At 59.4% G+C, this 57,671-nt stretch carries 53 protein-coding genes (1 of these 53 running past the window's edge); 9 read left to right on the forward strand and 44 right to left on the reverse strand.

All coding sequences use genetic code 11. The features are described 5' to 3' along the window. Window positions 1-387 precede the first annotated feature (387 nt). The 3 genes from VGL70_20885 to VGL70_20895 all read right to left on the reverse strand — a co-directional run bounded on the left by VGL70_20885 (window position 388) and on the right by VGL70_20895 (window position 1,435). A complete protein-coding gene (locus VGL70_20885) occupies window positions 388-717 on the reverse strand; it encodes a DUF5615 family PIN-like protein (GenBank protein HEY3305983.1) in 330 nt (109 codons plus the stop codon). Further along, on the reverse strand, window positions 714-920 hold the full coding sequence (locus tag VGL70_20890; protein HEY3305984.1) for a DUF433 domain-containing protein: 207 nt from the start codon (window positions 918-920) through the stop codon (window positions 714-716). Before VGL70_20890 ends, VGL70_20885 begins: the two co-directional genes overlap by 4 nt. Before the next feature lie 254 nt (window positions 921-1,174). Next, the gene (locus VGL70_20895) at window positions 1,175-1,435 is read right to left on the reverse strand and encodes a hypothetical protein (GenBank protein HEY3305985.1); all 261 of its coding nucleotides are present in this window, start codon (window positions 1,433-1,435) and stop codon (window positions 1,175-1,177) included. Between the two features lie 830 nt (window positions 1,436-2,265). Here VGL70_20895 and VGL70_20900 point away from each other — a divergent pair. After that, on the forward strand, window positions 2,266-2,388 hold the full coding sequence (locus VGL70_20900; GenBank protein ID HEY3305986.1) for a hypothetical protein: 123 nt from the start codon (window positions 2,266-2,268) through the stop codon (window positions 2,386-2,388). An 82-nt stretch (window positions 2,389-2,470) separates the two neighbouring features. On the opposite strand, the gene VGL70_20905 is transcribed toward VGL70_20900, so the two are convergent. The 9 genes from VGL70_20905 to VGL70_20945 all read right to left on the reverse strand — a co-directional run bounded on the left by VGL70_20905 (window position 2,471) and on the right by VGL70_20945 (window position 14,295). Then, window positions 2,471-3,937: a fibronectin type III domain-containing protein gene (locus VGL70_20905; protein HEY3305987.1), complete on the reverse strand. Its 1,467-nt coding sequence runs from the start codon at window positions 3,935-3,937 to the stop codon at window positions 2,471-2,473. Between the two features lie 579 nt (window positions 3,938-4,516). Further along, a complete protein-coding gene (locus VGL70_20910; protein HEY3305988.1) occupies window positions 4,517-6,787 on the reverse strand; it encodes a xanthine dehydrogenase family protein molybdopterin-binding subunit in 2,271 nt (756 codons plus the stop codon). A 145-nt stretch (window positions 6,788-6,932) separates the two neighbouring features. Next, window positions 6,933-7,079: a hypothetical protein gene (locus VGL70_20915; GenBank protein ID HEY3305989.1), complete on the reverse strand. Its 147-nt coding sequence runs from the start codon at window positions 7,077-7,079 to the stop codon at window positions 6,933-6,935. Between the two features lie 63 nt (window positions 7,080-7,142). Then, entirely contained in the window at window positions 7,143-8,591 is a 1,449-nt protein-coding gene (locus VGL70_20920) for a UbiD family decarboxylase (GenBank protein HEY3305990.1), read from the reverse strand. 237 nt (window positions 8,592-8,828) lie between these two features. Further along, window positions 8,829-9,947: an amidohydrolase family protein gene (locus VGL70_20925; GenBank protein HEY3305991.1), complete on the reverse strand. Its 1,119-nt coding sequence runs from the start codon at window positions 9,945-9,947 to the stop codon at window positions 8,829-8,831. Between the two features lie 138 nt (window positions 9,948-10,085). After that, on the reverse strand, window positions 10,086-11,117 hold the full coding sequence (locus VGL70_20930) for an ABC transporter substrate-binding protein (protein HEY3305992.1): 1,032 nt from the start codon (window positions 11,115-11,117) through the stop codon (window positions 10,086-10,088). Between the two features lie 49 nt (window positions 11,118-11,166). After that, window positions 11,167-12,261, reverse strand: a complete 1,095-nt coding sequence (locus tag VGL70_20935) for an amidohydrolase family protein (protein HEY3305993.1) — start codon at window positions 12,259-12,261, stop codon at window positions 11,167-11,169. A 35-nt stretch (window positions 12,262-12,296) separates the two neighbouring features. Then, window positions 12,297-13,244, reverse strand: coding sequence for an ABC transporter substrate-binding protein (locus VGL70_20940; protein HEY3305994.1), 948 nt, complete (start codon window positions 13,242-13,244; stop codon window positions 12,297-12,299). A 19-nt stretch (window positions 13,245-13,263) separates the two neighbouring features. After that, on the reverse strand, window positions 13,264-14,295 hold the full coding sequence (locus tag VGL70_20945; GenBank protein HEY3305995.1) for a membrane dipeptidase: 1,032 nt from the start codon (window positions 14,293-14,295) through the stop codon (window positions 13,264-13,266). Window positions 14,296-14,373: 78 nt separating this feature from the next. Here VGL70_20945 and VGL70_20950 point away from each other — a divergent pair, with 78 nt between their 5' ends. The 5 genes from VGL70_20950 (at window position 14,374) to moeB (ending at window position 19,563) form a co-directional block, all read left to right on the forward strand. Then, window positions 14,374-15,966 carry a peptide ABC transporter substrate-binding protein gene (locus VGL70_20950; GenBank protein ID HEY3305996.1) on the forward strand — a complete coding sequence of 531 codons (1,593 nt, stop codon included), beginning with the start codon at window positions 14,374-14,376 and terminating at the stop codon, window positions 15,964-15,966. Window positions 15,967-15,976: 10 nt separating this feature from the next. Then, window positions 15,977-16,894, forward strand: a complete 918-nt coding sequence (locus tag VGL70_20955; protein HEY3305997.1) for an ABC transporter permease — start codon at window positions 15,977-15,979, stop codon at window positions 16,892-16,894. Between the two features lie 7 nt (window positions 16,895-16,901). Beyond that, on the forward strand, window positions 16,902-17,768 hold the full coding sequence (locus tag VGL70_20960; protein HEY3305998.1) for an ABC transporter permease: 867 nt from the start codon (window positions 16,902-16,904) through the stop codon (window positions 17,766-17,768). Between the two features lie 72 nt (window positions 17,769-17,840). After that, window positions 17,841-18,197, forward strand: coding sequence for a VOC family protein (locus VGL70_20965; GenBank protein ID HEY3305999.1), 357 nt, complete (start codon window positions 17,841-17,843; stop codon window positions 18,195-18,197). A gap of 148 nt (window positions 18,198-18,345) precedes the next feature. Continuing rightward, window positions 18,346-19,563: a molybdopterin-synthase adenylyltransferase MoeB gene (gene moeB / locus VGL70_20970; protein ID HEY3306000.1), complete on the forward strand. Its 1,218-nt coding sequence runs from the start codon at window positions 18,346-18,348 to the stop codon at window positions 19,561-19,563. Between the two features lie 199 nt (window positions 19,564-19,762). Here moeB and VGL70_20975 read toward each other — a convergent pair whose 3' ends face one another. The 5 genes from VGL70_20975 to VGL70_20995 all read right to left on the reverse strand — a co-directional run bounded on the left by VGL70_20975 (window position 19,763) and on the right by VGL70_20995 (window position 23,545). Next, a complete protein-coding gene (locus tag VGL70_20975; GenBank protein HEY3306001.1) occupies window positions 19,763-20,485 on the reverse strand; it encodes a pseudouridine synthase in 723 nt (240 codons plus the stop codon). 66 nt (window positions 20,486-20,551) lie between these two features. Next, complete coding sequence (gene scpB, locus VGL70_20980; protein HEY3306002.1) at window positions 20,552-21,139, reverse strand: SMC-Scp complex subunit ScpB; 588 nt, start codon at window positions 21,137-21,139, stop codon at window positions 20,552-20,554. Continuing rightward, entirely contained in the window at window positions 21,129-21,899 is a 771-nt protein-coding gene (locus VGL70_20985; GenBank protein ID HEY3306003.1) for a segregation/condensation protein A, read from the reverse strand. The genes scpB and VGL70_20985 overlap by 11 nt, the downstream gene beginning before the upstream one ends. Beyond that, window positions 21,896-22,879: a tryptophan--tRNA ligase gene (gene trpS / locus VGL70_20990; protein HEY3306004.1), complete on the reverse strand. Its 984-nt coding sequence runs from the start codon at window positions 22,877-22,879 to the stop codon at window positions 21,896-21,898. The genes VGL70_20985 and trpS overlap by 4 nt, the downstream gene beginning before the upstream one ends. Window positions 22,880-22,882: 3 nt before the next feature. Then, window positions 22,883-23,545 carry a site-2 protease family protein gene (locus VGL70_20995; protein HEY3306005.1) on the reverse strand — a complete coding sequence of 221 codons (663 nt, stop codon included), beginning with the start codon at window positions 23,543-23,545 and terminating at the stop codon, window positions 22,883-22,885. 199 nt (window positions 23,546-23,744) lie between these two features. Between VGL70_20995 and VGL70_21000 the strand changes: the two genes are divergently transcribed. Then, the gene (locus VGL70_21000; protein ID HEY3306006.1) at window positions 23,745-24,104 is read left to right on the forward strand and encodes an aspartyl protease family protein; all 360 of its coding nucleotides are present in this window, start codon (window positions 23,745-23,747) and stop codon (window positions 24,102-24,104) included. Between the two features lie 66 nt (window positions 24,105-24,170). Here VGL70_21000 and xerD read toward each other — a convergent pair whose 3' ends face one another. The 20 genes from xerD to pheA form a co-directional block, all read right to left on the reverse strand. Beyond that, entirely contained in the window at window positions 24,171-25,085 is a 915-nt protein-coding gene (gene xerD, locus VGL70_21005) for a site-specific tyrosine recombinase XerD (GenBank protein HEY3306007.1), read from the reverse strand. Then, a complete protein-coding gene (gene glnD / locus VGL70_21010; protein ID HEY3306008.1) occupies window positions 25,057-27,822 on the reverse strand; it encodes a [protein-PII] uridylyltransferase in 2,766 nt (921 codons plus the stop codon). The genes xerD and glnD overlap by 29 nt, the downstream gene beginning before the upstream one ends. Before the next feature lie 8 nt (window positions 27,823-27,830). Continuing rightward, entirely contained in the window at window positions 27,831-29,012 is a 1,182-nt protein-coding gene (locus VGL70_21015) for an N-acetylmuramoyl-L-alanine amidase (GenBank protein HEY3306009.1), read from the reverse strand. Between the two features lie 5 nt (window positions 29,013-29,017). After that, window positions 29,018-31,618, reverse strand: coding sequence for a DNA mismatch repair protein MutS (gene mutS, locus VGL70_21020; protein HEY3306010.1), 2,601 nt, complete (start codon window positions 31,616-31,618; stop codon window positions 29,018-29,020). Window positions 31,619-31,624: 6 nt separating this feature from the next. Continuing rightward, window positions 31,625-32,095 carry a MerR family transcriptional regulator gene (locus VGL70_21025; protein HEY3306011.1) on the reverse strand — a complete coding sequence of 157 codons (471 nt, stop codon included), beginning with the start codon at window positions 32,093-32,095 and terminating at the stop codon, window positions 31,625-31,627. Window positions 32,096-32,362: 267 nt separating this feature from the next. Next, window positions 32,363-32,830: a cupin domain-containing protein gene (locus VGL70_21030; GenBank protein ID HEY3306012.1), complete on the reverse strand. Its 468-nt coding sequence runs from the start codon at window positions 32,828-32,830 to the stop codon at window positions 32,363-32,365. A gap of 737 nt (window positions 32,831-33,567) precedes the next feature. After that, a complete protein-coding gene (locus VGL70_21035) occupies window positions 33,568-35,799 on the reverse strand; it encodes a xanthine dehydrogenase family protein molybdopterin-binding subunit (protein HEY3306013.1) in 2,232 nt (743 codons plus the stop codon). Between the two features lie 9 nt (window positions 35,800-35,808). Further along, window positions 35,809-37,398 carry a VWA domain-containing protein gene (locus tag VGL70_21040; protein ID HEY3306014.1) on the reverse strand — a complete coding sequence of 530 codons (1,590 nt, stop codon included), beginning with the start codon at window positions 37,396-37,398 and terminating at the stop codon, window positions 35,809-35,811. Between the two features lie 63 nt (window positions 37,399-37,461). Then, entirely contained in the window at window positions 37,462-38,859 is a 1,398-nt protein-coding gene (locus tag VGL70_21045; GenBank protein HEY3306015.1) for a magnesium chelatase, read from the reverse strand. Window positions 38,860-38,906: 47 nt separating this feature from the next. Beyond that, window positions 38,907-39,212 carry a LapA family protein gene (locus tag VGL70_21050; protein HEY3306016.1) on the reverse strand — a complete coding sequence of 102 codons (306 nt, stop codon included), beginning with the start codon at window positions 39,210-39,212 and terminating at the stop codon, window positions 38,907-38,909. Further along, window positions 39,205-39,705, reverse strand: a complete 501-nt coding sequence (locus tag VGL70_21055) for an HIT domain-containing protein (GenBank protein HEY3306017.1) — start codon at window positions 39,703-39,705, stop codon at window positions 39,205-39,207. Before VGL70_21055 ends, VGL70_21050 begins: the two co-directional genes overlap by 8 nt. Next, window positions 39,702-40,004, reverse strand: coding sequence for an integration host factor subunit beta (locus tag VGL70_21060; GenBank protein HEY3306018.1), 303 nt, complete (start codon window positions 40,002-40,004; stop codon window positions 39,702-39,704). The genes VGL70_21055 and VGL70_21060 overlap by 4 nt, the downstream gene beginning before the upstream one ends. Before the next feature lie 68 nt (window positions 40,005-40,072). Further along, window positions 40,073-40,972 carry a signal peptide peptidase SppA gene (sppA, locus tag VGL70_21065; GenBank protein HEY3306019.1) on the reverse strand — a complete coding sequence of 300 codons (900 nt, stop codon included), beginning with the start codon at window positions 40,970-40,972 and terminating at the stop codon, window positions 40,073-40,075. Between the two features lie 13 nt (window positions 40,973-40,985). Then, on the reverse strand, window positions 40,986-42,752 hold the full coding sequence (locus tag VGL70_21070; GenBank protein HEY3306020.1) for a 30S ribosomal protein S1: 1,767 nt from the start codon (window positions 42,750-42,752) through the stop codon (window positions 40,986-40,988). A 19-nt stretch (window positions 42,753-42,771) separates the two neighbouring features. After that, window positions 42,772-43,446 (reverse strand): (d)CMP kinase, encoded by a 675-nt coding sequence (gene cmk / locus VGL70_21075; protein ID HEY3306021.1) that lies wholly within the window; start codon window positions 43,444-43,446, stop codon window positions 42,772-42,774. Between the two features lie 114 nt (window positions 43,447-43,560). Then, window positions 43,561-44,829, reverse strand: a complete 1,269-nt coding sequence (gene aroA / locus VGL70_21080; GenBank protein HEY3306022.1) for a 3-phosphoshikimate 1-carboxyvinyltransferase — start codon at window positions 44,827-44,829, stop codon at window positions 43,561-43,563. Between the two features lie 38 nt (window positions 44,830-44,867). Then, a complete protein-coding gene (locus tag VGL70_21085) occupies window positions 44,868-45,722 on the reverse strand; it encodes a prephenate dehydrogenase/arogenate dehydrogenase family protein (protein HEY3306023.1) in 855 nt (284 codons plus the stop codon). Between the two features lie 8 nt (window positions 45,723-45,730). After that, on the reverse strand, window positions 45,731-46,744 hold the full coding sequence (gene aroF / locus VGL70_21090) for a 3-deoxy-7-phosphoheptulonate synthase (protein ID HEY3306024.1): 1,014 nt from the start codon (window positions 46,742-46,744) through the stop codon (window positions 45,731-45,733). A 15-nt stretch (window positions 46,745-46,759) separates the two neighbouring features. After that, window positions 46,760-47,860, reverse strand: coding sequence for a histidinol-phosphate transaminase (gene hisC / locus VGL70_21095; protein ID HEY3306025.1), 1,101 nt, complete (start codon window positions 47,858-47,860; stop codon window positions 46,760-46,762). Next, window positions 47,857-48,933, reverse strand: coding sequence for a prephenate dehydratase (pheA, locus tag VGL70_21100; protein ID HEY3306026.1), 1,077 nt, complete (start codon window positions 48,931-48,933; stop codon window positions 47,857-47,859). Before pheA ends, hisC begins: the two co-directional genes overlap by 4 nt. 123 nt (window positions 48,934-49,056) lie before the next feature. Here pheA and VGL70_21105 point away from each other — a divergent pair, with 123 nt between their 5' ends. Then, on the forward strand, window positions 49,057-49,935 hold the full coding sequence (locus VGL70_21105; GenBank protein ID HEY3306027.1) for an RluA family pseudouridine synthase: 879 nt from the start codon (window positions 49,057-49,059) through the stop codon (window positions 49,933-49,935). 830 nt (window positions 49,936-50,765) lie between these two features. On the opposite strand, the gene VGL70_21110 is transcribed toward VGL70_21105, so the two are convergent. The 6 genes from VGL70_21110 to VGL70_21135 form a co-directional block, all read right to left on the reverse strand. Next, window positions 50,766-51,065 carry a M20/M25/M40 family metallo-hydrolase gene (locus VGL70_21110; GenBank protein ID HEY3306028.1) on the reverse strand — a complete coding sequence of 100 codons (300 nt, stop codon included), beginning with the start codon at window positions 51,063-51,065 and terminating at the stop codon, window positions 50,766-50,768. 644 nt (window positions 51,066-51,709) lie between these two features. After that, window positions 51,710-52,000 carry a toxin-antitoxin system HicB family antitoxin gene (locus VGL70_21115; GenBank protein HEY3306029.1) on the reverse strand — a complete coding sequence of 97 codons (291 nt, stop codon included), beginning with the start codon at window positions 51,998-52,000 and terminating at the stop codon, window positions 51,710-51,712. After that, on the reverse strand, window positions 51,997-52,410 hold the full coding sequence (locus VGL70_21120) for a putative toxin-antitoxin system toxin component, PIN family (GenBank protein HEY3306030.1): 414 nt from the start codon (window positions 52,408-52,410) through the stop codon (window positions 51,997-51,999). The genes VGL70_21115 and VGL70_21120 overlap by 4 nt, the downstream gene beginning before the upstream one ends. A gap of 184 nt (window positions 52,411-52,594) precedes the next feature. Beyond that, a complete protein-coding gene (locus tag VGL70_21125; protein ID HEY3306031.1) occupies window positions 52,595-54,025 on the reverse strand; it encodes a M20/M25/M40 family metallo-hydrolase in 1,431 nt (476 codons plus the stop codon). Window positions 54,026-54,167: 142 nt separating this feature from the next. Beyond that, window positions 54,168-55,166: an amidohydrolase family protein gene (locus VGL70_21130; GenBank protein HEY3306032.1), complete on the reverse strand. Its 999-nt coding sequence runs from the start codon at window positions 55,164-55,166 to the stop codon at window positions 54,168-54,170. 2 nt (window positions 55,167-55,168) lie between these two features. Further along, window positions 55,169-55,888 carry an alpha/beta fold hydrolase gene (locus VGL70_21135; GenBank protein ID HEY3306033.1) on the reverse strand — a complete coding sequence of 240 codons (720 nt, stop codon included), beginning with the start codon at window positions 55,886-55,888 and terminating at the stop codon, window positions 55,169-55,171. Between the two features lie 116 nt (window positions 55,889-56,004). Between VGL70_21135 and VGL70_21140 the strand changes: the two genes are divergently transcribed. Further along, window positions 56,005-56,307 (forward strand): hypothetical protein, encoded by a 303-nt coding sequence (locus VGL70_21140; protein HEY3306034.1) that lies wholly within the window; start codon window positions 56,005-56,007, stop codon window positions 56,305-56,307. 213 nt (window positions 56,308-56,520) lie between these two features. Here VGL70_21140 and guaD read toward each other — a convergent pair whose 3' ends face one another. Then, window positions 56,521-57,671, reverse strand: the 3' portion of a protein-coding gene (gene guaD, locus VGL70_21145; protein HEY3306035.1) for a guanine deaminase. It continues 181 nt past the right edge of the window; 1,151 of the gene's 1,332 nt are visible here — the last part of the coding sequence; the start codon falls outside the window, past its right edge — the gene reads right to left on this strand; it ends in the stop codon at window positions 56,521-56,523.

Raw genomic sequence — 57,671 nt, forward strand, 5'->3', positions numbered from 1 at the left:
GGAAGGCGGCGACCAGATCGAGTACGAAGAAGAAGACCCCGCCATCCACCGGGACTACGAGGCGGCCCTGGCCAAAGCGGGCGCGACCTGCAGAATGGGCGGCAAGCACCCCTTCTGCACGGCCAAGGCGGAGGCGGCGTAACCCAACAGGGCCGAATGCGCTAATCGTAGCCGTACAGGCAGGCTCATTTCGACGTTTCGGGAATTGCCGAAACGTGGAAGTGGATGATTTTTCTTTTTCCCCCAATCTAAGCGTTCTTCGCCGCCAACTTTCCACGCCTTCTAGCGGGCCTCCGTTCTTTTGTCTTTTGTTCCAGCCAGAGTTTAGAGCGTTACCGGAAATCTTGTGTTCGCGGGCTACCGACTGAATTTTCCCATATCACCCACTTATGGCCAATCATTTCCGTTGCCGTATTGGGTCCAGTCGGCGGCGACAAAGGCTTGGATGAAGGCGGCGGCGAATAGACCGCCACTCTGCTGTCTCATAGTAACGCGTAAGACCTTTACATTCACCAATGGCTGCGTTTGTCGCACGTTATGCACAAAGCCGGCGTCTCTGGTGAAGCAGAGATCGTAAGACTGAGCCGCCAATCGATAGAGCGCGCCGTTGTCGATTCCTTTAAGACGCAAGCTATTCACGGAATCCGCTTGATGGCCGAGGCGCCGGAGAGCCGCCAAGAGCGATTCAGGCAAGTTTTCGTCTAAGAGGATTTTCACCGGGCGGAGAGAAGATCCGAGTGAGCGAGCTCTTCAAGCGTCCCACGAATCGCTTCTTCCGTGAGGCTGGGATATTCCTTGACGATGTCGGGAATGGTCATTCCTGAAGCGATCAACTCCAGGAGGATCGCAACAGATATTCGCGTGTCGCGCACCCGCGGCGCGCCTCCCAGGTGGTCAGGATCTGAAACAATCCAGTGCATGGCTATCTCCGACAACATCTAAACTATCACAATTGAGCACGACCGCGCCAGATCTCCGTGAAACTCTCGCGTTGTCTCACACATTCCCGTGTTTTCGTATTACAAAAACACGGGAGTAGTCACTCTGACGATTTGAGAGTTCTCAAAAGCCGATAGTTGCGGATTGGCGCAATTGAGCAAACGCGATGGTGAATTGATTCTCACATTTCCGGAATTCCGGAAACGTGGCAGTGCCTGCTTTCTCCCCCTGCGATTCAATCCGTGCGCACGCTCCGCCGAGAGAAATACAGGGCAAAGTACGGGACCAGGTTGAAAAGGATGATGCCGATTTTGAAAATCGACATGCCCAAGTAATGCAGCAAGTCAAACTGCTCGACGGAAAGATGAAACCATCGGCTGTGAAACAGATACATCCAATCGTGTGCCAGGATAAAAAACAAAAACCACACCAATAATATGCCGTAGTTGATTAGTGCGCACCGCAGAAGCGCGCTACGCACCGTGTCGATGGTCATATTCTACCCCCAGTCTGGGAAAAGATCGGACGAGAGTTTGAGCGATGCGGCCCGTAATGTTGTTAAGGTCTACCGGACGTGTAGCCGCTCAGTCTCTTTCAATCTTAGAATATGTAGGGTCGAGGACTGGCGCGGTGTCTCTTAGGTGGAGCCTATCCGTTTGCCGTCTCTTTCGTTTGACGGTGCCTCATTAGCCTCACCGTAAACCCGTCTCCAGCCCCCGCCGCATCAAACCGGACGTGACCCTTTCGGTCATCCGGCTTTCCTGAATCTGTTCATCACCAAGCGTTATCTGCCTAGCGCACTGGAAGTGCTTTCACGGCCGATCTGTAAAAGTAGCGGACCTCGTATGGATCGACGAGTCCCCACTCTCTGTAGATCGTCTCGTTACTCCACCTCTTCCAGCCGCAGCCCGGACGGCCCCTTTGTTTCATCGCAAACCGGCGTATTTTCCTCATCACCTCAAAGCGTATCCAAGCAAACGCCCGGCGGGAATTTCCAACTCGAAAGTAGTTCACCCAACCCACAATTACAGGTCGGATTCGCTCAAGCACTTCCTTGAGCTTTCGATGCCGGGAAAATTTGAGAATCTTTCCCACTCGTCGAAGAAGCTCGCTCTGTTTCTTCTTCATCGGCGTGCGCAGGATGAATCTCTTCCCCAACGCACGCGGCTGTAACGTTTCATGAATAGCTCATCTCCAAATGAAAATTATTTTGTTCCGGGCAAGGAATGACGAGATGGGGACTTTTGTTCGAGAAAAGCAAAATTACACTCGACCAAAAACTTCTGCCCGTTGACTGAGCAAGTCGACTGCCAGGAGAAGTTGCGCGTGGGAAGAAAGCGGAAATATTTTGTCGGCGGTCTTGTTACCTATGAGGAGCGCACGGCGAGAGAATCACCGGAGCTTCAGAGCGACAACGGCGCGGCGAACAATTACCCGCGCGCCGTATGAAAAAGACTTACATGCGGTAGGAAAACGTCTACACGGGGACTGCTGGAAGGATTTCGCAGAAAGAGGCGAGGTCTCGCGCGGCTCAGAGCCATTTGCCGACGATCGGCAGGTCGCCGGGAGCGCCGAAGGGACCGAGGCATAGGTCCAGGCCGCAGCCGTCCCAGTTGCCGTTGCCGTTGAGATCCAACAACCATTCGCCCGTGCTCGGGCGAAAGACGCCGATCTTATCCGCGCCGCCGCCGTCCCAATCGCCGACGACGGGCAGATCGCCCGGCGCGCCGAAAATAATACAGTCATCGGCACAGTCCTTTGTCTCTCCGGCGTCTCCGGAATCGAGCAGCCATTCGCCCGTGCTCGGACGAAAGATCCCGATTTTCGTTTGTCCTTCCCCGTTCCAATCGCCGACCACCGGGATGTCTCCGGGAGCGCCGAACGTGAGACAGCGATCGATGCTGCAGCTATCAAGGACGCCGTTGCCGTTGAGATCGAAATACCACTCGCCCGTGCTCGGCCGAAAGACGCCGATTTTATCCGCGCCGCCGCCGGTCCAGTCTCCCACCACCGGCACATCGCCGGGGCTGCCGTATACGCGCCGGCAGGAGCGCGGCTCGCAACCGTCGAGAATGCCGTTGTCGTTGAGATCGAGGTACCAGCTCGCGGTGCTCGTATCGAAAAGTCCCAACGACATTGTCGGGGCGCCGGTCCAGGATCCGGCGACGGGAACGTCTCCTTCTTGGCCGAGATTTCGCACGCAGCTCTCGACGTTGCAGGCGGCCATGAAACCGCTGCCGCTGCTATCGAGAAACCAGTCGCCCGTGCTCGGACGAAAGACGCCGATAGCGGAGGGCGAGCCGGGAGCGGCGGAGGCGGCAGAATTACTTTTGGCCGCGGACGCTGGAGGATTACTTCTGGTCACGGACGCTGGAGGATTACTTTTGGCCGCGAACGCCGGATTCGCCGGCTGGTTCGCCGCTGCAACGTTCGGACCGTGGCCCGGCGCGAGCCGGTTAAATTTGGCGATGCACTTTTTGTTCGCGTCCATCGTCACGGTCCCGTCCCTGCAATCCTTGGGTCCGCTCCAGCCCGTAAAGACCGAGCCGCCGGCCGGAACAGCCGTCAACGTAACGATCGTCTGAGCCGCGTAGGTTGCGCTGCACGTCGAGCCGCAATTGATTCCACCCGGCAAACTGCGAACCGTCCCGGCGCCGCTCCCCGCCTTTACAATCGTGATATAGGCGCGGCTCGTGCCGCAAGCCGAATTTGAGTACTGCGAATTTCCCCCGCGGTTGTACGCCCGCACCCGGTAGCAGTAAGTGGCTCCGTCCACGACATTGGAATCGACGTAGGTTGTAACGTTGCGGCCGGTCTTGCCGACGTGCTTATATTTGCCCTCTCCGAGTCTGCGCTCGATCTCGAATCCATCTTCATTGTTGGAGGCATCGATCCAGGACAGCCGGAGTTGCGTCGCATCCGCTCTCTCAGCGATGGCGGTGGCTGCAAGCGACAGGAAAAGCGCGAATAACAGGCGAGTGTTGCCGTATTGCTTCATAATAATGATTCCGAGTCCGGCCCGCAGACGAGAGAACCTGGTCGCCGGATCTCAAGCCAAAGCAAAACCATACGTGGGACGAAAATGAATGACCCACAGGACGCGTGAGAGTCTTCTAGCGAGGGGCGATAACGCATCCACCACCTTAACAACCCCCGATTCGGAAACGACGCGCGGCGCGTCGACCGCGTACCGAATCAAAACTTTTCCTTCCGGCGGCATAACATAGGATCTCCTATTGTCAAGAAATTTTTCTTTGCGTTTTAGAGAACGAAACGAAGTTAGAGTTAGAATGTGATTGATTCGGTTCATGAAATGAGCAAGCCCAATGCCAAGATTTGAATTGCGACGAAAGAAAACCTTCGGTTATTTCCGACTGGGGATTTTTCCTATGAAAAATACGTGCGGGGATCGCGAAGCTTGTGATCGGCGTTGTCTATTTGCTAAAAGTTCACCGGCCCAATGCGTATGAAAAACACTTACACCGCGGTAGGTAATTGCCTACAGTAAAAAATGCTGGACGAGAAAGTGACGATGAGTTGAAATTTACTATTCTATCTGACTCTATTGCGCAATTGCTTATTTCTCTTTGAGCGCGCGCCAGACTTTTTCCGGAGTGATGGGCAGCTCGTAAAAGCGGATGCCGACGGCTCGCGCCAGCGCATTGGCGACGGCCGAAGCGACGGGCAATAGCCCGCCCTCTCCCATGCCCTTGGCGCCGAAGGGCCCCGGACCGTTCTCGTTTTCTATCAGCGCGGAGGAAAACTCTTCGGGCAGATCGTTGAAGTTGGGCACGCGGTAGTCCACCAGATTCGGATTCAAGAGCTGCCCGTCTTCGTAGAGCATTTCCTCGAAGAGCGTGTGTCCCAGCCCGAAGACCACGCCCCCCTCGTCTTGTCCTTCGCACTGGACCGGATTGACGGCCCTGCCGACGTCGGCGACGGAAACGTACTTCCTGAGATGCACCGCGCCGGTCTCGCGATCCACTTCGACCTCGGCGCCGCCCCACCCGACTTCCCAGAACGTCGTCGTCGCCCCTAAGGCGGCTTTCTTGGTCTTCAGGTCCCGGTAAATTCCTCGACCGATGACCTCTCCCGCCTTGCTGCCGAAAAATTCCGTGATGACGTAGCCGTACGAAAGCGCTTTGCCGCGCTTGCCGCGAACTTTCCCATCTTCGAGCTTCAGCTCCGTTACTTTGCAGTCGAGAACATCCGCCGCGGCCGAGAGGAGCTGCTTCTTCGCGTCCTCCGCCGCGCGCTCGACCGCCAGCCCCATCACCGTCATCGAACTGCTCGCGCTGGTGGAAACGTCGTAGGGCGTTACGTCCGTATCCAATTGCGCGACCGATATCCTGTCCAGAGTCAGCGATAAGGTCTCCGCGACCACCTGGCTCAAGGCGGTCTTCGATCCTTGGCCGATCTCCACCGTGCCGGTGAGCAGTACCACGCTGCCGTCGGACGACATCTTGACCGTCGCGCCGGCGATCTTGAAAGTTCCGCCGGCGTCCTTGAGACAAACGCTCAAGCCTTTTCCGCTGTCCGGTTTCGCGCGGCGTTTCCAATCCAATGCCTTCGCGACCTTGAGCAATCCTTCCTTGAGATCGCAATCGACCGGCGTGTCGCCGGGCGTATACTCCTCGCCTTTCTTGAGCAGGTTCTTCAAGCGAAACTCGAGCGGATCGATGCCGAGCCGCTCGGCGATGAGGTCGGTGTGCGATTCATAGGCCCAGGCGACTTGCACCGAGCCGAAGCCGCGGAACGCGCCCGCCGGAACCGTGTTGCTGTAAACACAATAGGCATCCACCTTCACGTCCGGGATCCGATACGGTCCCAGCGCGCGATAGCCGGCCTTTTGCGTCACCCTCGGCCCCGCGTCGGCGTAGGCGCCGGTGTTCATGTAGATCTCGCACTCGCGCGCGAGCAGGCGGCCGTCCGCGGCGACGCCGCTCTTGATGCGCACGCGCGCCGGATGGCGCGTGACCGTCTTGAAGCTGTCGCCGACGCTCATGACGAGCTTCACGGGCCGGCGCGCTTTCCAGGAAAGCGCCGCCGCGATCGGCTCCGCCTTGACGTAAAGCTTGCCGCCGTAGCCGCCGCCGACGTAAGGCACGACGATCCTCACATGGCTCAGAGGCAGGGCGAAAATCGCGGCGAGTTGGTCGCGGAGGCCGAAAGGGTCCTGGCAGGAGCTCCAGACCGTAAGATGATCCCGCTCGAAATGAGCGACCATGACGTGGGGCTCCAGCGAGCAGTGCTGCACCTTGGGGAAGCGGAAGGTGTCTTCGAAAACGTAGTCGGATTTGTGCAAGGCTTTCACGGCGTCGCCGCGGGCGTAGCCGAAGTGCGAGCAGATGTTCGTGCCTTTGAATTTGTCCGGCGCGCCGTAGCTCGAGCCGCGCAGCTCGGCTTTGCCGAACCACTGGTCGTGAACCAGCGGCGCGCCTTCGGCGATCGCCTCTTCGATCGCCGTCATCGCGGGAAGATCCTCGTACTCGACGTCGATCAGGCCGAGCGCCTGCTCGGCCGTCATTTCGTCCACGGCGAGGACGGCGGCGACCGGATCGCCGGCGTATCTCACCTTATCCGTGGCAACGATCGATTGGTCTTTGTAGATCGCGCCGTAGCGCGAGTTGAGCCCCGAAAGATCGTCGCGCGTCAGCACGGTGATGACTCCAGGCATGCTTGCCGCCTTGCGCGCGTCGATTTTTACGATCTTCGCGTGCGGCACGGCGCTCCGAAGGATTTTGGCGTAGCCCATTCCCGAGAGCTCGACGTCTCCGGTGTAGAGGGCGCTTCCGGTCACCTTCTCCACGCCGTCCAGGCGCCAAGGGGAAGCTCCGACGATCTTCAAAGCTCTTCTTTTTTCAACGTTGTGACGTTTCACGCGATCGAACTTTCGCGAACGTCAGCTGTCAGCGCTCAGCCTCGCCTTTTCCCTCACCCAACCCTCTCCCTGAGGGAGAGGGCAAGGGTGAGGGTTCGCTGACGGTTAACACTCATTTGCGAATCTTTGGGCTTTCGTTCTCCGGAAAGTAGGCGTCGCAGAACGGACAATGGAAATTCATGCCCGAGCCGAGCATGTGGGGGTTGGCGACAAATATCTTGTTGCACTTCGGACAGGTGATCTCGATGGTTTGACCCATTACTCCTCCTGAAATCACCCTCTCCCTACCCTCTCCCTGCACGGGAGAGGGAAAGGGTGAGGGCTACGCCCAGTACGTCGTCCGGTCCGTCGGAATGTGCTGCAAGACCTCGCCGGGAATATAATCCTCCAGCTTGACCCGCACCATGGCGTCGTCCGGACACTTGGATACCGGCGAGAAGGGCCGGTCGAGCGGCCGCGTCGCGTCGATGATCATGCCGGAGGTCTTGATCTCGTCCATCAGCGACGGATCCAAGAAGTTCCCCCGGAACAGCGGCTGGAGAATCGAAACCTGGGCGTGCGGCTGCACCCGCGTCGCCAGCGCCCAGAGAATGTCGGTCGGATCGTACACGTCGATATCGTCGTCGAAGACGAAGACGTTTTTCGCGTGATCGAACGTCAGCGCCGCGGCCGCGGCCCGTCCGGGATCGCCCTCGGACATTTTCTTCATCGCGATGAAGATGTTGTACTGCGCGTGCCGGCCGAACTTGCACACGGCCGTGACGCCGGGCACCGCCTCGCGGCAGCGGCGGAGATAAGCGCCTTCGCGCGGCAGGTCCATCCACGGTTTGTCGCCTTCCGGCGTGATCACGGATTGATACATGCCGCCTTTGCGATAGTTGATCGCGCGCACCTGATACTCGACGCAGGTCGTGTAGCGCTGCGGGCCGAGGTAACCCGGCGCCTCGCCGAACGGCCCCTCGACCATGCGCTTGCCGGGAATGAGCGCGCCTTCGATAACGATCTCGGCGTCGGCGGGGATGAGCAGATCGTCGCCCCAGGTTTCCGACGGCGTGAGACGCAAGGGTTCCTGGAGATAGCCGCCGATGACGTCGTATTCGCTGACCTCGAACGCGCCCGTGTAGCAGGCGCCCATGTGATACGCCGGATGATGGCCGAGCACGGTCGCGACCGGACACTCCACGTTGGCTTCCTCGTGCTCGCGGAAGATTTTCCACAGGTGGCGCGGCGAGGCATAGAGCACGGTCGTGTTTTTGGTTTTGACCTCCATGCGGTGGTAGGAGCAGTTGTAGATGCCGCTCTTCCGGTCTCTGGTGATCGAAGACAAGGTGATGTACGGCCCGCCGTCCATATAATGATGGCGCATGACCGGCAGCTCGAAGATGTCAACTTCCTTGCCGGTTTTCACCACCTCTTTCACCGGCGCCTGCCTCTTGTCGATGACGATCGGCGGGACGCGCCGCCCTTCCCGCTCCAGGCAGATTTCCGCCATCTGCGGCCGGCTCGTCTCCTTTGGAATTCCGAGCGCGACCTGGATTTTTCGCTGGGAGATCTCGCAGTTCATCACCAGCTTGAAATCGCCGCTCGCCTTGCAATGTAAATTCTGCGGACGGTCGAAAATAAGGATGGGAAATTTTTTCATCGCGCCGAGATGCTTGATGATGGCGGTCACGTCGTAATGGGCGGGATCGACTTCCTTTTTGATGTGCACGATCTCGTTGGGGATCTCGCGCCGGCAATCCTCCAAAAACGTTCTGAGACTCTTCGCCATCTAAATCCTCCTGGTTCAAGTGACGAGGGATACACCATAACTACATGGTGGTTCGGACTATTGTCAACGCGCAAACGGTGGAATGCCGCGCGCGGATGGTAGAAGGGATTGCCTAAATTTCCAGGTTTGATTTGTCCGTCATTCCCGTGAAAACGGGAATCCATACCCCCTCTCTGTCTCCCCCTTGCCAAGGGGGAGATTAAGAGGGGGTCGCCGCTGCGCGTTCCTCTCAGGCTCTCACGGGCGCGGCGGGAGAGACTCTCCTTTCATCTTGAACAGCCGCATGATGTTGCCGCCGAGGATTTTTTCTTTTTCTTCTTCCGCGAGCCCCGCCATCGCCTTGATCGGCTTGACCGTGTTGGGCCAGGTGGAGATCGCGTCGCCGTGGTCGAAGTCGCTGCCGATGATGATGTTGTGGTCCGGCCAGACTTTGACGATCTCCGGCAGATAGCGCTCCCACGACACCGCCGCGATATAAAAATGGCGGAAATATTCGCCGGGAGATTTCTTGATCTTCTCTTCGCCTTTGAAAAATTGCCGCACCGCGGTCGAGACCGGCGCTTCGGAAGGCATGTGGTGATCCAGCATGGTCATGAGCCACGGCACCCAGCCGATCCCGCCTTCGAAGAAAGCAAAGCGCAGCGAAGGAAAGCGGTCGAGCACGCCGCTGAAGATCAGCCGGGCGGCGGTCACCATGTAGGTGAGCGGAAAACCCAGCGCCGTCGGAAAGAGCGGAAAACCTTCGTAGCGCTCGCTGCCGATCAACCAGGGATGGCTGTGCTGGTGCTCGAAGACGCGCGCACCCGGGTGAACCAGGATCGGAATGTCGAGCCGCGAGATTTCTTCGTACAAGGGCCACAGCACCTCCGCGTCGAGATCGCTGTTGTCGTAGCCGCCGCTCAATTTGAGCGCTTTCAGCCCGAGGTCCTCCACCGAGCGTCTGAGCTCGCGCACGGCTTCTTTGATGTCGGGCAGGTAGACCCACGCGACGCCGATAAATTCGTTTCTTCCCGCGACGTCCTCGGCGACGGTATCGTTATAGGCCCGCGCCAGTTGGCGGCCGAGCTCGGGATCCAATTCATAAATCAATTGCCGGTTGTCGGGAATCAGGACCTGAAGGTCGAAGCCGTCCTTCTTCATGTACTCGCGGCGGATATCGAGGTTCCAGCGCCCTTCTTTGAAAGAGTGGACGACTTTTCCCTCGCGATAGTAGGTCGCGACCTTGCCGGGAACCCGCTCGCCGAAGCGCACGTACTTGCCATCGTCTTCCTTGATCTCGACGCGGCCGCGGCCCGGATGCGCGACGCGGTCGATAAATCGCACCGGCCAGTAATGGGTGTCTCCGTCGATATACACGGGAATCTCCTTCATGTCTCGTGCTTCGACCCTTCGGCGTCGCTCAGGACAGGCCAGCTCAGCACGAACGGAAAGGATTTTACTCGCAACCCGTTCACCCTGAGCTGTGTCGAAGGGTGAACGGAGTCTGGCGCCGGATCAATTCTTGACGCCGTACGCTTCAAACAGTTTGTCGATGAAGCCGCTCTGATCCAGCCGGCGAAGGATCCGATCGTCGACCATCTCTTCGACCTTCACCTTCTGGGCGGCCGGGGTCTGCGTCTTCATCAGCCGCTGGATATTGCGCAGCCCGTCGATCGACGGATACGGCCGCCGGTCCACGCTCTTCATGACGTCCTGATAGCCCTCCTCGGCGACCGCCGGATCGGACAGCTTGAGCCGCTTCATGATCGTTCCGACGACGGCGCTCTTGTTTTTCGGCGCGACGCTGAACGCGATCCCTTCGAGCAGCCCCTTGAGAAGGCCTTCGAGCGTTTCGCGCTGCTCTTGCAGATAGGCGCTCTTGACGATCAATCCCTGGCCCGAGAACGGAATGTCGGTTTGTTGCAGCTCCGCGATGATCGTGAAGCCCTTTTGCTTGAGCCTGCGGCTAAAAACACCGTCCAGCACGGTCGCGTCGATGCGGCCCGCTTCCAGAGCCTGCGTCAGAACCGTTTGATCGCCGATGGCGAGGAAATTGATATTGTCGCGGGCGGGATCCAGACCGACGTGCTCCAGTCCCAGAATGCCGGCCATCCAGATGGTGCCGCCGAGGCTCTGCACTCCGAAGCGCTTGCCGCGGAGATCCTTCGCGCTCTTGATGCTCGGCGCGGCGACGAGATCGTAGCCCAGCCGGTTGATCAGCGAGGCGATCATCTTGAGATCGGCCCCGCCGGCGACCGCCGCCATGACCGAAGTTCCTCCGGTGTAGCCGATCTGGACATCACCCACAGAAAGCGCCGCCACCAGGACCGGCGCCTGGCGGATGAAGATCGTGTTCGCCGCGACGCCGTTCTTGGCGAAGAATCCGTGTTCCTGCGCGACCCAGAGCGGCGCGACTCTGGCGTTCATCGCGGCGTGGGCGATGACGATTTTGGCAGGGGACGAGGCGGCTAGGGACTCAGCGCTGTAGGGCCAAAGCGTACAGGCGGCAAATACGATGACGAGAAGCTGGTCAGCCGGTGCTTTCATCGTCGAGCCGTAGAGGCGGGTTTCAAACCCGCCCCTACCTTAAGATTCCTCACAGGTTCAAAATCCGCGCGGCGTTCTCGCCGAGAATCTTGTCCTTTTGCTTCGCCGTGATGTCGTTTCTCGCGCGTATGCTGGAGACCGTGTGCGGATACTCGGAATCGAAGTGCGGGTAATCCGTCGCCATCAAGATGTGGTCCTCGCCCACTTCGGCGATCGGCCCGGTCAGGTCTTTCTCGTCCGCCTCGCAGGTGAAGTAACAGTTCCGCCGGACGTACTCCGAAGGCGGCATCGTGAGGCCGCCCTTGATTTGCGAGAAGTCCTGGGCCCATTCCCAATCGTCGTCCATTCGATGCATCCAGTAGAGCGGAAATTCCGCGCTGCATTCGAAAAACGCGACCTTGAGCTTGGGGAATTTCTCGAAGATGCCGCCGAGAACGAGAGCGATGAGCGCCGGCGTGCAGTTCATCGGCCGGCCGAGGACGTGGGTCTTGAAAAAATTGTCGAACCGGTCCACCAGCTCGCCGTTGCTGTTGGGATGGCAGAAGAGCGGCACGCCGAGATCCTCGGCCGTCTCGTAGTAGTCGTAATAGTCCGAGCTGTCGAGGTTGCGGCTGCCGCAATAAGAAACCAGATGGCCGGCTTTGAAGCCCAGCTCTTTGACCGAGCGCGTGAGCTCGCCGGCCATCGCCTCGGGATAGCCGGCGGGCGCCATCGCCACGGGAAGAAAAACATCTTCGTAGCCTTTGACCAGCTTGGCGACCCAGTCGTTGTAGCAGCGCGCAAGCTCGCGCCCCAGCGGGCCGATATTCTGCGTCGCGATGCTGATCTGCGTCGGGAAAATAATTTCCTTGTCGAGATTTTCCTTCTTGATCCCCTCGCGCCGTTTTTCCATGTCGTAGCCCGCCACCTGCCGCGCGGCGATCTCGCCGCCGCGCCAGCCGTAGTCGGGATCATATATATATGGATGGCTGTGCGCCGCGCGCCCCTGGGCGCTGATCGGGTCGAGCGAGTGGATAAATTTCCTCCTGTGCCCTTGGCCGTCTCCTACGCGCACCGGCGTGAACTTCGCCCACGGTCCTTCGAGTTTGTAGATCTCGTCCAAGAAATAGCTTTCGCGCAGATGGGAATCCAAATCGATGATCATCGCTTCACCTCGTCATGCCGTATTCAAACGCGTCCCTATTTGCCTCCGACCGCCTGGATGAACGACTTGTCGATCATCTCGTCCACGGTAATCTTGCGCTTGATTCTCCCCGCCTCGAATTCCTGCTCGATCACCACCGGAATAGGCTTCTCCGCGATCTTGCCGTTCACCGGGAAGGAATCGCGATACTCGTCGTAACCCGCGGGCGCGTACGCCGGGTCCATCCGGACGTATTTTCGAATGGCCCTGACGGCGTCTTCTTTATTCTGGTGGGTATGCCGGACGCCGCGCTGATAGGCGCGCAGGAACTTCGTGACCTGATCCTTTTCCTTTGCCAGCCATGATTCCCGCGCCGCGAAGGTTTCGTACGGCCATTCGGGGAAAATCTCCTTCAGATCGAACAGTTTGTTATAACCCTTGGACTTGGCGATCTCCGTGACCGGAAACCAGACGATGCTGGCATCGACACCGCCGGCCTCGAGCGCGGCGAAGCGGGCGGGCGTGCTCCCGATCTGAAGGATAGTGACCTCCTTGGGATTGACGCCGAAGTGCTGCACGGTTGCGCGCGTGAGAAAGTCCGTGAGCGAGCCGAAGCGGCTGATGGCGAAGCGTTTGCCCTTCGCCTCTTTCATCGACTTGAAGCTCGAATGCGAATAAAGCTGGAAAGGCATGATGTTGCTGATGCCCCAAAAATTCCTCACGTCCACGATACCGCTCGCCCGCCCTCCGATCGTCTCGACAAACGCGCTTCCCATGATCTGGACGTCGCCGCCGGCCAGCGCCTGAAGATTGGTCGATCCGGCGTTGAACATGACGAAGATGACGTCCAGCGCTTCGTCCTTGAAGAAGCCCTTTTCCTGCGCGACGTACACGGGTAGGAACGCGATGTTCACCGACGAAAGGCCGACGACGATTTTGGCGGGCACCGGAGAAGGACAGACAAAAAGCAGAAAAAGAATCAGCGAAAACGTCAAGCGGCGCATAGAAATCCTCCTCCGAATTTTAAATCACCGGCTGGTCCGGGAGAATGGTCTTGAGCACGCGCAGATAGTTCCCTCCGAGGATGAGCGCGATTTCGTTTTCCTTGTAGCCGCGGCGCAACAGCCCGTCGACGAGCTTGGGCAGGTCCTCGACCTCTTCCAGGTCCTGGACCACCTCGGGCTTGCGCAGCGGATGGTGCCGGTCCTTCAGCGTCCGCGGGCCGTCGTATTTCACGAAGTCGAGCCCCAGGGCGACGTGCTCGACGCCGACGAGTTCGGCCATATAGTCGAGGTGCTTGAGCAGATCGTCGAGCGCGGCGCCTTTGTTGACGATGCGCTCGGGCAACGCGAGGATTCCGACCAAGCCGCCCTGATCGGCGATCGCCTTGATCTGATCGTCCGCCAGGTTGCGCGGATTGTCCAGCATGCCGCAGGCGTTAGCGTGGCTCACGATGAGCGGCGCCTCGGCGGCGTCCAGCGACTGGAAAAATCCTTCGCGGTTCATGTGCGCGAGATCGACCACCATGCCGAGGCGGTTCATCTCCTTGATGACCTCGACGCCGAAGCGCGTGAGACCCCCCTTGGTGCGGTTCTCCCACACGCCGTCGCCGAGCTCGTTGCGAAAGTTCCAGGTGAGCTGCATCGAGCGCAGTCCGAGGCGATAAAAATTTCTCAACTGATGGATGCTGCCGCGTAGCGGCATGCCGCCCTCGAAGTGGAGGATGAAAGAGATCTGTCCCGGGCGCACTTGGTCGGGGAGATCCGCGCGCCTGCGCACGAGCGAGATCATGCCTTCCGAGCGCGGCGCCTCTTCGAGGAACATGTCGATGTTCTCCAGCGCCGTCTCCAGATAGCGGCCGGTGTTCTGCGAATGTGAATAGGAATCGCCTGAGATCGCATAGACGGAAAGATTGATGCCGTCGCGGATCAAGCGCGGAGCGATCGCGTCGCGCAGCGGCGACTCTTCGGCGATCGATTTTCGATAAAGCTGCTCGTAAACGTCGCGGTGGCCTTCGACCACGACGTGTTTTTTCAGTATGTCCTTACCGTCCATGCCGCTCCTTTTCCCTTGAAGATGCGCTGCGCTTGGGGTAGTAATAGCGGCAAACCAAACCGGACGCAAGCGTTGCCTTTGACATCCGCACTGAGAAAACACGGCCGCTGGCTGGTTCCCCTCTTCCTGTTCGCGATTTTTTCCGGTTGCAATCCGTCATCCGGCCGCCGCGACGAAACCGTTTTCCGCGTGAACCTTTCGACGGAGCCGCCGAGCCTCGACTGGTCTTTGGCGACCGATCACGTGTCTTTCAACGTCATCGCCAATCTCATGGTCGGGCTGACCGAGTTCGACAAGAACTTAAAACCCGTCCCCGTGATCGCCAAGTCGTGGGACATTCTCGAAGGCGGGAAAAAAATCGTCTTTCATCTGCGCGACGACGTCGCGTGGAGCGACGGGAAAAAAGTTCGGGCGCACGACTTCGAATACTCCTGGAAGCGCCTGCTAAATCCCAAGACCGCCTCCGAATATGCGTACAGCCTGTTCGATATCGTGGGCGCGGAAGAGTTCAACCGGGGAACGATCGCCGACGAGAGCCAGGTGGGCGTCAAAGCGATCGACGATTCGACCCTCGAGGTCCTGCTCAAGAGCCCGACCTCTTACTTTCTCTCCCTCACCACGTTCGAGGTGACGTACCCGCAGCGCCGGGACGTCGTCGAGAAATTCGGCAGCCAGTGGACCGAGCCCGAGCACATCGTCACCAACGGCCCTTTCCTGCTCGCTTCGTGGAAGCACGAGAACGAGATCCAGCTCAAGGCCAACCCCAACTATTTCCTCGGCAAACCCGCCATCGAAAGGGTCGAGATGTACATGATCAACGAAACGACCACCGCGCTCACCATGTACGAGCAGGGACAGCTCGACTTTATCGACGACCACAGCATTCCGGCTCTGGAAAAGCCGCGTCTCGCCAAAGCGCCCGGCTTCAAGCATGTGCCCCAACTGCGCGGCGAATATTACGGCTTTGCCATGGACCGCAAGCCCTTCGACGATCCGCGCGTGCGCAAGGCGTTCGCGATGGCGATCGACCGCTCGGTGTTCCCCAGGCTGCTGCAAGGAGGACAGGCGCCGTCGTCCTCGTGGATTCCCCCGGGCATGCTGGCGCACAATCCGAAAATAGGCGTCCCCTATAATCCACCGGAGGCGAGAAGGCTCCTGCGCGAAGCAGGATACCCCGACGGCAAGGGCTTTCCCCAGGTAACGTTCGTCTACAACACCCGGGAGGATCACAAGACCGCCGCCGAAGCGGTCCAGGGAATGTGGAAGCGCAATCTCGGCGTGTTGGTGCGCCTGGAAAATTTGGAATGGAAGGTTTATCTGAAACGGCTCCAAAACGATCCGCCGCACGTCTTCCGCGCCGGCTGGGGGGCGGACTATCCCGACCCCGACAACTTCATGAAGCTCTTCATCACCGGCAGCGGCAACAATCACCCGCGTTACAAGAACGGCCGCTTCGACCAACTGGTGGAGCAAGCCGCGCGGGAGCTGAACGAGCAGAAGCGCGTCCGTGTATACAATGAGGCGCAGAAACTCCTCTGCGAGGTCGATATTCCCATCGTGCCGCTGTTTACGATCGCGGAGAGCACGGTTTTGAATCCCCGCTATACCGGATTGGAATACAACTCGATGAGCCGCCTGCTGCTGCGCGACGTCCGGCTGAAAAATAAGTGAGCGGTGAGAGGTGGGCCGTTTTCTCTTAAGGCGTCTCCTTCATGGGATTATTGTTCTCTGGGTCGTGGCGACGGCGACGTTCGGATTGCTGCGCGCCTTGCCCGGCGGACCGTTCGACCGCGACCGGCGCCTGCCTCCGGAGGTCATGGCCAACATCGAGGCCAAATACCATCTCGACGAGACGCTTCTGAAACAGTACGTCCGCTATGTCGCCGGCATCCTCCGCGGCGACCTCGGTCCTTCTTATAAGTACATCGATCGGAACGTCGCCGACATCATACTCGACACTCTACCGACTTCGACCGTGCTGGGCCTGTTGGCGCTTTTGTCGGCCCTGGCGTGTTCCTTTCCGCTCGGCGTGGCCGCCGCGAGCCATCATAACCGCTGGATCGACCGCCTGTGCGTGTTCCTCGCGACCGTCGGCATCTCGCTCCCGAACTTCGTTCTCGGCGCCGTTTTGATCTGGATTTTCTCACTGCAGCTCGGATGGTTTCAGGCCGCGCGCTGGGGCGCGCCCGGCAGCGCGGTCTTGCCGGCGATCACGCTCGGCGCGATGCCTTGCGCGCAGTTGACCTACCTGCTCCGCTCGTCGCTGCTCGAAACGCTGGGCGAAGATTTTATCCGGACGGCGCGCGCCAAGGGCGTCAGCGAATCCCTGGTCTTGTTCAAACACGCGGCGCGGAATTCTCTTATCCCCGTTTTGACTCTGCTCGGCCCGCTGCTGGCGATTTTGGTCGCCGGCTCCTTCGTGGTGGAATACGTGTTCGCCATTCCCGGCATGGGCCGGTTTTTCATTACGGCGGTGACCGACCGCGACTATCCGCTGATCATGGGGGTGACTCTCGTTTACACGGCGATCCTGGTTTGCGCGAATCTGCTGGTGGATGTCTTGTATTCGGTCGTCGATCCCCGGATGCGCTCCCGTTGAGGCGACCATGAGCGATTCGAGAAAGATAAGATGGATGGGGCGTGTCGGCGGCGAACCGTGGAGGAACCCCGCCTTTCTGATGAGCTTTGCGTTTATTGTGCTGGTGACCTTCGCCGGTTTCTTCGCGCCCGCGCTCTCGCCTTATCCGCCCGGCGGGTTCGAAGAGCAGCGCATGCTCGAAGGACCGAGCCGCGATCACTGGCTCGGCACGGACGAGCTGGGAAGAGATCTCTTTACGCGAATTCTCTACGGCGCGCGCGTCTCCATCGCGGTAGGGCTCGGGACCGCCCTGATCGCGCTCATGATCGGAACGCTTTACGGCCTCGTATCCGGTTACGCCGGCGGCGCGCTGGATAACCTGCTCATGCGGATCGTCGATATCTTCTACGGCCTTCCCGACCTGCTCATCTTCGTGCTGCTCTCTCTGTTTCTCGGCCGCAACATCGCCGGCGTCCTGATCGCGCTCGGCGTCATCACGTGGGTTCGTTTCGCCCGCATCACGCGGGGACAGGTTCTTCAGGCGAAAGAGCTTATCTACGTGGAGGGCGCCAGAGCGATCGGCGCGCCGCACCGGAGGATCGTTCTGCGCCACATCCTTCCCAACATCTTCGCGCCCGTTCTGGTGACGCTCACGTTCAGCATTCCCGCCGCGATCCTTTCCGAGTCCACGTTGAGCTTTATCGGCCTCGGCATCAACGATCCCTACAGCGAATGGGGAACCAGCTGGGGAACCTTGACCCAGGACGGCTGGCGCGCCATGCGTAGCTATCCGCACCTGATCTTTTTTCCGGCGCTGGCGATTTTTTTGACCATCCTGTCCTTCAACTTTCTCGGCAACGGCCTCAGAGATATTTTCGATCCCAAATTACGATGATACGATAAGTTGACGAAGCTCGGGCTTTGCTCTACGTTCTTCCTCAATAACGTAGCCAAGGGGGGAAGATAGATGAACTACCGTCTCGAACACGTCGCAATCAACTGCAAGAATCTTGAGGAGTCGATCCGCTTTTACCAGAATCTTTTCGGCGGCGAGCCGACGCCGATTAGAAAAGGATCGTCCGGCTATGGCTTCTGTTTTCTCAAGGTCGATGGTGAAGCTCCGCTGCAACTGATGGAGTCGGACGGCGCGGTCGGCGTGCATCACTACGGCTTTGTCACCGACGACATCGACGGCGTGGCCAACGAATTTAAGAGCAAAGGCGCCAAGATCTTGCGCGAGAATCGAGACGCGGCCGGTAAGCTCACCACCATCTTCTGTCAGGACCCCAACGGCCTACAGATAGAGATCCGAATTCCGCGCTAGCGCGCGGCGATGGCTTGGGATTCTAGAAGTTCAGCTTATAAGCAGGCCTTTTAGCAAAGGTTTTCGGCGAGAAAGTTGACTTTTGGAATCGGCATGTGTAACTTAGACCTAGAAGGTCCAATTTACGAGAGAGAACCGGGAGGATTAAATGGCGAAGACCTTTAAACAGTTGATGGAGGAGGCGCGGAAGGACGTCAAGGAGATTTCGGTCCAGGAGACCAAGGATCTTCTCGAAAGGAACGGCAACCACCTCCTGTTAGACGTGCGCGAGAAGGACGAATATCGCGAGGGTCATCTCGAAGGCGCCGTCTCCCTGCCCCGCGGCTTCCTCGAGCTCAAGGTCGAAACCACCGTTCCGGAAAAATCGACTCCGATCATCGCCTATTGCGCCGGCGGCGTGCGCTCGCTCTTGGCCGCGAAAGCGCTCAAAGAGATGGGTTATCAAAACGTGATCTCGATGTCCGGCGGCTACGGCGCGTGGAAGACGGCCGGCTACAAGTGGATCCAAGACCACCAGTTCACGCAGGAGCAGACAACCCGCTACAGCCGCCATTTCATGCTTCCGGAAGTCGGCGAGGAAGGCCAGGCCAAACTACTCAAGGCGAAAGTTCTCATTGTCGGCGCCGGCGGGCTCGGCTCCCCTTCGGCCTATTACCTCGCGGCGGCGGGCGTTGGAACTATCGGCATCATCGACAACGACGTCGTCGATCTCTCCAACCTGCAGCGGCAGATCCTGCACAGCAACGACCGTGTCGGCATGCCCAAAGTCGAGTCCGCGAAGATGACGCTACAAGGATTGAATCCCGATGTCCGTGTCATTCCTTACCAGGAAAAGTTGACGTCGAAAAACATCATGGAGATCATCAAGGACTACGACATCGTCGTCGACGGCTGCGACAACTTTCCGACGCGCTACCTGGTCAACGACGCCTGCGTCTTGACCAAAAAGCCCAACGTGCATGGAAGCATCTTCCAGTTCGAGGGACAAGCTTCGGTCTTTTATCCGGGCAAAGGGCCCTGCTACCGCTGCTTGTACCCGGAGCCGCCGCCGGCGGAGATGGCGCCGAGCTGCGCCGAGGCCGGAGTGCTCGGCGTCCTGCCGGGACTCATCGGCACGATCCAGGCGCTGGAAACGATCAAGCTGATCCTTGGGAAGGGCGAGACGCTGGTCGGCAAGCTGCTCTGCTTCAACACCTTGATGAATGAGATCACGACCTTGAATCTAAAACGCGACCCGGCTTGCCCGATGTGCGGCGACAATCCGACGATCAAGGAGCTCATCGACTACGAAGAGTTCTGCAGCCTGCGCGCGGCGCATCCGGCGCCAGAGTCTGCGCCCTCGGAAAAAAAGCGGGCGGCGGGATAAATAAAAGAGCCCGAAGCACACGCGGACCCGGATAAATCCGAAGCTCGAAATTCGAAACAAATCCAAACAAGCAAATTCAAAAATGCCAAAACGTCGAACGCGATCCGATGTTGTTCGAGTTTTTGGAATTTTGACTTTCGAAATTGTTTCGTGCTTCGGATTTCGTGCTTCGAAATTTGAGTGCCCGGGAGGACGACTGTCACATCCCCACGCTTCTTTTCAGGGCGGAGATTTCCTGCTGCGTTAACGGGCGGTATTCGCCGGGCGCGAGCGGGCCCAGCCGGAGCGGCCCCATGCGAATGCGCACGAGCTTCTCGACGAAGTAACCCCGCGCTTCGAACATCCGCCGCACTTCACGGTAGCGTCCTTCGCGAACTTCCAGCTCGATCCACGCCTTTTTCTTCAGGACCTCGACGACTCTGGCTTTGGCCGGCGCCGTCCAACCGTCCTCCAGCCGAATCCCTTTCCGCAGCCGATCGAGCTCCTGCTCAGACGGACAGCCGCTGACTTTCACCCGATATACCTTGCGCACGCCGTAGCGCGGATGCGTGAGCTTCTGCGCCAGCTCGCCGTCGTTGGTGAGGAGTAGGAGACCCGAAGAATTGAAATCCAATCTACCGACGGGAAAGACGCGGCCTTTTTTACCTAGACTCTCCAGCCATTCGCCGAGGTGCGGCCGCCCCTCGGGATCGTTCATCGACGTGATCAATCCCGGCGGTTTATGGAAGAGAAAATAGTTGAGCGCGGGCCGAACAATGAGCTTGCCGTCGACCTTGATTTTGTCCTTGACGACATCGGCCTGAGTGCCGAGCTTGGTAACCACCGCGCCGTTCACCGTGACGCGCCCGTCCTGAATCCATCTCTCGGCTTCCCGGCGCGACGCCAGGCCGGCGCGGGAAATAATTTTCTGCAAACGCTCCATAGAAACAGTAGGCAGTAGGCAGGAAGCAGTAGGCAGTTCTCTCTTTGAGTGATGGCTGCTTACTGCCTACTGCTTGCTGGATTCTGGCGGGGCTTCTTCCGGGGGTGGCGGCGGGGTCTCGCCTTCCGGTAGCGTCATCTCTTCCATCTCCTTCAAGGTCGGCAGATGGGTCAAATCTTTGAGATTGAAGAGCTGGAGAAACTCGGGCGTGGTGCCGTAGAGAAACGGCCGGCCGGGAACGTCTTTCCGCGCGACGATGCGAATCAGCCGCCGGTCTAACAGCGTCGCCACCACCCCATCGACGTCGACGCCGCGGATCGCTTCGATCTCGGCGCGGGTGATCGGCTGCTTGTAGGCGATGATGGCGAGCGTCTCCAAGGTGGCGCGGCTCATGCGGGCCGGCCTGTCGCGATAAAGCTTCTTCACCCAATCGGCATTCTCGCGGGCGGTCTGCATCTGATAACCGCCGGCGACCTCGGCGATCCGGAAGCCGCGGTCGGCGTCGTCGTATTCCGCCTGTAGGTCCCGGAGCGCGGCGGCGATCTCGTTACGCTCCGCGCCTTCGATAACCTCGCCGAGGCGCGGCAGCGTCACCGGCCCCTCGGACGCGAAGAGTAGGCTCTCCAGAATCGATTTCAATTGTTCACGCTTCATCGATATCTTCCTCGATGATCCCGCCGGCCATCTTTTGATGCGCCTCTTCCAACGGCGCCGCCGGCGCAATGATAATCGGTCCGGTAGTTTCCTCCTGCCATATTTTCACCGCGCGAATCTTGACCAGCTCCAGCATGGCGAGAAACGTCACCACGACCTCCATCCGCGACACCGCCCCCGTGAAAAGCTCTTGAAACACCGCTTTGCCTCGGCGATGCAGGTCGGCCAAAATCTGGCTCATTTTTTCCCGTACCGATACCGTTTCCAGCTCGACCTGGTGCACTGAATCCTTGGGCAGCCGATCGAGCACGGTGCGGAGCGCGGCGATCAAGTCGAACAGAGAGACGGTCTCAAAGCCCACGGTCTCCACCTGTTCCGGCGGCTCGGGCGAGCGGACGAATACGTCGCGCTTCAAGATGTCGCGCCGTTCCAGCTCTCCCGCTGCTTCTTTGAATCTCTGATACTCCAACAGCCGGCGCACCAGCTCGTCGCGCGGATCGCCCTCCTCGTCTTCTTCCAGATCAGTTTCGTCCGGCGGCAGCAGCATTCTCGACTTGATGTGGACCAGGGTCGCCGCCATCACCAGAAATTCTCCGGCGACGTCGAGGCTCAACATCTCCATCAGCTCCAGCGTGGCGAGATACTGCTCGGTGATCGCGGCGATGGGAATATCCGTGATGCTGACCTCGTTCTTCTTGATCAAGTGGAGCAGGAGGTCCAGCGGGCCTTCGAACATCTCCAATTGAACTGTGTGAGTCATAGGCCGATCGCTTCCCGGACTTCATTCATGGTCTCCGCGGCTTTCTCCTGCGCCACGCGATTCCCTGCCGCCAAAACATCTTCCACTTCCGCCGGGCGCTGCTCGAGCGCGGCCCGCTTCTCCCGCATCGGCGCAAGCTCTTCGATCACGTGCTTGATCATGATCTTCTTGCATTCGAGGCAGCCGATGCCCGCGGTGCGGCAGCCTTGGGTGACGTAGTCGATCTCCTGCGGCGTGCAGTAGATCTTGTGCAGGTTGAACGCCGGACATTTTTCCGGCTCGCCCGGATCTTTGCGCGTCACGCGCGCCGGGTCGGTCATCATGCGGCTCAACTTTTGATCGATCTCTTCGGGCGGATCGGTGAGGAAGACCGCGTTGCCGTAGCTCTTGCTCATTTTCCTGCCGTCCAGGCCGGGAACCTTCGGCGTTTGTGTCAAGAGAACTTCGGGCTCGGGAAAAATCGGCGCGTAAACCTGGTTGAAGCGGCGCACGATCTCGCGCGTAAGCTCCACGTGCGGCGCCTGGTCCACGCCCACGGGAACCTTGTTGCCTTTGTACATGATGATGTCCGCCGCCTGAAGCACCGGATAGCCCAGGAAACCGTAAGTGGAGAGATCGCGCTCTTTCAGTTCCTGGACCTGCTCTTTGTAAGTCGGGTTGCGCTCCAGCCACGGCACCGGAATGATCATCGAAAGCAGCAGGTGCAGCTCCGCGTGTTCCTTGATGTCCGATTGGCGAAAGATAACGGAGCGCTTCGGATCCACGCCGGCACTCAGCCAATCTGCGGCCATCTCGATACCGCTCCGGCGAATACCCTTGGGGTTCGAGTAATCCGTCGTCAGCGCGTGCCAGTCGGCGACGAAGAAAAAACAACGATAGTCCTTTTGCAGCTTCACCCAATTCTTGAGCGCGCCGTGAAGGTGGCCGAGATGAAGGCTCCCCGTTGGCCGCATGCCGCTGACGATGGTTTCGGTAGCCACTGTTTAAACCAGCCAGTTAAAAACCCCGAGCAGAAAACGTATCGCTGGGCCCATCAAGTGATCCAGCACGTCGGTCATCAAAAGCACGATGACGATCAGAAAACCGAAAGGCTCGACGCGCGCAACGGCCGACGACTGCGGCTCCGGCAATAGCCCGACCAGCACCCGGCCGCCGTCGAGCGGCGGAATCGGAATCAAGTTGAACACCGCCAGAACCACGTTCATGATCACCGTCGTTTTGGCCATGTCGGTCAGCGGCCCAAGAATCGCGATCGACGACCCCGAACCCGACGAAAGCGGCTCGTCATAAGACAGAAGCAACTTCAAAACCATCGCGCTGCCGAAGGCGAGCACAAGGTTCGTCAGCGGTCCGGCCAGGGCGACCCAGATCATGTCCCGCTTGGGTCGATTGAGATTGTGAAAATTCACCGGCACGGGCTTCGCGTAGCCGAAAACAAAAGGCGAATGTGCGACGATCAGCAGAAGCGGCAACAAGACGGTGCCGAACGGATCGATATGGGCGAGAGGGTTGAGAGTCAGCCGTCCCATCCGCGCCGCCGTCGGATCGCCCAAGTAGTACGCGACGTATCCATGCGCGACTTCATGGAAAACGATAGCCACCAGCACCGGCACCGCCCAGATCGCGATATTTTGTATCGTCTCCACAACCGTATACGTTACTTTTCAAAGATAGGGCACGCACCGCGAAAACACAAGAAAAAACTTGCCGGTTCAGGCGTAAAGCGGGTTCGGAATCGAGTCGTTGGCCGAGCATCGATTGCACCGAGCGAAAGCGCACGCGAGTTGACATAGCGCCGGCTTATCGGATACGCTTTTCTTTGAAAAAAGATTTCTTTGTACCGTCATGGGACTTACGTTCATTCAGGCTACGGTAGCCGGTTCGAGAGGTCGAAAGCGGTCCGTGCGCTTTTTAGTCGACAGCGGAGCCTCCTACACGGTGCTGCCCGAGAAGGTATGGAAAGGCCTTGGGCTGCGGCCCAAGCGCGAGCTCACCTTCACGCTAGCCGACGGCACGGATCTCCGTAGAAAAGTTTCCGAGTGTCTCATCCGTTATAACGGCTTGGAGGGACATACGCCGGTCATCCTCGGCGAGCGCGGAGACCAGCCGCTTCTTGGCGCCGTTACTCTTGAGATCCTCGGTCTTGTCCTCAACCCGTTTACCCGCACTCTCCAGCCGATGAAACTCATGGTGGCCAAGCACTGAGCGCTGCCGAGTTTCGACGCTTCTCTAGCGCACAAATCCGACGGACCTGCGCTGCTTGCCGCCAAACTATTTTCCGCCGGCTCTTTCCCGCGGATGGTATTTGCGATGGGCTTCTTTCAAATGGCTGCGCGTGAGATGCGTATAAATTTGCGTCGTCGAAATGTCTGCGTGGCCGAGCATCGATTGAACGGAGCGGAGATCCGCGCCGCCTTCCAGCAGATGCGTGGCGAAGGAATGGCGCAAGGTGTGCGGCGTCACCCGCTTCTCGATGCCGGCCGCGAGGCTGTGATGCTTGAGCGCCTTCCAGAATCCCTGGCGCGTCATCGCCCTGCCCGAGCGAGTGACGAATAGATGCGGGCTCGACCGCCCGCGAAGAAATTTCGGCCGCACTTCGGTTAAATAACGGACCAGGCTTTCTCTCGCCTTCCTGCCGAACGGGACCTGGCGCACCTTGGCGCCTTTTCCTTTGACGATAAGATAATTGCCGTCCATGTTGACCTGATGGGCGAGGAGCGAGACCAGCTCGGAAACCCTGAGACCGGCCGCGTAGAGCAGCTCCAGCATCGCCCGGTCGCGGCGGCCGAGAGCGGTCGTCGGATCGGGCTGGCTCAAGAGCTTGCCGATCTCGTCGGCGCCGAGAACGTGCGGCAGCCTTCTCGGACCGCCATGATCGCTGAACTGCGGCATCGGATTCTCTTTTATCTGCTCCTCTTTTTCCAGAAATCGGTAGAATTGGCGCGCCGAAACCACGGCGCGGGCGATCGAGCGCGCGCTCAACTTGCGCGCGCGCAGCGACGCGAGAAAGGAGCGCAAGTGAACGGTCTCGCTTCTTCCCCAAGCATCCACGCCGCGTGATTTCAAAAAGTTCGCCAGACGATTGAGGTCGCGGCTGTACGCCTCGATCGTATTTCGCGCCAGCCCTTTCTCGACGGTGAGCGCGTCGAGAAACGAATCAATTTGCGGACTGAGCGATTCCTTCATTCTCGGCCGCCATCAAGGTTTCGCACAGCTCGCGCCGGATGCTTTCGAGGCGCGCCGGGTCGGCGATCTTCCCGCCGTGCTCGTCGGTGACGTAAAAAACGTCCGCCACCTGATCCACGTTGGTCGATATCTTGGCGACGTGAATCGAGAGGCCGAGGAGGTGCAGCGTGTGGGTGATGGTGAACAGGACGCCGATCCGGTCTTGCGTGTAAACATCGACGATCGTGAAGTCGTCGGAGGCGCGGTTGTCGACCAAAACCGCCGTCGGAACTTTGGGCGCGCGCTTTTTGAACAGCGACGGACGCTCCGACTCTTCGACGAGCCGGGCGACGTCGGCCGCGCCGCTGAGCACCTGCTCCAGCAGCGCCCGCATCCGCTCCCATTTTTCCGGCCTCACCGCGGCTTCCGGCGTGCCCATATGAGATATGCGAAAAACGTCGAGGATCAATCCGTCCTTCCGCGTGATGATGCGCGCGCTCAAAATGTCGAGGCCCATCGCCGCGAAGACGCCCGCGATGCTGGCGAAAAGGCCGGGCCGGTCGTTCGTGCAAATGGCCATCTCGCTGAGCTCTTTCTCCGGCATATGGCGCACCGTGCTGACGAAGGTCTGGCCTTTGAACTGCCCCTCGATCTTCCTCGGGGCGGTGAGCTCGCCGAACCGCTCGATCAGCTCGAAGTGAAACGGGATGTCTTCCTCCGGCGTCGACAGAAAGTATCGCTCCGGCATGGACGCGAAAAAATTCCGGATCCTCTCCGGCGGATGCCAGGGCGTCAGTTGGCGCTCCAGCCGCGACTGGATGCGCCGGATCTTCTCGATGCGGGCCTCCGTCCGCGACTCGCCTTTCTCCAGAGCTTCCAACTCTTGCAGCGATCCCAGATAGAGCTGCTCGAGCAGCGACGCCTTCCACGGATTCCAGACCTGCGGGCCGACCGATTTCATGTCCGCATAGGTCAAGAGGTAGAGCATCTTGAGGTTGTCCGCGTTGCCCATCGTCTTGGCGAAATCGAGCACGAGCTTGTCGTCTTCGATGTCCCGGCGAAACGCCGTGTGGGCGAAGAGCAGGTGATGCAGCACGAGAAATTCGAGCTGCTCCGTGTCGTCCACGTTGAGTCCCATCCGGGCGGCGATCGCTCTCGCGATGTCTCGCCCTTTCTCCGAGTGGCCGCCGCCGAGTCCCTTGCCGATGTCGTGAAAAAGGAGACCGAGGTAGAGGATCTCGATTTTTTCGGTTTCCCGCGCGAGCTGGGTCAGCAGCGGCAAGGCGTCGCGCAACTCGCCCGACTTGAGCCGTTCCATCTCCTTGACCAGGCGGAGCGAATGCTGATCGACCGTGTAGATGTGGTAGAGATCGTGGAGCGCCATGCATAAAAGCCGGCCGAACTCGGGGATCAACGCGCCCAGCACGCCCGAGCGGTGCATCTCCGTCAGCGTTTCATAGACCCGCTCCTTGTATTTGAGGATTTCAAGAAAGATGCGGTTGACGGCGGGGGAGCGGCGAAAGCGATCGTCGATCGTCTCGGCGCGCTGCCGCGCCAGCTCGCGCGTCTCGTGGCTGATCTGCGCCCGGTGTTTCTGCGCGTCGGCGAAGATCGCGATCAGAGTCTCCGGCGGCGCCGAGAGAACGGAAGGTTGGGTTACCCAAAGCGTGCTTCGGGAAATCGCCACGCCCGGCCGGACCTCCTGCCCCGCGACGCCCGCCGCCCGGCCTCTCCACTGCCATTGGGGCGGCTCCGAAGGCTCGGTCAGGCGCTGGATGACCAAGGTCGAGATGCGGCTGATCTGCGAAGCTTCGAGGTAGTAGGCGCGCATAAAAGCCTCGACGCCTTTCACCCTGCCGTTATCTCTGTATCCCAGCGCCTCGGCGACGATCTCCTGTTCTTCGAAGGTCAACTGGTCCTGATGCTTTTTGGAATGGAAGTGAAGCTCGTTCCTGATCCGCCAAATGAAATCGCGCGCCGTCTTGAGCGCCGCCAGATCCGCGTCGTTGATAACGCCGCGCCCCGCGAGGTCGTCGAGGGTGCGGGTCCCGAGCTTCATTTTGGCGATCCAAAGCGCCGTATGAATGTCTCTCAGCCCTCCTTCGCTCTCCTTGATGTCCGGCTCCAGCAAATAAACCGATCCGCCATAGCGCTCGTGCCGCTCGCGGCTCTCGGCCAATTTTTCGCGCATGAATCGGTCGCCGTGTTTCCTCTCCAGAGTGTCCTCGACCGCTTTGTCGAACTCGGTGTAAAGCGCCTCGTCGCCGCAGAGGTAGCGGGAATCGAGCAGCGAGGTCCTGATTTTCATGTCGGCAAGCGCCATGCGCATCGAGTCCGCAACGCCGCGCGTCGCGTGCCCGACGACGAGGCCGGCGTCCCATAGAGTGTAGAGGACTTTCTCGGCAACCGTCTCGACGTACGACGTGACCTTCCAGTGATAGAGAAACAAGAGATCGATGTCGGATTGCGGGTTGAGCTCGGCGCGGCCGTATCCTCCCTGCGCGACGAGCGTGCAGCGCGGATTCAAGCTCGGATAGCGCAAAATATGATCCTGGCTCGCGGCGTCGAAGATGCGGCGGATCAAATGATCGATCAACGTGGTATACGCCGCAACGACCTCGTGGCCGCCCGCGCCGGCGCGGTGCCGCTCGTGCATAACCTGCCTTGCCCGCTCGAGATAGGAGCGCGCGCCGCGGACCGGATCGGACTCCGCCCAGGTCTCGTCAAAAAGCGTTCGGGAAATTTCCGTCGTGTCCATCGGTGTCACTAAAGATTCTTCACCACCTGCGCGCTCTCCTGATATTTCTTGATCCCCTCGAACAATGCGTCGGCGAGCGCGTCCTGGTAGGCCTCTTTGGTCAGCGCTCGGCCCTCGGTCTTGTGCGTGACAAAAAACATTTCGACCAGGACGCTGGGCATGCGCGCGCCGACCAGAACGTAGAACAAAGCTTTTTTGACGCCGAGGTCGCGCACTTCACCATAGCGCCGGCCTACCTGCGAGACAACGGAGGCGTGCAGACGGTTGGCCAGCGTGATCGAATCCTCGAGCTTCAAGTTCTGGATCATGTCGCTCAGGATGAACTGAATGTCGGTGACGCTGGTGCGCGCGACGGCGTTTTCACGCGCCGCGAGCCGGTTGGCGGCTTCGTCCGTAGTATTGTCCAGATAGTACGTTTCCAGACCTCTTGCGTCCGGATTCGGGCTCGCGTTCACGTGGAGCGAGATGAAAAGATCGGCCTGTTCCGCATTGGCGATCGCCGTGCGGTCTTTTAGATCGACGAAAGAATCGTCGTTCCGCGTGAGAACGACCTCCACGCCCATTTCTCGTTTCAGTTTGAGCGCCAGCTTCCTGGCGACGTTTAAAACGACATCCTTCTCCGCGATCCCGCCGACTCCGATCGCGCCGGGATCTTTGCCGCCATGACCCGGATCGATGACGATCTTGCGGAGCGCGGGGACGAGAGGCTTGGCGGTTTTTGCTCCCGGAGCCGCTTCTTTCTTTTTCTCCACCGGAGCGACTCTGTCGCCGTTCTCCCGTCCCTGGATATCGACGACCAGACGATAAGGATTGGATAACACCGAGGTCCGGTAACTCCCCACGCTGTTCATGTCCAGCACCACGCGCACCACCTCGGGGCTGAACTGCGCGGCGCGCACCTGGCGCAACAATCCGTCCTGAATCAAAATCGGCTGCTTGGCGTCCGCGCCGAGCCGAGAGCCCACGAGATCGACGTAGATGCGCGGCGGAAGCCCCTTGGACAGATCCTCTTTAAGCGCGTGCGTCGCGTAACGAACTTCCGACGACAGCTCCAGCGTCACCCGGGTACGGCTTTCCGTCGAGGCGTAGCGGATCTGGGATAGAACGGCCTTTCCCGGCTCGGCCGCATGGCTCGACGCGCCGGCCAGTAGCATCAAGAAAAGCACCCGATAAATACTGCGAAAGCGCATCGGACTTATCGATTCTCCTTTTTCACCTGTTCGACGAGGTCGTGCAAAACATTCAACGCTTCGAGCGGCGTCAAGGTCGAAACGTCGATTTTCTTAAGCTCGTCGCCGAGCCTGCTTTCCGCAGAGCCGAACAAGGCCATCTGCGCCGGTTCTTCCTTCCGCGTTCCGCGCGCGAGCCTCGGGCGGCCCCTTTCGTCCAGCTCGCCGCCGGCTAAATTTTTCAGTATCTCCTTGGCGCGCTCGACCACCGTTTCCGGAAGTCCCGCCAACCTGGCGACGTGAATTCCGTAGCTGCGGCTGGCCGCGCCTTCGACCAAGCTGCGGAGAAAAATGACATCCCCCTTCCACTCTTTCACCGCGAAGTTGAAATTCTTCACCCGCTCGTTCGTCAGCGCCAGGTCGGTCAGCTCGTGATAATGCGTCGCGAACAGAGTGCGCGGCCGGTGCGGCGAGTCGTGAAGCGACTCCGCGACGGACCAGGCGATCGAGATGCCGTCGAAGGTGCTGGTGCCGCGTCCGACCTCGTCGAGAAGAATCAGGCTTCGCGCCGTCGCGTGGCGCATGATGTGCGCCGTCTCTTTCATCTCGACCATGAAGGTCGATTCGCCGCGCGCTAGATAATCCGCCGCGCCGATGCGCGTGAAGATGCGGTCGACAAGGCCGACGCGGGCCTCGGCCGCCGGCACGAAGCTTCCCATCTGCGCCAGGACGACGATCAGCGCGACCTGGCGCATGTAAGTCGATTTACCGGCCATGTTCGGCCCGGTGAGGACGATGATTTGCTGCGACTCGGGATCGAGCGCGCAATCGTTGGCCACGAAGGCGCCGCGGCCGAGCACGGCCTCGACGACCGGGTGGCGCCCCTCGCGAATCGAAATGCAAAGGCCGCTGTCCACCTGGGGCCGGACGAAATGGTTGGAATGCGCCGACTCGGCGAGCGCAAGCAGCACGTCGAGTGTCGCGAGCGCGTCGGCGGTCCGCTTCATCGGGTCATAATAAGTCGCGATGGTCTCCCGCACCTCGCTAAAGAGAGCCAGCTCGATCTTTTGAATCTCCTCTTCCGAATTTAGAATTTTGGCTTCATATTCCTTCAGCTCCGAAGTGATGTAGCGCTCGCCGTTCGCCAAGGTCTGCTTGCGGACGTAGTCCGCCGGCACGGCGCCGAGATGGGAGCGGGTCACCTCGATGTAATAGCCGAAGACCCGATTGTACCTGACTTTGAGAGAGTTTATTCCGGTGCGCTTCTTCTCGCTGCTCTCGAAGCGCGCGACCCACTGCTTGGCGTCCTTGCGCAGCGAGCGCAGCTCGTCCAATTCGGCGTTATATCCGGGGCGAATCGTTTCGCCGGCCTTGAGCGTCGCCGGCGGATCATCGACGATGGCCCGCTCGAGGAGCGCGATCGCCTCCGGCAGGTCGAGCAATTCACCCGCCAATGAGTCGAACATCCCCGCCGAGCGACGTTGGACCGCGGCCTTGATCGGAGCAACGGCGCGCAACGTGTCCTTGACCGCAATTAAGTCCCGCGGCTGCGCGCTGCCCGCGACGATTCTTCCGGCCAGCCGGTCGAGATCCTGAACTCCCTTCAACAAATCTTTTAGCTCCTGGCGCGCGGCGTAATCCTCCACCAGCTCCCCGACGCCTTCCTGGCGGGCGCGAATGGCTCGCTCATCGAGCAAGGGGTACAAAACCCACTGCCGCAGCCGGCGCGCTCCCATCGGAGTCTCCGTCCGATCGAGAATCCCCAGCAGGGAATTTTTCTTGCTTCCCTGGAAGTCCGAGAGCAGCTCGAGGTTATGACGGGTGATCTCATCGAGCATCAGATAGCGCGAGGCCGAATAAGGCCGCAATGGGCGCAGCCCCTTCACGACCGCCGGGGAGTTTTCCTCCAAAAATGCGACGACCGCTGCAGCCGCGTGAATCCCCTGCTCCCACTCCCCGTCGATCTGACCGGACCAGAGCTTAACCGCCTTCAGGCGCTCCTCGGCGTTGGCGGAAAACCAGAGCGGGGAGACCGGACTCAGATGAAGCCCCGGAAAATCGCGCGACAATTCTGCAGCGATGGATTCGCCGGCGTCGGTGAGAATCAACTCGCGCGGACGCACCCGTCCGATTTCATCTTTCAAGGACGCGTAGTCCGCGACTTGGGTGAAGCGAAACTCGCCGGTGGTCACGTCGGTTACGGCGAGACCGTAGACTTTCTTGCCGCACGCGACGGCCGCAAGGAAGCTGTTGTCGCCGGCGTCCAGCGCGTCGCCTTCGGTGACGGTTCCCGGCGTGACCACGCGCACAACCTCGCGCTGCACGATGCCCTTGGCGATTTTCGGATCCTCTACCTGCTCGCAGATGGCGACTTTGTAGCCGGCGTCGAGGAGCTTGCCGACGTACGGCGTCATGGCGTGATAAGGAACGCCGCAGAGCGGGACCCCGCCGTCGTCGCTGCGGTTGCGCGACGTGAGCGCGATGTCGAGAATCTTCGAAGCCTTCTCCGCGTCTTCGAAGAACATCTCGTAAAAATCGCCCAGGCGAAAAAACAGGATCGCGTCGCGGTACCTCTCCTTGATCTGGAGGTACTGCCGGATCATAGGCGTGAGCTTGGAGGCTTCCATGAGAATCTACGCCGCCGTTTGCTTCCCTTCGCCCCTGCGCTCGCGCGCGGCAATTTCACCGCGGGTTATACGGCGAACTTCGCCGTCCAGCTCACGCACGAGATTGCCGATGCCGAGGGAAAAGACGAACCGACGGTCCATCGCTTCGAGGATCTTTTTCCGATCGCTGGTGAGCACGAACAGCTTGTCGCCGTCGGTAAGGTAGCGGAGCGACTGGAGCGGCTGTGCCTCACCGGGAAATGATTCTTTGAGGTGGCGCAGACAGCGGCGGATTTTTTGCAGGCTAAGCCCATGCTCGCCCAGGTCTTTGACGACCTTGAGCTGCACCAGGTCGGAGAACGAATAGAGCCGCTTCGTCCCCCGCCCGCCCGCCGTCTTCACCGACGGCTGGATGAACCCCTGCTCGTCCCAGTATTGGATCTGCCGAAGGCTCACGCCGACGATCCGGCTCACCGTCTTGCTGTCGAAAGCGTCCATTCAAACCTCCAAAAATGGAAACAAGAGTGTTTTCAGGGAAGGATAAAAGGGAGGGGAAGAATTGTCAAGGAAAATGGTTATTTCGATCGGTTCGCAGATCGATGGCTGGGATGTCGCCCTGAGCCCTTCGCTCGATGTCATCCTGAGCAAGGCGAAGGATCTCGCGTCCTACTCAAGGTAAACTCCGCGAAGGGTCTCGAGACCTGTCCTGAGCGAAGTCGAAGGATTCTTCGGCTTCGCCTCAGAATGACAAAAGCGGTTTTCACTTCACGGTTTCGAGTGCCCCGGATCGATCCAGTACACCTCTTCCGGCTTTTCCACAGCAGCGATATCTAGATTCACGACGACCGGCTCCTGGTCGCTGCGCACGACGACGCACATGAGGGGCTCATCGGTCAGCGCGTTGATCTCCTGATGCGGAACGAACGGCGGGACGAAAATAAAATCCCCCGCCCCGGCGTCGGCGACAAACTCCAACTTCTCACCCCACCTCATCCTCGCTCTGCCGCTGATGATATAGATGACGGTTTCCAGCGCTCCATGGTGATGCGGCGCGGTCTTGGCGTTGGGATGAATTTCGACGCTGCCCGCCCACAGCTTGTTCGCTCCCGCCATCGCGCGATTAATCGCTGCGGCCCGCGTCATCCCCGGCGTTTGCGGCGTGTTCGTGTCGAGCTGATGGCTGCGGACGATTCGCACGCCGTCATCGCGCCATTGTGATTTCTGCTCGGCCATCAGTGCGAATGGTGCTTGCGCTGCGCGTCGACGCGCTTAACGGAACCTCCAAGGAGCCAACGACAAAGGGGGTTCTTCATCATAAATCTTAAACACCCTTTAACGCTTCCAGCACTTTCTCCGCCGTGATGGGAAGAGACTTGATCCGCACCCCGACGGCGTCTTCGACGGCATTGGCGATCGCCGCCGCGGTATTGCCGATGCACTTCGGTAATAGTTGGTTACTCCTATTTCTCTGTAAGCTCTACCCGTGCCCTCGTCTCCGGTTTGTGGTCGGTCAAGTTGGTCTTGCGCCACGCCTCAAATTCGGAAAACCGCAGATCCGGCGGTTGCGCCCACCTTGGATCCCGGAAGTAGGTCCACGTGTATTCCGGTATGAATCCAGCGTTGGCCACCGCTACTAGCTGATCCAGGTAAGCATCAGGCTTGGCTTTCTGGGATTCCCGCACATGGCGCCACACGGCAGCGCACGCCTGACGGGCTTCGACTTCCTCGGCAAATGTATATTGGTATCGCGTAGCGCCGGGATTTTTCTCCCAGTATAACTTATCTACCCAGAGTGAACGTGAACCGGCATAATACAGCCATGCCGGTCTCGCAGCCTCGGGGAGCGACGAATCAACAACAATCCGCGTGCTGAGCCTACGGTCAGAAGCCGAATGATAAGCACAGCCGACAGACAAAATAAACACCAGGGGTATAAGGAAGTATCTCATCGCATGATATCTGTCGGCCGCTCAGCGCCCCTTTAACGCTTCCAGAACTTTCTCCGCCGTGATCGGGAGCGATTTGATCCGTACCCCGACGGCGTCTTCGACGGCGTTGGCGATCGCCGCCGCGGTGGGCATGATGGCGGTCTCGCCGATGCTCATGCTGTGGTACGGTCCGCTGCCGGCGGCGGACTGGATGACGGTAGTCTGGAGCGGCGGGATGTCTTGAATCGTGGGGATTTTATATTCGCCGAGGTTGGCCGTCGCGACCTTGCCGCCTTCGTCGATCGCCACTTCTTCCATGCGCGCCTGGCCCATGCCCATGACGATGCCGCCGTCGATTTGTCCCTGATGGCTGAGGGGATTCACGATCGTTCCGGTATTATGGGCCGTAGAGAGCCGACGGATTTTTACCGCGCCGGTTTCCCGGTCCACTTCGACCTCGGCGACCTGCGCGACCATTGAGGCCTCCGGCCCGTCCTTCATGTTTTGATAATGGCCTTCGGCGACGATCGGTGAGCCCTTCGCCTTCACGATCTCGGCAAAGGTCATCCTCCGCTCGGCGCGCGCATGAATCACGGCGCCGGCGTGGAGGATGAGGTCCTGCGGTGGCGCGCCCATCAGTCCCACGGCCGATCGGACGATCGCATCGCGCGCGTTCTTCGCCGCCTCGTAAGCCGCGCTGCCGTGGACTCTCGTGCTGCTGCTGCCGCGCACGCCGGTGTCTTTGAGCACTTTCGTCGTGTCCAGCGACTCGACCCCCACGAATTCCAGCGGCACCTTGAGCTCTTCGGCGACGATCTGGCGCATGACCGTATAGGCGCCCGAGCCGACGTCCATCACCGCGGCGGACAAGGTGACCGCGCCGTCTGCAGCGACCTTCACATAGGCGTACGATTCGCCGCCTTTGGATACCCACTGCGCGACGGCGCAGCCGCGCCCGACGCTTTTCGTCTTCGTTCCCGAGTAGCCCGAATCTTTCAGCGCTCGTTTGAGAGTTTCTTCGGCCCTGATGTGCTCGATCGTCTCGCCCGTGGGCGAGATATCGCCGTCGCGCATAAGATTCTTGAGCCGAAACTCCACCGGGTCGAGCCCCAGCTTCTTGGCGACGAGATCCATCTGGCTTTCGGTGGCGAAAAAGCCCTGCGTGTGACCCGGCGCGCGCATGTAGCCGCACGGCACGCGGTTCGTGTAAACGTAATTCTCCTCGATCAACACGTGCGGGATCCGGTATGGTCCGGCGCTGTCGTGCGCGCCGACGAGAAAACCCTGCGGCCGGAACGATGCGTACGCGCCGCTGTCGAAAATAAAAGCGGTATGCTGGGCGACGAGAGCGCCGTCTTTCTTCACGCCTGTCTTGATCCGGATCGTCGCCGCGTGCCGCGGATTGCCCGCGGCAAGCTCTTCGCTGTAATCCATCACGAATTTCACCGGACGGCCGCTCTTCGCCGACAGCGCGTAGCAGAGCGCGGCGTCGTTGTGGTCGCCTTTGCCGCCGAAGTCACCGCCGATATAACAAGGATGGACGACGAGCTTTTGCGGCGAGGTCCCGAACGCATTCGCCAGTTGGTCTCTTAGATTGTACGGGCTTTTCGTCGAGGCCCATATGTCGGCGTCCCCGTCTTCATGCGCCTGAACCACGCACGAGTGCGGTTCGATGTAGGCCTGATGGACTCGCGCAGTGGAAAAAACATTTTCGATGACGAAATCGGACTGCTCGAACCCTTCCGTTGCGTCGCCCTTTTTCCATTGCAAATGGACCATCACGTTGCTGGCCCGTTCCAGCGGGTGGACGAGACCGCTGTAACGGCCCACGTCCGGGTGAAGGATCGGCGCGCTCGCCATCATCGCCTGGAGCGGGTCCAGAACCGCAGGCAGGTCCTCGTATTCGACTTCGATGAGATCGATCGCCTGCGCGGCGATGTCTTCTGTTTCCGCCGCGACGGCGGCCACCTTCTCGCCGACGAATCGGACGACGTCCTCCGCCAGAACCGGCATGTCAATGATTTTCTTGCCGATCTTCGCGCCCGAAATATCTCTGCCGGTGATGACCGCGCGAACCCCGGGAAGCTCGCGCGCCTTCTCGATAGCGATTTTTTTGATCCGCGCGTGGGGCACGGGACTGCGCAGGACCTTGACCCAAAGCATGCCCGGCAAGACGACGTCGACGGCATACACCGCCCGGCCCGTGACCTTCTGCTCCCCTTCGACCCGTGGAGCGGGAACTCCCACGACGTGTTTATCGATCACTGAGGCCATGGAGAAATGTCAGATCTTCTTTTTTCTGCGAGAAACGTAATCGACGAGGAGATATTCACCGAGCCGGTCCGGCCGCGTGTAGAAGGCGCGGCCGCGATTGATGCGGGTGAGGGCGTCGACGAAGTCTTTGAGCACCGGACTGTCGTCGAGCATGAAGGTATTGATCTTGATGCCGCGGCGGGTGACGCGCTCGGCCTCGCGCAGGGTCTCTTCGGCCGCGCGCTGGCTGATGCCGCCGAAGCTGAGCGGCCACTCGCAATAGAGGCGGCCCTGGCGGCAATAGGCGGTGGGCTGGCCGTCCGTGATGATGATCATCTGCTGGTTTTGGCTCGGCCGCCGGTCGAGCATCTCCGCGGCGAGATGGAGTCCGTCTTGAAGGTTGGTAAAGGGATCGCCCATGTTCCACGTCGCTTCGGGAAGATCTTTCGCCTTGAGCTCGACGGCGCGGGTGAAAAAGCCGACGATGCCGAAGTAGTCGCGCGGATGCAGCGAGCGCATCAGGCTGTCCATCGCCAGCGCCACTTTCTTGGCCGCGGCGAAGCGCCCGTCCCAGCTCATCGACCAGCTCATGTCGAGCAGGAGCACGGTGGCCGCCCGCGTCGAATGTTCCGTTTCATAGACCATGAAATCGCTGGGACGAAGCCGGACGGGCAAGCCGCCTTCGTTCAGCAGCGCGTTCTTCAAGGTCTGGATGATGTTGAGGTGAAGCGAGTCGCCCTGAGCGTAGCGCCGGCTCTCTTCGGTCAAGAGCTCCTGCGAGCCGCGCTTGCGCACCGCGTGCCGCCCGAAAGCGTCGCGGCGAAGCTGCTCGAAGATGTCCCTGAGCGCCAGCTGACCGATTCTCCGGACGCCGCGCGGCGTGAGCTCGAAGTGGTCGCCGCGGCTGACGACGTAGCCTTCATCTTCGAGCGTGGACTCGAGACGGGCGACGCCTTCGAGATCGCGCGCCGCGTCGTTCCCCAGCAGCTTTTGCAGCAGATCCAATTCCACCTGATCCGGCCGCATGCTCGAAAGCTGCGATTCCAGACGGCGCAGCTCCTCCAGCCGGTCGAGAGTCTCTTGCGCTTCTTTGAAATCCAGCGGCGTCTGCCCGCGGAAGAGATTCCCCTCTCGTCGGATCGAGTTTTCGAGCCGCCGGATCTGATCCAGCCGGGAGAGCAGCTCCTGAAATCTCTCGCCGGCCTCGGGATTTTCAAATTCATAGTCGGAGAGCTTTTCTACGGCGTCGCTCGATTTCGCCGGCAAGCGGTCGAGGAATTTTTTCTTTTCTTCCGTCTCCGGTTTTTCGCCGAGCTCATCCAGCGTCCGCCGCTCGTCCTCGACGATCGACTGGAGCTCCTCCTTCACCTCGTCCAGCGCCGACTGAATCCGGTATTGCTCGTAAATCCGCCGCATCTCGCGCGCCACCTGCGAAAGCAGATCTTCCAGGCCGGGCGCGCGCTTCTCGCCCTGCTTGAGGCCGCGCTGCATCAGGCGGCGCATCGCCTGCTGCAGGTCCCCGGTGTCGCTCATATTTTCGTTGAGCTGCTCGAAGACGCTGTCGGCGTCGAGCGCGTCTCCGTTCGAACGGTCCCAGCGGCTGTAGCGGATCTTACGCATGCTAGCCTCATCACCCGACCCTCTCCCCTGCCCTCTCCCTCAGGGAGAGGGTAAGGGTGAGGGTTACTTTCCGTACGTGATCCTTCCGCCCTCCATCTCTTTGTTCAGCTTCTGGTGCAAATGAAGCCCTTCGAGAACGAACTCGGTCGCCGACGCCATCAGCGCGGGAGATTCCATCGGCCCGAGCGTGCGAATCGCTTCTTTGAGGCCGGGGATCTCTTTGATGCCCTCGAGGTAGTCCTGCGAAGGCATCGCGTCGGAGACCTCCACGCCCCAACCCGAGTTGAAGTAATCGACGACTTTCTGCAGCGAGTTGACCGTGAAGTATTGATCGAAGACTTTTAAGATAGCGCGATTGACGAGCTTCTCGACCAGATCGTCTTCCCTTTTGTCCTCGCCGACGTATTCCATCTCGATCTTCCCGCTGGTGGAGGCCAGGATCGAGTGCATATCGCTGACGCGCGGCACGACTTCCGTCTCTTTGAGGCGCAGCGCTCTTTTCTCCGCGTTGCTGATCAAGCTCTCGTAATTGTTGATCGTTACGCGCACGCTCACCCCCGACGATTGGTTGATCTCGTTCGACTTCCGCGCCTCGAACGTCATATGTCCGAGAATCTCCTTGATGAATTGCGGCACGCGCACCGTCTGGCTCCGGTCGCTCATCGGAGCGGACTCCTGCTCCATGATGGCCATCTCGTCCTGAATGGTCTGCGGATAGTGCGTGCGAATCTGGACGTCGAAGCGGTCCTTCAGAGGCGTGATGATTCTCCCGCGGCTGGTGTAGTCTTCCGGGTTGGCGCTGGCCACGATCACGACGTCGAGCGGCAGACGGATTTTGTATCCCTTGATCTGAACGTCCTTCTCTTCCATCAGATTGAAGAGACCCACCTGAACCTTTTCGGTGAGGTCGGGCAACTCGTTGATGGCGAAGACGCCGCGGTTGGTGCGCGGGATCAGACCGTAGTGGATCGTCTCTTCATCGGCCAGATAGCGTCCCTCGGCGACTTTGATCGGATCGATCTCGCCGATCAGGTCGGCGATGGAGACGTCCGGCGTCGCGAGTTTTTCGCCGTATCGATGGTCTCTGCCGATCCATTCGATGGCGAGCGCGTCTCCCTGCTCCTCCAGCTTTCTCCGGCAGGCGCGGCAGATCGGCTGAAAGGGATTGTCGCTGATCTCGCATCCCTGAACGATCGGGATCCGTTCGTCCAGGAGCGAGACCAATCCGCGGATGATCCGCGACTTGGCCTGGCCGCGCTCGCCCAGGAAAACCATGTGGTGCCCCGACAGAATCGCGTTCTCGATGTCGGGGATGACGGTCTCGTCGTAACCAACGATGCCCGGCAGAATGCGCTGGGCGCTCTGAAGATACGCCACCAGGTTTTTACGCATCTCCTCCCGCACCGTGAGGACCCGTTGCCCGCTTTTTCTAAGTTCGCCTAAAGTTCTTGCCTCGTTCACGCTTGATGCCTCCCGCTTTTAAAATATACACTCGCCTTTTTCATCCCTCATCCCTCAGCTTTCATGCTTTTTGTTTGTTCCCTGTACGGTCGCAATTCATTTTCCAGCGACGCGACCTGCCGCTCCTTTTCGCGCAGCGCGCGCCTGAGCGACCACTGATCGATCAGGAAGCCCGCCCCCGCGAGAACCACCCCGAGCAGGATCGAAAACATCACCAGCAAGAACAACGGCAGCGGCGGCGTCTCCAGACCGAAATAATATCTGAGCACGACCCATCCCGTGTTCTGCATGGAAAACGTGATGCCGAGAATGAAAAGCAGCGCCAGAAAAATCGTCTTCAGAACCTTAACCACGGTCGGCAGCCATCGCGTTTTGGAATAGAGGACTCAGCCGGTCATAGCTGTCGAGGAGATGCTGCGAGATGATTTTGGCCTCGCCGAGGACCGGCATAAAATTGGTGTCCCCCTCCCAGCGCGGCACCACGTGCCAATGAAGATGGTCCTCGACGCCCGCGCCGGCGCATTTGCCGAGATTCATTCCCAGATTAAACCCTCCCGGCTGATACGCTTGCCGAAGAATCTCGACCGACAGACGCAGCGTCTCGGAGAGGTCCCGGTATTCTTCTTGAGGCAGGGACGAGAGCTGGTTTTCATGCCGCTTCGGCGCCAGCAGAACATGGCCGCTATTATACGGGTATTTGTTCAACATGACCACCGAGTGGGCGGTTTCAGCGAGAATCAAGGCGGAGCGGAGGTCCTTCTCTCTAGGTCGGTCACAGAAAATGCATCCGGGAGTTTTTCCCTCTTCGATATAGGCCATTCGCCAGGGGGCCCAGAGCGCCCTCATTCAACGTCCTTAGGCACGGGTTTCCCGTCGACTCTGAGGCGCAGCTCTTTGCCCACTTTGAAAAACGGCACCCGTTTCGCGGCGACCGATACGATCTCGCCGCTCTTGGGATTTCTTCCTTCGCGGGCGCGCCGGTGCTTCACCACGAAGCTACCGAAGCCGCGAATCTCGATTCTCTCCCCGTGCCCCATGGCGTCCACCATGGATTCGAAGATTGCGTTGATGATGACTTCGGAATCGCGGTGCGACAGATGGGGAAATCTCTTGTTAATCTCTTCGATCAAATCCCGCTTCGTCATAAGACCCCCCTCGGCAAAACCGGAAATTCTCGAATGATGGTCGGCGGCTCGCCCTCGCGCGCGCTCTACTACGGAAGCAAAGAGGGCGACCACTCGTAGCGCAAGCCCGATGTTTCCTGCCGGCTCAAGCCGCGAATGAAGGTGGAGGAAAACAGCCTTTCCAGCCAGCTTTTTTGGTCCGTCCGTGAATAAACCACCTGCGGCGTCCCCTGAATGCCCACGCGCTTGGCCGCCAGATCGACGGCATCTTCCATATTACCTAAAACGTCGACCAATCCCAATCCCTTGGCCTGTTCGCCGGAATAAACCCGGCCGTCCGCCAGCTCTTTCACTTTTTCTTCCGGCATCCGCCGGCCCTTGGCGACGGCGCCGACGAACTGCGCGTGCACGTTGTTCACCAGCTCCTGAAGAATCTTTTTCCCCTCCGGGCTGAGCGGCCTGAGCGGAGAGCCGATGTCTTTGTTGGGACCGCTCTTGATGCTGGTGCCCTGGATGCCGATCTTTTTCATCAGCTCTTCGACGTTTCCCAACTCCATGATGACGCCGATCGACCCGGTCAGCGTCCCCGGGTTCGATACCACCTGGTCGCACGCGCTGGCGATGTAGTAGCCTCCGGAAGCGGCGACGCTGCCCAGCGAAGCGATCACGGGCTTTTTCTGGCGCAGCTTGCCGACTTCCGCGTAGATCTCCTGGGTGGGAGCGACCGAGCCGCCGGGAGAATCGATCCGGAGCACCACCGCCTTGATTCCCTTGCTGTCGCCGAAGCGCTTGAGGCTCTCGATCGTGTCGCGGGAATCGTTGATCGCGCCTTCGATCGCGACGACCCCGACCGCGTCGCCTCCGATCGCGGTCAGCACGCCGGCCTCGCCGCCCGTGAGATAGGCGTAAAAAAACACCCCGACGAAAAAGATCAGGATGAAAAGAAAAATAAAACCCAGCCCCTTGAGCAGCGAACGTCCCCGCGCCATCGTCGCCAATCCGCTATTGCGGATTGCCTCCTTTTGCCTTGTCGCCGGGCTGCGGCGTTCGGCCGACCTCGGCCGAAGGCTCTTCGTCGCGGTCGAGCCTGAGCTCTTCGTTGAGAATCGCCTCGAACGAGAACCGGCCGCCTTCCTTCTCTCTCTTGAGATAATTCTCCATCTCCTGGCGCTCCTCGGTCTTTTTTAGGGCGCGGATGCTGAGGCCGAGCTTGCGCTCGTGCGGCTCGGCGTTGATCACTTCGGCCTCGACGGTATCGCCGACTTTAAAAAGACTCGAAGGCTTGTCCACCCGCTCGGTGCTCAACTGAGAGACGTGGATCAATCCTTCCACGCCCTCTTCGAGGCGGACAAAGACGCCGAAATCCGGCACGCTCGCCACTTCGCCTTTGACCTTGGAGCCGACCGGATATTTCTTCGCGATCACCTGCCACGGATCGGGCGCGAGCTGCTTGATGCCGAGGGAGAAGCGCTCGTTCTGAACGTCGACGCCCAGCACCTTCGCCTCCACCACGTCGCCTTTCTTGTAGAGCTCCGACGGATGCTTGACCTTCTTCGTCCAGTGAAGATCGGAGACGTGCACCAGCCCGTCGATACCTTCCTCGACGCCGATGAAAATACCGAAATCGGTCACGTTGCGCACCGGTCCCTTGACGACGGCGCCGACGGGATATTTTTCCTTGGCCTGCTCCCAGGGATTCGGCATGACCTGCTTGAGGCCCAGAGAGATGCGGCGATGGTTCGGATCGACGTTGAGCACGACGACCTCGACGGTCTCGCCGACCTGGACCACCTTGGAAGGATGCGCGATCTTCTTGGTCCAGGACATTTCCGAGATATGGATGAGTCCTTCCACGCCCTTCTCCAATTCCACGAACGCGCCGTAATCCACCAGGCTCACGATTTTTCCCTTGATGCGGTGCCCTACGGCATAGGTATCGGCGACAGCGTTCCACGGGTCGGGCATGATCTGCTTCATGCCGAGAGAGATGCGTTCGCGCTCGGCGTCGAACTTGAGCACCACGACCTTGATCCGGTCGCCCACCTTGACCAACTCCGAAGGATGGCCGATCCTGCCCCACGACATGTCGCTGATATGAAGGATGCCGTCGATCCCGCCGAGATCGACGAACGCGCCGTAGCTGGTGATGTTTTTGACCGTCCCCTCGAGGATCACGCCCTCTTCGAGAATTTTAAGGATGTCCTTCTTCAAGCTGTCGCGCTCTTTCTCCAGCAACGCCCGGCGCGAGACCACGACGTTGCCGCGCGCGCGATTGAATTTCAGCACCGCGAATTTGTCTCTTTGGCCGACGAACTTGTCGAGATTTCGCGTCGGCCGAATGTCCACGTGCGAGCCGGGCAGAAACGCGGGGACTCCCAGATCGACCTTGAACCCTCCTCTCACCTTGGCGACGATCACGCCCTCGACTCCCGTTCCTTCGCGGGAGGCCTTCTCGATGTCCTCCCACACCTTCATGTTCTCTGCCCGTTGGCGCGATAGAACGATCCCTCCTCCTTCGCCTTCGGAGGAATCGAAGAATACATCGACCTCATCGCCGACTTTCACCTGCGGCTTGCCCTGGCGATCCAAAAATTCCTGCAGCGGGATCTGCCCCTCGGATTTATAACCCACGTCGACCATCACGTGCGTCGCGGTGATGCCGACCACCGTTCCCCGGACGACTCCGCCCGGTTTGACCGAGCGCATGCTCTCCTCAAAGAGGGTTTCAAAGTCGTCGCCGGTGTTTGGGGTATCCTGTTTTTCGGCCATGAGATTCGTTTTCCCTTCCTTATGTAGACATCTTCTTTTTTATTTCTTGCATGATTCGCTCCATGATTTGATCGACGGTGCGGCCCGTCGAATCGATCGCGACCGCGTCCTCGGCCCGGCGCAGCGGCGCCAGGGCGCGCTCCTGATCCCGCCGGTCCCGCTCTACCATTTCTTCCAGAGTCTCGTCCAGAGAGACCCGCTTTCCCTGCTCCTTCAGCTCAGCGAAGCGCCGCTTCGCGCGCTCTTCGGGACCGGCGGTGAGAAAAATTTTCACCTCCGCCTGAGGAAAGACGACGGTGCCGATGTCTCTACCCTCGGCAACGACTCCGCCGCGCGCGCCCATCGCCCGCTGCAACTCCACCATTCTTTCCCTGACCGGCCTCAGCGCCGATATCTTCGACGCCCACTGGCTCAGCTCCGGCGTGCGGATCTCGGTAGTTACGTCCCGCCCGTCGAGCAGGACCTTGAGATTCCCTTCACGCTCCGATAGCTCGACGTTTGTCTGTCCCAGCACCTCGCGCAATTTTTCCTCGTCTTCCAAATCGATCCCGCCTTGCCTGACCTTCCAGGCGAAGGCCCGGTACATGGCGCCGGTATCCATATATGTATAACCTAACTCTTTTGCCAAGCGCTTTGCCACCGTGCTTTTGCCCGCTCCCGCGGGCCCGTCGATCGCGACGATGAGCTTCTTCACCCATGCGCCTCTTCCTTCGTGCGCTTCGTGTCCTTCGTGGTCAATAGTTTATCACCACGAAGAGCACGAAGGTCACGAAGTTTGTAGGTCGATGAACAATCCAGGCTAGTCCGTTCATCGACACAAGCCTTCAAGCAAATCGAAGAATCCCGGAAACGAGATATCGGCGCACGCGGTGTCGTCGATTTCCACGCCGCCGCGCGACGACAAGCCGGCGACCGCGAGGGCCATCGCCACCCGGTGATCGCCGTAACTTCCGAGCGAAGCGCCTTCAAGACGGCCTTGACCCTCGATCGTCATGCCGTCTTCCCGCTCCTCGACCCGCACGCCGAGCCGCCGAAGCTGTTCGGTCATGCCGGCGATGCGGTCCGATTCCTTATACCTCAACTCTTTAGCGCCGCAAATAGTCGTCTTTCCATCGGCCAGCGCGCCCGCGACGGCAAGGACCGGATACTCGTCGATCGTCCGCGCCACCATTTCCGGACCGATAGCGACGCCTTTTAATTTTCCGCCCCTGACCCGGATATCCGCTACCGGCTCGCCGGCCTCCTCTCGCGGGTTAATGAATTCGATGGCAACGCCCATCCGTCGTAATACATCGATGACTCCGCTCCGAGTCGGATTGCACCCGAGCTCGCGAATCAGCAGATCGGAGCCGGGAACGGCGGCCGCCGCGACCATAAAAAATGCGGCCGAAGAAAGATCCCCCGGAACGTGAACGTCGTCGGCGGAAAGCTTGTGCCCGCCCTCGACGGAGATAACTCGGCCATCGGCGACCTCCAGCTTCGCGCCGAAAGCGCGCGCCATGACCTCCGTATGGTCCCTCGACTGTTGTGGTTCTTCTATAACAGTTACCCCGGCGGCCTGGAGTCCGGCGAGAATGATCGCCGATTTGACCTGCGCGCTGGCCATCGGCGTCGCATAGCGAATGGCCTTGAGCCCACCGCCATGAATTTCTAAGGGCGCGCAGTCTTTGCCGCCGCGGCTTTCGATCCGGGCGCCCATCAATCCGAGCGGCTCGATCACTCGCTGCATGGGCCGTTGGCGCAGCGAAGCGTCTCCATCCAGCGTGGAAGCAAACGGCCGGCCCGCCAGCACCCCGGAAAGCAACCGCATCGTGGTGCCGGAGTTGCCGCAATCGATAATTTTTTCAGGAGCGGCGAGTCCTTCCCAGCCTTTTCCCTCGACGGACAAAACGCCGCCGTTTTCTGAAATTCTCACGCCGAGATTTTTGAACGCACCGACCGTGCTGCGATTGTCTTCGCCGCCGGAAAGATTGTAGATCCGGCTCATTCCGTGGGCGATGCTCGCGAAGATCACGGCCCGATGGCCGATGGACTTGTCGCCGGGCACAGTAATCTCTCCGCGCAGCGGACGCTTCACTTCCTCGATTCTTCGCGCGCTGGGCTGTGATTTTGCGCTTAGGATATCCGCCTCCTCGCTTCGTTTGCCAGAGCGAACTCCCGCTCCAAGGCCGCGCCCTGCCCGTTGTCGATCATCCGCCTCAGCCGTTCGAGGCTACGGATGTAATCCGCCAAGCCTTTGCTCACGGCACTGCGATTGAGCAGGAAGATATCGCGCCACAGCTCCGGCCGGCTCGATGCGATGCGGGTAAAATCTTTAAATCCTCCGCCGCAGTATTCGATCACGTCCGTCGAATCCACTTTCGCCCGGCTCATCAGATTGACCAGAGCGTAGACCAGCGCGTGCGGCAGATGGCTTACGAGCCCGAGAATCTTGTCATGAACGTTGGCATCCATCTCTTCCACTTCGGCGCCGACTTTGCGCCACAGAGCGGCGACTTTCTTCAGCGCGGCGGGGTCCGTCTTTCTCGTCGGCGTGAGTATGCAGCGCTGGCCGACGAATAAATCGGCACGCGCCGCCTCCGCGCCCCACTGCTCGCCGCCGGCGATCGGATGCGCGCCGACGAACGGGAGCCTCGGCGGCAGCAGCTTATCCATGACGCGCACGATCTCCGCTTTCACGCTACCCACGTCGCTCACGATGCAGCCTGGATGGAGACAGCCCATAAACTCTTCCATGAGCGGCACGGTGGATTGAACGGGCGTGCCTAAAGCAAGAAAATCGGTTTCAAATGGAATATCGTAAGAGCGCAAAAAGTACTTGTCGATCATCCCTTTCTTAAGCGCCACGCGCAAGTTTTTTTCTCCCCGTCCGTAGCCGATCACCTCTTCAACGAGGCCGTGCTCGCGCGCCGCCAGCGCGAGCGACCCGCCGATTAGGCCGACGCCGGCGATCACCATCCTGCGGAACATCAAAGCCACTAGACTTCTCTCCCCAGCGCGGCGGCGACTTTTCTGAGATCGTCCATCAGCGCGGCGAATTTTTTCGGCTTGAGCGACTGCGGTCCATCGCTCAGCGCCACCTCGGGATGAGAATGGACCTCGATTAAAAGCCCGTCCGCGCCGGCGGCGACTCCCGCGAGCGCCATCGGCGCGACCAGATCCCAACGCCCGGTGCCGTGGCTCGGATCGATGAAGACCGGCAGGTGCGAAAGCTGTTTCAGCACCGGCACGGCGCTGATATCCAGGGTATTCCGCGTCTCGGTCTCGTAGGTGCGGATACCGCGCTCGCACAAAATGATCTTCCGGTTTCCCTCCGCGGCGATGTACTCGGCCGAGAGCAAAAATTCCTGAATCGTCGCGCTGAGCCCGCGCTTCAGCATCACCGGCAGCTTGAGCCTTCCAATCTCGGTCAGGAGCTTGAAATTCTGCATGTTGCGCGCGCCGATCTGAAGGACGTCGGTGTAGCGCGCGACGAGATCGAGATCGCGCGGGTCGAGCACCTCGGTGATGATCGGGAGACCGGTGATTTTCCTGGCGTGCATCAAGTAATCCAGCCCTTCTTCGCCGAGACCCTGGAAGCTGTAAGGAGAAGTTCTGGGCTTGAAGGCGCCGCCGCGCAAAAAGGTCGCGCCCGCTTCTTTGACGGGAATGGCGGATTCGAGCACCTGATCGCGCGATTCGACCGAGCATGGTCCCGCCATCACGTGCACCTTCTTTCCGCCGATTTGCCGGCCGCTTACCTCGATAATCGTGTTGTGCTTCTGGAACTCCCGGCTGACGAGCTTGTAGGGCTTCAGGATCGGGAGGACTTTCTCCACGCCGGGGAACGATTCGAGCGTCTGGTCCGCCATCAGCCGCTCGTCGCCGATCGCGCCGATGATCGTCCGCTCCTTTCCTTCCGAGACGTGGGCCTTCAGCCCGAAGCTCTCGATTCTCTCGATGACTTTCTCGATCTCTTCCTGCTTCAGCCCCGGCTTTAATACGACGATCATGGCTTCTCTAATCTCCTAAGAATGACTTGTGATTATAGCTTTCAACTCGTTTATGAATCTACTGTTTTCCTTCATCGTGCCGATCGTCACGCGGATATGCTCCGGGAGATCGTAGGCGCCCATCGGGCGGACGATGACGCCACGCTGCAAGAGTTGTTTGAAGATCGCTCCCCCGTCGCCGACGCGGAGTAAAATGAAATTCGCCCGGCTGGGAACCTGCTCCAATCCGAGCTTCTCGATCTCCCGCTGCAAATATTCCATGCCTTCGCGATTGACGTCGAGGGTCCGCCGCACGTGATCGACATCTTCCAGCGCGGCGAGCGCCGCCCATTGGGCCGCAGCGCTGACGTTGAACGGCTGGCGCACGCGGTGCATCAGGCCGACGAGATCTTTCGGACCGATGCCGTAGCCGATCCTGAGACCCGCCAGGCCGTAGAGCTTCGAGAAGGTCCGCAAGGTCAAAATTGCTTTGCCGGTCTCCTGATACGCGAGCGAGTTCGGATAGTCCGAATCGGCGACGTACTCGAAGTAAGCCTCGTCGGCGACGACCAGCGTATCGGGACCGACGCGGTCGAGAAACTTCTCCCACCGCTTTATGCCGTAGATCGTGCCGGTCGGATTGTTGGGATTCGCGAGAAACACGATCCGCGTTTTGGCGCTTACCGCATCGCCCATCGCGTCGAGATCGTGCGTGAAGTTCTTGAGCGGCACGATTTTGCACGACCCGCCCGCCGCCTGCACGATCAGGCGATAGACAACGAAGGCCTGATGCGCCATGACCGCTTCGTCGCCGGGCCTCATGAAGGTCCTGACGGCCAGCTCGATGATTTCATTGGAGCCGTTGCCGAAGACGAGCCGCTCCTCGGCGACGCCCAGCTTCGCCGCCAGCGCGCGCTTCAAATAAAAACAATCGCCGTCCGGATAGAGATGGAGCCGGCTCAGTCTTTCCGTGAGCGCCTTCAGCGCCCTGGGCGAAGGGCCGAGCGGATTCTCGTTCGACGCGAGCTTGATCGAATCCTCGATGCCGTATTCCCGCTCCACCTCTTCGATGGGCTTTCCCGGCTCGTAGGGAAACAGCGAGCGAATGTATTCCGGCACTCGATCCAAGAGGCTCATACGGCCGAGGGGTAAGAGCCCAAAATTTTGATGAACAGGCAGCTCTTCTCCAATTTTTTTACCGCCCGCTGGATCGGCGGGTCCTGGATGTGTCCTTGCAGATCGAGGAAGAAAAGATATTCCCACGGCTTCTGCTTCAACGGCCGCGACTCGATCTTGGTCAGGTTGATGCGGTTCTTCGCGAACGGATCGAGCATGCGATGCAAGACGCCGACTTCGTCTTTGACCGAAAAGACGAGCGAGGTCTTGTCCGCGCCGCTGGGGCTCGGCGTCTGCCCGCCGATCACGAGAAAGCGCGTGATGTTGTTGCTCTGGTCTTCGATGTTGCTTTCCACGGTTTCCAGACCGTAAAGCTCCTTCGCCAGCGCGCTGGCGACCGCAGCGAGGCTCGGGTCCGCGGCGGCCATCTGCGCCGCCTGCGCGGTGCTCGGCGCTTCATTCAGCGCCACGTTGGGAAGATTGGTCGTCAGCCAGCGCCGGCACTGCGCCAGCGCCTGCGGATGCGAAACGATCCGCCGGATGTCTTCCGTCTTTCCTGAACGCGACAGCAAATAGTGATGGACGTCTAAAAAAACCTCGGCGCAAATCTTCACGTCCGCCTCGACCAGCATGTCCAGCGTGTGCGTGACGACGCCTTCGGTCGAGTTCTCGATCGGCACCACGCCGTAGTCCACCCTTCCCTGCCGCACTTCCTGGAACACGTCCGCGATACCGGCCATGGGGACGTAGGTCGTCGAAGAGCCGAATTTCTCGCGCGCCGCCATGTGGGTATACGTCGCCTCGGGCCCGAAGTAGGCGACGTTGAGGGGCGCTTCCAGAGAACGTGAGGCGGAGAGAATTTCCCGATAGATGGAACGCACGGACCGCTCGGGCAGCGGTCCGCGATTCAGATGCGCAATCCTCTGAAAGATTTCCTTCTCGCGGCTGGGAACAAAAACATCCTTGTTGTCCAGACTTTTGGTCCGGCCGATCTTTTGAGCAAGAGTTGCCCGCTCGTTCAGCAGCTCTACGAGATTTTCATCGACCTGATCGATCTTTTTTCTGAGCGCATCGACCGTCTCTTTACGGCTCAAGGAGGACCTCACCCATAACCATACAAATTCATCCCGAAGTTATCTAACCTAGCTTAACGCCTGCGAAATTGCAAATATTTCCCGGCCTTGACGAAACCCAGAGAGCGCCGGTATGAGTGGCCTATGCCCTGGGAGATCGTCGTACCGGAAAACGAGACGCCGAAGCGGCTGGAAAATCTTCTCAAGAAGCGCTTCAACATCGGTTACGTGAGAAAGCTCTTTCGCAAAAACGGCGTGCGCCTCAACGGCAAACGCTCCGGACCGGAGGAACTGGCGCGTCCGGGAGACCGCATCCAGCTCTATGTTCCGTTTGAAAAGCAAAAGGCGCCGGTAAAGCCGGCGCGCGCGCGTCCGTTCGAGATCTTTTTTGAAGACGAGGATCTCGTGGTCCTGAACAAACCCGCGGGGCTCGCGGTCCACGAGGGAAAGGGAATCCTCAAGCGCGATACCGTTCTCGGAATGTTGGAGGCAGCGTATCGTCCGCGGGGCATCACGCCGAAACTCGTTCACCGGATCGACCAAGACACGTCGGGCCTTCTCGTCGCGGCCAAGAACGACCAAACGGCAGAGCGGCTGGAAAAGCTTTTCGAAACCGGCGACGTGGAGAAAGAGTACCTCGCGCTCGTGGCCGGACGGCTTCATCCCAACCACGGCACGATCGAATTCCCGTTGCCGGGACGAAACGGCCGGCCGGTTTCAGCCGTGACTCGTTACCGCGTTGAGGAGGAATTTTCCGATACGACTTTGGTTCGCGTTTGGATCGAAACCGGCCGCATGCACCAGATCCGCCTCCACTTCGCCCAGCTCGGCCATCCGATCGTGATGGACGACGAGCACGGCGACTTCGCCTTCAACAAAAAGTTTCGCAAAGCTTATGGCTTGAAGCGGCAATTTCTCCACGCGGCGATGATCGTATTTGAGTATCGAGGAAAAAAGCGAAGATGGAGTGCGGATTTGCCGGAGGATTTGGCGGGCACGTTGAAATCTCTAGAAGCTCGGTGACTTTTCTTTTTGCCTTTTTACTCTTACCCTTTGCCTTGCTCTTTCCTATCACTGCGCTTCCATGGGAGACAGCGTCTTTATCGTGTGACGAAAGGGCCTTCACCGCCGGTACTGCTATTCCAAGCCGTCATAGAAAGATATCTGTAGATGCCTGGAATCTCACTGATATTCCAGCGTCAGAAGCATTGCGGTAACTTCTTTGAAATACCTGTCTTTCACTGCCCCACTTACTGACAGATTGAAAGAGTGCATCCATTTGGGCCCGATCACAATATCAGTCCGCTTGAAGAAATCCCCTCCTTTCGCATTCATTACGAGATAAGAAGCGGTAGCCGCCCGGTAGCCGCCGATATCTGTCCAGCTCTGCCCTCAAAAAACGGACCCTGGCGTCCGGATTATCTCGTTCGATGTTTTTGGTCATCTTGCGAAACCTTTCCTCCGTCAAGTCGCTTACGGATATCGTTGGACTAGAAACGACGTTTATTTCAAGCCTCGTGAGTTGGAGTGCCCACGTCTCAGGCCAACGGAAAAGTACTGCATCCTGGTTCTGGGAGATTCGTTTCAGTTCTCGGAAGATATTGCTTGACGGAGAGTTGGGATCTTGAGACTCGAAATTCTCGAGTGACCGCGTAATCTGATGGTGCCCTCCTCCTACCCAGGAGTCTGGCACATTCATGCGCCAACGAAGCCTTGCTCCTTCGGCCAGCCACTCTGCATGGGCCTCGCCGATACTAACCGCGATGCAAATAGCGAGCAAGAGAACAGTGCGGCAGATACCCCTCTTCATAACCTGAGGACCGTCTAGGGGACAACTATGGGGGACAATTCAATCACTGCGCCTCCAATGGTGACAGCGGCATCGTCTTTTCGGGCGACGATAAAGCTTTCACCAACCGATACTGATACTCCAGCCCATCGAAGAAGGATTTCACCGCCAGGCGCTCGTCTTTGCCGTGGGCGCGATTATCACCGGGCTCGCTGGCAAGGCCGGAGTGGCCGTAGGCCGGGATGCCGGCGTTGCGCAGAAAGCGGGAATCGGTCGCGCCTGTGGACATCACCGGCACGACCGCGGCGCCCGGCCAGAACTCGGCTGTGAGCCGCTCGATCGCCTGGGAAGAAAATGGGGTCAGAGAACTTTTTCGATCCTGTCCAACCTAAGAACGCTGCAACTGGGCGCTGCTTTCGCGATCTCACCTCCTACGGATGGTTCAAAATTAACCCACCATACTTCACCTCGCCCCATCGGCAACATCCCCGAGCGTATCTTCAGCCCATTCAATGGCTTCTTTTTCTCGGGCTTCTTCTCCGGCCATCCGACGATAGGCGGCGTCCAAGCTCCTGCACGTTAACTGCGGGCGAAGCAAAGACTTGATAATCACTGCGCCTCCATTTTTCATATGCCCGCTCACTTGCCGCCGCACGATCGGGTCCTCTCACGCGGGGTGCGGTCAGGTGCGGAGGTGCGGTGAACCCTGCCCCGCCTTCGTTTTTGTATCTGAACAATCTGAGCAACGGCCCGTAGTGTCTCGTTGACAGCCTCACGATTTGGAAACAGGCGTGCTACGTCGGGATCAAGCATCACAACATTGATGCCTTCGGCATACCGGCGCGCGTACTTGCCGCGGACCCCGCCGGTAAAGTCATAGTGATGGCGCATTTCGTCGTCTCTACGAGCCCCCTTCTTCATATTTCCTCAAAGACGTATCTGACCAAGCACCTCGTTTAACCCTTTGCCGACATTTAACTGCCGCCGACAAGGGTTTCCAATCTAACGCTATGCGGCTGAGCGCCGCCCTCGTTTTTTTGCAGTCCGCTCTCGCCCCTTCTTAGGAAGCCGATCAAACTCTTCGGGCTCTCTATCGGGAACCTTGGATAGAACGGCCTCAAACCTCTTGCGACTCCCACGCTTGGCGCGTTCCTGAAGGTATTCCACGGTCATCAGCGCAGACATCTTTTCCGCGACCGCTGAATTGATAAGCTGATTGATAGACACACCCTCACGCTTAGCCAGGTCACCCAGCTTTTTATGGAGAAAATTTGGAAGTCTGAGACTCAACGCGCTCATTGCAGTGCTCCTATTCGTTTAAGGAACTGTGCAGGGGTCAGAATCTGCACGTCAAACTTCTCGGCTCCTGCAAAATCCCGCCTGTTGTAGGTAATGATGGCATCGCAGTCCCCGGCAACCGCTGCCTCCAAAATAAAATCATCCTTCGCATCTCTTAGATAAGGACGCCATAAAAAATAAACTTCCTGATGCTTGCCGACGCTGCATAAGTAATCCAGCAAGTCTCGGACATCGGAGTCGGCGAGGTGCAACTCCTCCAGTTGAGCCGATAAAACCTCTTCGTACTCAAGCACCACGGGAACGGAGAGGCAGATTTCAAAGTCTCCCTTTCCTACCATGGAGAGCAATTTGAAGGCCGCCCCCTTTTTTGACCGAAGTCCGGACACAAGAACGTTGGTGTCCAGAAGCACGAGAGGCACAGCCACTGTGGTATTATATGAGATACCATCAATTAAGCAAGGTTTTCGAGAATGAGCAACTAACGACTTCCTGACCAGCTCCCAACTGGATTGCCGCTTAAAGCATGCGGGAATGACGGACTTCGGATGGGCAATTGACGTCGCAGCAAGCTACGGTAATCGACCCGCGATTCAATCACTGCGCCTCCAATGGTGACAGCGGCATCGTCTTTTCGGGCGACGATAAAGCTTTCACCAACCGATACTGATACTCCAGCCCATCGAAGAAGGATTTCACCGCCAGACGCTCGTCCTTGCCGTGGGCGCGATTATCACCGGGCTCGCTGGCGAGCCCCGAGTGGCCGTAGGCCGGGATGCCGGCGTTGCGCAGAAAGCGGGAATCGGTCGCGCCTGTGGACATCACCGGCACGACCGCGGCGCCCGGCCAGAACTCGGCTGTGAGCCGCTCGATCGCCTGAACGAGGTCGGGCCGAGGCGGCGACGGCAGGCTCGGCGTGTAATCTTCCATTTGGCTGACGACGATCTTGTCGTTGGCCAATACTCTGACCAGGGTTTGCTGAACCTCGGCCACGGACTCGCCGGGCAGCACCCGGCAATTCACCGTTGCGCGCGCCGTCTGCGGCAAAGCATTCTTGGCGATTCCCGAGTCGAGCCGAGTCGCTACGCAAGTGGTCCTGAGCTGAGCGTTGTACGAGGGCCGGGTCGAGAGACGCGACGTGGCCGCGAGGTCCGCGGGGTTGCGAAGAATGGCCCGCATGTCCTCGGCATCCTGGCCGCTTTCGATAGAGGCAAGCCGTTCGAAGTAAGCGCGGGTCGCCTCGGTGAGCTTCACGGGAAACGCGTGCCTGACTAAACGACGGAGGCCTTCGGCGAGATGGTAGATCGCGTTGTCCCGGGTCGGCACCGCGCTGTGCCCGCCGGGGTTTTTAACTTCCAGGCGGTACATCACGGAAATTTTTTCGCTGACTTGCAGCCGGCTGACGGCCGGCTTGCCGTTCCTTAAGCTGATGCCGCCGCCTTCGTTCAGCGCGAATTCCGCATCGATGAGATTTTTGTATCTCTTCAGCAGCCACGATACGCCGTTGGTCGGAACGTCCCCCATTTCCTCGTCGGCGGTCAGTGCGAGGATGATATCCCGGTCGGGGACGAAGCCTTCTTGCTTATACCTAAGGAGATTCGCCACGAAGATGGCCGCCATCGCCTTGTCGTCCGACGTGCCACGGCCCAAGAAGTATCCATCCTGCTCCTGAAACTTGAATGGATCGAACGACCAATCCTCACGCCTGGCTTCCACGACGTCGAGATGGGCCAGTAAAAGAATCGGCCTGCGCGCGCCGGTGCCGCGCAAGCGCGTGACAAGATTCCCCTTGCGCGCGTCGCTCCCGAGCACATGAATATCGTCCTCCGGAAAGCCCGCGCGCCTGAGCCGCCGCGCCATCGCCTCGGCGGCGAGCGTCGTATTGCCGACAGAGTCGGTCGTGTTGATGTCGACGAGCTCTTTGTAGATCTCGCGCGCGAGCTGCTGGTGGGGAGTGAACGGCTGCGCGTAAGCGAATCCTCCGCTGAGCGCTACCGCAAGACAAGATGATAAGAGACGCATCATCATTGATCTAATGTCTTTCTCACCATACGAACACAATAAGAGAGATTCTTCGCTGCGCTCAGAATGACATGGGAGCTTGGATTAGCCTGAGTCCTTCCTCTGTCATCCTGATGAACGAAGTGAAGGATCTCTCCCGCTCCTCATATCACAAGTTGAAGAGCTGCGCCGCGGTGCCGCCTAACATCGCCGCCCTATCCTTTTCCGATCTCGCCGCTTCGCGCACCACATTCAGCGACTCAAGGATGTTTGCGGAGGTTTTGCATTCGAGCGGGTAGTCGGTGCCGAACAGGATGCGATCGGCGGAGGTGATGTTAAACGCCGCTGCCAGCGCCGGCGCCCAGGCGCCGGTTCCGGCGGTATCGAAGTAGAGTGAGTGGAATAATTTTTCAAAACGCTCCGCCAGGCCGAGGCGCTTCTGCTCCGATTGCGTCTTCAAGTATCCCTTCACCTCGGGCGGAACATCGGCGTCCTCGGGCTCGAAGAACGCCATCATCCTTCCCTTGAGCGACGACGCGCCACCGCCGAGATGCGGCATGACGAAACGCAGCCCGGGGAAGCGCGGCAGCACGCTCGCCATCACGCGCACGATAGCCTGGGTCGTCTCGAACGGCCGGAAGACGCAGCGGTCAAGATTGTAAATAGTGTCCGAGCCGGCGGGCTTGGACTGCGGATGAATCACGATCGGCAAATCATGGCGCTGGATACGCTCGTAGAGCGGGTTCATCACCGGATGGTCGAGCTGCACGTCGAGATGACACGCGAGCAGCGCGACGGCGCGCAAACCGAGCTCGTCGATGCCGCGCGCCAGCTCGCGCTCCGCCTGAGGCGGCTCATGGATCGGCAGGTGCATGGCGCCAACGAAGCGGTCCGGATGCTGGCGCGCGACTTCGGCGATGCCGTCGTTCAACATCCGCGCGACCTCCGCTCCCATCACCTGCACCTGATCGGTGAGCACCGCCGTCTTGACGCCGGCCTCGTCCATGACCTTGAGATGCGCGTCGAGGTCCTTGCGCGACGGATTGAGCGTCAGGCTGATCTCGTTCGTGACGATCCGCCGGCCTCCCGCTTGCGCGGCGAGCCGGTCGAACAAGCCCGCCGGCATGTAATGATGGTGAACGTCTACGATGAGCTCGGTCGAGACCATGATTACTCAGCGATCTCCTTGGCGAGCCGATCGGCGATGATGCTATAGACTTCCGGGCAGATGCCCAGGCCCAAATGGGTCGTTTCCACCTCCACGTGCTCGACCTGCGAGCAGTCGTTGTCGATGCAGGCCCGCCACGCGACGACGCCGTCCATGCGCGAATAGATGGCGGTCACCGGCGTCGTGAGCGAGACGCGATTGCGCATCTGGATCTGCGCCTCGATCGCGTCGATGTCGATGCCTCGGCGGCGAAAGGAATGGGCGATGACGGTGTACTTGGGGCCGCCCACCACCGGAGTTCCGAGCGTGATGACCTGACGCACGAGATCGGGACGCTCGCGCGCCGCCTCGCGGCCGAGGTATCCTCCCAGGCTCCAGCCGACGATGCGAACCTTTTGCCGCCCTTTGCGAGAGAAAGAGACCAGACGTTTGAGCACGCGCGTCAGCTGCTCCGATACATCGTCGGAATTTTTACGCCGTCCCTGACCGCGCACGCGATAGCCGAGAAGACGTAAATAGCTCTGCAGCAGCACCGTTGAAATGTCGCCGGCGCCGTAACCGGGCAGGACGAGGACGGGCTCGCCGCGCCCGCGCGGCTGGCGCGCGAGCGTGCGCATGCAGAGCAAGAGCCGCGGCAGCTCGAGCAGCCCGCGCGCCTCGCGCAACAGGCCGGAGCGCGGCGGAGGTTGAATCAATTCGATCGTCTTCGTAGTGGATTCCATTGCATCAGCCGTCGACAGAAGTCTTCATACCATACCGGGTGCGCACGAAGTTTACCATCTTCAAGCTCATGATGACCTGGCGATTTTGATTCAGCACCTCGACGAAGGAACGGACGATGCCGCGGATGGTAGGCGAGCGGCATGAAGCGCTTGCCGAAGCTCACCACCTCTTCAAGCTCCACCGCGATGGGACCGAATTCGTGCACCGTTCCGGGAACGTAATCTTCGAAGTAGCGGTTGCGACCGAGGTGGTGAAGCCGGACCGATTCATCCAGGAAGAAACTAGTCGAGAGGCCGGCCGGGAGTCAAGGACAACTGTCCAATCCCACAAGCACGCGGCGTGGGAAGTCGCGCGCGGCCTCAGCGGCCAGGCGCCGATGACGGAGGTGAAAGACCCGTGGCCTTTGGAGGAGGCGTAGGACCAGGGGTTCGACGGAGTGTGGAGATAAGAAGGTAGAACTTCAGGGGACTGTGAAAAGATTCCCGACCCTTTTTATTCTTTTTATTGCTCCACCCCTCTCTGCGAAATACGAGGGGTTGAGAAAGACAAGTCCAATTTTCAGGATTCGACCCCATCATGCCCTTAGGTAGGTTTTGGGGAACGAGGTAACCCACCCATCGTGGAAGATGCATCATTGTATGGCGCAATCCTCGAAGCCAGCGCTAATACCCCGGTAGACCTCTTCCCCCTTCACAAAGGCCCTTGCCACCACCTGTCCGATATCTCTGAAGACCATCAGTGACAACACATCGTCCAAGTCGCCCTCGATCTCTCTCCATCTCCCAGATAGGGGGCTAGGATCAGCGACGATAAAATCTGCATCTTTGCCTTGTTCAAGGCTCCCGATGCGTTCATCGAGTCCCAAAGCTGTCGCTCCTCTAATGGTTGCCATCGCAAGCATTTCTCGAGGCTGCACCCACTGAGGTTGCATATAAATTCCGTCACGCATAACGGATAAAAGAGAAGCGGAAGGAGCCGCGCCTATGTCAGAGCCTAGACCGACGGTGATTCTGTTCTGATGCATCTTTCTCAAATTCATTGTGCCGCTCTTCAGAAAAAAATTCGAACTCGGACAATAGGCCACTTTCGCACCAGACTCCCCGACGATTTTGAACTCGTCATCTTCAAAATGAATAGCATGGGCCAAGATTGTTCTTTCCCCAAGTAAACCCGCTGAATTATAGACGTCAACGTAATTTCGCCTGTGCGGAAACCGTTTCCGCACGAAGTCTACCTCCTCAAGTGTCTCCGACACGTGCGTTTGAATATACGCCCCATATTCTCTGGCAGCCGTTCCCGCCGTGATCATAAGCTGCTCTGAACAAGTTACCGCGAACCGGGGAGAAAAGGCATAATACAGTCGTCCGTCACTGGCTCCGTGCCACTTCTTGCACAGCGCAATGCTCTCTTCGATTCCAATGCGCCACTCTTGTAGCAGGCTCCTTGGAACCTCCCCACCTTCATCCATCAAAACCTTTCCAATTATTGCCCGGAGACCACTATTGGCGGCTTCTTCAAAGAGAATATCCGTCGCCTCGGCATGAACGGAGGAGAAAATAACTGCGGTAGTCGTCCCACAACTCGCCAGTTCATGCAGTAAGCGCTTTGCGGTGTTCCGCGCCAGATTAGAATCGCTGAACCGTGCTTCCACAGGGTAAATATGTTTCTTGAGCCAGGTCAAGAGACTGTCTGCGTACATACCCCTACAATCAAACTGTGGGAAGTGTAGATGCAGATCAACAAACCCGGGTAGAAGGAGCTGCGAACCAAAATCTACAACGG

It is taken from the genome of Candidatus Binatia bacterium (genome assembly GCA_036504975.1).
In the GTDB taxonomy this organism is placed as follows: Bacteria; Desulfobacterota; Binatia; order UBA9968; family UBA9968; genus JAJPJQ01.

Bases quoted from the DNA above. Each gene is read 5' to 3' on its own strand.
- VGL70_20890 (HEY3305984.1), bottom strand. From the start codon at position 920: ATGCACTGGATTGTTTCAGATCCTGACCACCTGGGAGGCGCGCCGCGG.
- VGL70_20895 (HEY3305985.1), bottom strand. From the start codon at position 1,435: ATGACCATCGACACGGTGCGTAGCGCGCTTCTGCGGTGCGCACTAATC.
- VGL70_20905 (HEY3305987.1), bottom strand. From the start codon at position 3,937: ATGAAGCAATACGGCAACACTCGCCTGTTATTCGCGCTTTTCCTGTCG.
- VGL70_20915 (HEY3305989.1), bottom strand. From the start codon at position 7,079: ATGGGTCAAACCATCGAGATCACCTGTCCGAAGTGCAACAAGATATTT.
- VGL70_20920 (HEY3305990.1), bottom strand. From the start codon at position 8,591: ATGGCGAAGAGTCTCAGAACGTTTTTGGAGGATTGCCGGCGCGAGATC.
- VGL70_20930 (HEY3305992.1), bottom strand. From the start codon at position 11,117: ATGAAAGCACCGGCTGACCAGCTTCTCGTCATCGTATTTGCCGCCTGT.
- VGL70_20935 (HEY3305993.1), bottom strand. From the start codon at position 12,261: ATGATCATCGATTTGGATTCCCATCTGCGCGAAAGCTATTTCTTGGAC.
- VGL70_20940 (HEY3305994.1), bottom strand. From the start codon at position 13,244: ATGCGCCGCTTGACGTTTTCGCTGATTCTTTTTCTGCTTTTTGTCTGT.
- VGL70_20945 (HEY3305995.1), bottom strand. From the start codon at position 14,295: ATGGACGGTAAGGACATACTGAAAAAACACGTCGTGGTCGAAGGCCAC.
- VGL70_20960 (HEY3305998.1), top strand. From the start codon at position 16,902: ATGAGCGATTCGAGAAAGATAAGATGGATGGGGCGTGTCGGCGGCGAA.
- VGL70_20965 (HEY3305999.1), top strand. From the start codon at position 17,841: ATGAACTACCGTCTCGAACACGTCGCAATCAACTGCAAGAATCTTGAG.
- moeB (HEY3306000.1), top strand. From the start codon at position 18,346: ATGGCGAAGACCTTTAAACAGTTGATGGAGGAGGCGCGGAAGGACGTC.
- VGL70_20975 (HEY3306001.1), bottom strand. From the start codon at position 20,485: ATGGAGCGTTTGCAGAAAATTATTTCCCGCGCCGGCCTGGCGTCGCGC.
- scpB (HEY3306002.1), bottom strand. From the start codon at position 21,139: ATGAAGCGTGAACAATTGAAATCGATTCTGGAGAGCCTACTCTTCGCG.
- VGL70_20985 (HEY3306003.1), bottom strand. From the start codon at position 21,899: ATGACTCACACAGTTCAATTGGAGATGTTCGAAGGCCCGCTGGACCTC.
- VGL70_21000 (HEY3306006.1), top strand. From the start codon at position 23,745: ATGGGACTTACGTTCATTCAGGCTACGGTAGCCGGTTCGAGAGGTCGA.
- xerD (HEY3306007.1), bottom strand. From the start codon at position 25,085: ATGAAGGAATCGCTCAGTCCGCAAATTGATTCGTTTCTCGACGCGCTC.
- glnD (HEY3306008.1), bottom strand. From the start codon at position 27,822: ATGGACACGACGGAAATTTCCCGAACGCTTTTTGACGAGACCTGGGCG.
- VGL70_21015 (HEY3306009.1), bottom strand. From the start codon at position 29,012: ATGCGCTTTCGCAGTATTTATCGGGTGCTTTTCTTGATGCTACTGGCC.
- mutS (HEY3306010.1), bottom strand. From the start codon at position 31,618: ATGGAAGCCTCCAAGCTCACGCCTATGATCCGGCAGTACCTCCAGATC.
- VGL70_21025 (HEY3306011.1), bottom strand. From the start codon at position 32,095: ATGGACGCTTTCGACAGCAAGACGGTGAGCCGGATCGTCGGCGTGAGC.
- VGL70_21030 (HEY3306012.1), bottom strand. From the start codon at position 32,830: ATGGCCGAGCAGAAATCACAATGGCGCGATGACGGCGTGCGAATCGTC.
- VGL70_21035 (HEY3306013.1), bottom strand. From the start codon at position 35,799: ATGGCCTCAGTGATCGATAAACACGTCGTGGGAGTTCCCGCTCCACGG.
- VGL70_21040 (HEY3306014.1), bottom strand. From the start codon at position 37,398: ATGCGTAAGATCCGCTACAGCCGCTGGGACCGTTCGAACGGAGACGCG.
- VGL70_21055 (HEY3306017.1), bottom strand. From the start codon at position 39,705: ATGAGGGCGCTCTGGGCCCCCTGGCGAATGGCCTATATCGAAGAGGGA.
- VGL70_21060 (HEY3306018.1), bottom strand. From the start codon at position 40,004: ATGACGAAGCGGGATTTGATCGAAGAGATTAACAAGAGATTTCCCCAT.
- sppA (HEY3306019.1), bottom strand. From the start codon at position 40,972: ATGGCGCGGGGACGTTCGCTGCTCAAGGGGCTGGGTTTTATTTTTCTT.
- VGL70_21070 (HEY3306020.1), bottom strand. From the start codon at position 42,752: ATGGCCGAAAAACAGGATACCCCAAACACCGGCGACGACTTTGAAACC.
- VGL70_21085 (HEY3306023.1), bottom strand. From the start codon at position 45,722: ATGTTCCGCAGGATGGTGATCGCCGGCGTCGGCCTAATCGGCGGGTCG.
- aroF (HEY3306024.1), bottom strand. From the start codon at position 46,744: ATGATCGTCGTATTAAAGCCGGGGCTGAAGCAGGAAGAGATCGAGAAA.
- hisC (HEY3306025.1), bottom strand. From the start codon at position 47,860: ATGAGCCTCTTGGATCGAGTGCCGGAATACATTCGCTCGCTGTTTCCC.
- VGL70_21105 (HEY3306027.1), top strand. From the start codon at position 49,057: ATGCCCTGGGAGATCGTCGTACCGGAAAACGAGACGCCGAAGCGGCTG.
- VGL70_21115 (HEY3306029.1), bottom strand. From the start codon at position 52,000: ATGAGCGCGTTGAGTCTCAGACTTCCAAATTTTCTCCATAAAAAGCTG.
- VGL70_21125 (HEY3306031.1), bottom strand. From the start codon at position 54,025: ATGATGATGCGTCTCTTATCATCTTGTCTTGCGGTAGCGCTCAGCGGA.
- VGL70_21130 (HEY3306032.1), bottom strand. From the start codon at position 55,166: ATGGTCTCGACCGAGCTCATCGTAGACGTTCACCATCATTACATGCCG.
- VGL70_21135 (HEY3306033.1), bottom strand. From the start codon at position 55,888: ATGGAATCCACTACGAAGACGATCGAATTGATTCAACCTCCGCCGCGC.
- VGL70_21140 (HEY3306034.1), top strand. From the start codon at position 56,005: ATGCCGCGGATGGTAGGCGAGCGGCATGAAGCGCTTGCCGAAGCTCAC.